General features: G+C 41.1%; 48 protein-coding genes and 4 tRNA genes (1 of these 52 running past the window's edge). 16 read left to right on the top strand and 36 right to left on the bottom strand.

The window, feature by feature from the left end; translation table 11 throughout:
* Both mscM and PSE83_RS13170 read left to right on the top strand, forming a co-directional pair.
* A protein-coding gene (mscM, locus tag PSE83_RS13175; RefSeq protein ID WP_004906027.1) for a miniconductance mechanosensitive channel MscM crosses the window boundary here: on the top strand, positions 1-2,002 show its 3' portion. The gene continues 1,340 nt to the left of window position 1, outside the view; only the last 2,002 of its 3,342 coding nucleotides appear in the window; its start codon lies off the left edge, out of view; it ends in the stop codon at positions 2,000-2,002.
* A gap of 8 nt (positions 2,003-2,010) precedes the next feature.
* Positions 2,011-2,349, top strand: a complete 339-nt coding sequence (locus PSE83_RS13170; RefSeq protein WP_004906029.1) for a hypothetical protein — start codon at positions 2,011-2,013, stop codon at positions 2,347-2,349.
* 3 nt (positions 2,350-2,352) lie between these two features.
* Here PSE83_RS13170 and PSE83_RS13165 read toward each other — a convergent pair whose 3' ends face one another.
* The 5 genes from PSE83_RS13165 to pldA form a co-directional block, all read right to left on the bottom strand.
* Positions 2,353-3,156, bottom strand: a complete 804-nt coding sequence (locus tag PSE83_RS13165) for a tetratricopeptide repeat protein (RefSeq protein ID WP_004906030.1) — start codon at positions 3,154-3,156, stop codon at positions 2,353-2,355.
* Between the two features lie 256 nt (positions 3,157-3,412).
* Positions 3,413-4,225: a sugar/pyridoxal phosphate phosphatase YigL gene (gene yigL / locus PSE83_RS13160; RefSeq protein ID WP_004906033.1), complete on the bottom strand. Its 813-nt coding sequence runs from the start codon at positions 4,223-4,225 to the stop codon at positions 3,413-3,415.
* Between the two features lie 13 nt (positions 4,226-4,238).
* Positions 4,239-5,234, bottom strand: a complete 996-nt coding sequence (gene pldB, locus PSE83_RS13155; protein WP_004906034.1) for a lysophospholipase L2 — start codon at positions 5,232-5,234, stop codon at positions 4,239-4,241.
* Positions 5,235-5,254: 20 nt separating this feature from the next.
* Positions 5,255-7,081: an ATP-dependent DNA helicase RecQ gene (gene recQ, locus PSE83_RS13150; protein WP_004906037.1), complete on the bottom strand. Its 1,827-nt coding sequence runs from the start codon at positions 7,079-7,081 to the stop codon at positions 5,255-5,257.
* A 110-nt stretch (positions 7,082-7,191) separates the two neighbouring features.
* Positions 7,192-8,085 carry a phospholipase A gene (gene pldA / locus PSE83_RS13145; RefSeq protein ID WP_004906038.1) on the bottom strand — a complete coding sequence of 298 codons (894 nt, stop codon included), beginning with the start codon at positions 8,083-8,085 and terminating at the stop codon, positions 7,192-7,194.
* Between the two features lie 155 nt (positions 8,086-8,240).
* Here pldA and PSE83_RS13140 point away from each other — a divergent pair, with 155 nt between their 5' ends.
* The 4 genes from PSE83_RS13140 to PSE83_RS13125 all read left to right on the top strand — a co-directional run bounded on the left by PSE83_RS13140 (position 8,241) and on the right by PSE83_RS13125 (position 13,742).
* Positions 8,241-8,711, top strand: coding sequence for a thioesterase family protein (locus PSE83_RS13140; protein ID WP_036958798.1), 471 nt, complete (start codon positions 8,241-8,243; stop codon positions 8,709-8,711).
* A 158-nt stretch (positions 8,712-8,869) separates the two neighbouring features.
* Positions 8,870-9,763, top strand: coding sequence for an EamA family transporter RarD (gene rarD, locus PSE83_RS13135; protein ID WP_004906041.1), 894 nt, complete (start codon positions 8,870-8,872; stop codon positions 9,761-9,763).
* Between the two features lie 806 nt (positions 9,764-10,569).
* A complete protein-coding gene (locus PSE83_RS13130; protein WP_004906043.1) occupies positions 10,570-11,922 on the top strand; it encodes an APC family permease in 1,353 nt (450 codons plus the stop codon).
* Between the two features lie 101 nt (positions 11,923-12,023).
* On the top strand, positions 12,024-13,742 hold the full coding sequence (locus PSE83_RS13125) for an amidohydrolase (protein ID WP_094962470.1): 1,719 nt from the start codon (positions 12,024-12,026) through the stop codon (positions 13,740-13,742).
* Positions 13,743-13,889: 147 nt separating this feature from the next.
* On the opposite strand, the gene PSE83_RS13120 is transcribed toward PSE83_RS13125, so the two are convergent.
* Positions 13,890-14,033, bottom strand: a complete 144-nt coding sequence (locus PSE83_RS13120) for a Hok/Gef family protein (protein WP_112308132.1) — start codon at positions 14,031-14,033, stop codon at positions 13,890-13,892.
* 527 nt (positions 14,034-14,560) lie between these two features.
* On the opposite strand from PSE83_RS13120, the gene PSE83_RS13115 reads away from it, so the two are divergent.
* Positions 14,561-15,694, top strand: coding sequence for an RNA ligase RtcB family protein (locus PSE83_RS13115; RefSeq protein WP_272660905.1), 1,134 nt, complete (start codon positions 14,561-14,563; stop codon positions 15,692-15,694).
* Complete coding sequence (gene prfH, locus PSE83_RS13110; protein ID WP_198633837.1) at positions 15,694-16,305, top strand: peptide chain release factor H; 612 nt, start codon at positions 15,694-15,696, stop codon at positions 16,303-16,305. Before PSE83_RS13115 ends, prfH begins: the two co-directional genes overlap by 1 nt.
* An 82-nt stretch (positions 16,306-16,387) precedes the next feature.
* On the opposite strand, the gene PSE83_RS13105 is transcribed toward prfH, so the two are convergent.
* The 9 genes from PSE83_RS13105 to lptM form a co-directional block, all read right to left on the bottom strand.
* Positions 16,388-16,663 (bottom strand): hypothetical protein, encoded by a 276-nt coding sequence (locus tag PSE83_RS13105; protein WP_004906054.1) that lies wholly within the window; start codon positions 16,661-16,663, stop codon positions 16,388-16,390.
* A gap of 192 nt (positions 16,664-16,855) precedes the next feature.
* Entirely contained in the window at positions 16,856-17,440 is a 585-nt protein-coding gene (locus PSE83_RS13100; protein ID WP_036958800.1) for a 2OG-Fe(II) oxygenase, read from the bottom strand.
* Between the two features lie 252 nt (positions 17,441-17,692).
* Positions 17,693-19,117, bottom strand: a complete 1,425-nt coding sequence (locus PSE83_RS13095) for a hypothetical protein (RefSeq protein ID WP_272660904.1) — start codon at positions 19,115-19,117, stop codon at positions 17,693-17,695.
* 200 nt (positions 19,118-19,317) lie between these two features.
* Complete coding sequence (gene uvrD / locus PSE83_RS13090; RefSeq protein WP_036958803.1) at positions 19,318-21,480, bottom strand: DNA helicase II; 2,163 nt, start codon at positions 21,478-21,480, stop codon at positions 19,318-19,320.
* An 87-nt stretch (positions 21,481-21,567) separates the two neighbouring features.
* Positions 21,568-22,284 carry a 5-amino-6-(5-phospho-D-ribitylamino)uracil phosphatase YigB gene (gene yigB, locus PSE83_RS13085; RefSeq protein ID WP_004906059.1) on the bottom strand — a complete coding sequence of 239 codons (717 nt, stop codon included), beginning with the start codon at positions 22,282-22,284 and terminating at the stop codon, positions 21,568-21,570.
* Complete coding sequence (gene xerC, locus PSE83_RS13080; RefSeq protein WP_004906060.1) at positions 22,284-23,213, bottom strand: tyrosine recombinase XerC; 930 nt, start codon at positions 23,211-23,213, stop codon at positions 22,284-22,286. The genes yigB and xerC overlap by 1 nt, the downstream gene beginning before the upstream one ends.
* Entirely contained in the window at positions 23,195-23,899 is a 705-nt protein-coding gene (locus PSE83_RS13075) for a DUF484 family protein (RefSeq protein WP_004906061.1), read from the bottom strand. The genes xerC and PSE83_RS13075 overlap by 19 nt, the downstream gene beginning before the upstream one ends.
* A 24-nt stretch (positions 23,900-23,923) precedes the next feature.
* On the bottom strand, positions 23,924-24,748 hold the full coding sequence (gene dapF / locus PSE83_RS13070; protein WP_036958806.1) for a diaminopimelate epimerase: 825 nt from the start codon (positions 24,746-24,748) through the stop codon (positions 23,924-23,926).
* Between the two features lie 21 nt (positions 24,749-24,769).
* Entirely contained in the window at positions 24,770-24,955 is a 186-nt protein-coding gene (gene lptM, locus PSE83_RS13065; RefSeq protein WP_004906065.1) for an LPS translocon maturation chaperone LptM, read from the bottom strand.
* 235 nt (positions 24,956-25,190) lie between these two features.
* On the opposite strand from lptM, the gene cyaY reads away from it, so the two are divergent.
* The gene (cyaY, locus tag PSE83_RS13060; RefSeq protein WP_164565626.1) at positions 25,191-25,508 is read left to right on the top strand and encodes an iron donor protein CyaY; all 318 of its coding nucleotides are present in this window, start codon (positions 25,191-25,193) and stop codon (positions 25,506-25,508) included.
* Positions 25,509-25,551: 43 nt separating this feature from the next.
* Here the strand turns inward: cyaY and PSE83_RS13055 are convergent, their stop codons facing one another.
* A complete protein-coding gene (locus PSE83_RS13055; protein ID WP_272660903.1) occupies positions 25,552-28,125 on the bottom strand; it encodes a class I adenylate cyclase in 2,574 nt (857 codons plus the stop codon).
* A gap of 592 nt (positions 28,126-28,717) precedes the next feature.
* Here PSE83_RS13055 and hemC point away from each other — a divergent pair.
* The 5 genes from hemC to PSE83_RS13030 all read left to right on the top strand — a co-directional run bounded on the left by hemC (position 28,718) and on the right by PSE83_RS13030 (position 33,429).
* A complete protein-coding gene (hemC, locus tag PSE83_RS13050; RefSeq protein WP_004906073.1) occupies positions 28,718-29,662 on the top strand; it encodes a hydroxymethylbilane synthase in 945 nt (314 codons plus the stop codon).
* A complete protein-coding gene (locus tag PSE83_RS13045; protein ID WP_004906075.1) occupies positions 29,659-30,414 on the top strand; it encodes a uroporphyrinogen-III synthase in 756 nt (251 codons plus the stop codon). The genes hemC and PSE83_RS13045 overlap by 4 nt, the downstream gene beginning before the upstream one ends.
* 3 nt (positions 30,415-30,417) lie before the next feature.
* Positions 30,418-31,686 (top strand): uroporphyrinogen-III C-methyltransferase, encoded by a 1,269-nt coding sequence (hemX, locus tag PSE83_RS13040; RefSeq protein ID WP_004906078.1) that lies wholly within the window; start codon positions 30,418-30,420, stop codon positions 31,684-31,686.
* A 2-nt stretch (positions 31,687-31,688) separates the two neighbouring features.
* Positions 31,689-32,882, top strand: a complete 1,194-nt coding sequence (gene hemY / locus PSE83_RS13035) for a protoheme IX biogenesis protein HemY (RefSeq protein WP_110591031.1) — start codon at positions 31,689-31,691, stop codon at positions 32,880-32,882.
* A 319-nt stretch (positions 32,883-33,201) separates the two neighbouring features.
* A complete protein-coding gene (locus PSE83_RS13030) occupies positions 33,202-33,429 on the top strand; it encodes a hypothetical protein (RefSeq protein ID WP_004906084.1) in 228 nt (75 codons plus the stop codon).
* Positions 33,430-34,235: 806 nt separating this feature from the next.
* Here PSE83_RS13030 and PSE83_RS13025 read toward each other — a convergent pair.
* The 19 genes from PSE83_RS13025 to trxA all read right to left on the bottom strand — a co-directional run bounded on the left by PSE83_RS13025 (position 34,236) and on the right by trxA (position 52,346).
* Positions 34,236-34,312, bottom strand: a tRNA-Pro gene (locus tag PSE83_RS13025).
* Positions 34,313-34,352: 40 nt separating this feature from the next.
* Positions 34,353-34,438, bottom strand: a tRNA-Leu gene (locus PSE83_RS13020).
* A gap of 15 nt (positions 34,439-34,453) precedes the next feature.
* Positions 34,454-34,529, bottom strand: a tRNA-His gene (locus PSE83_RS13015).
* Positions 34,530-34,608: 79 nt separating this feature from the next.
* A tRNA-Arg gene (locus tag PSE83_RS13010) sits at positions 34,609-34,685 on the bottom strand.
* 167 nt (positions 34,686-34,852) lie between these two features.
* Complete coding sequence (gene thrP, locus PSE83_RS13005; protein ID WP_004906089.1) at positions 34,853-36,229, bottom strand: bifunctional threonine/serine APC transporter ThrP; 1,377 nt, start codon at positions 36,227-36,229, stop codon at positions 34,853-34,855.
* Positions 36,230-36,518: 289 nt separating this feature from the next.
* Positions 36,519-37,286 (bottom strand): lipopolysaccharide N-acetylmannosaminouronosyltransferase, encoded by a 768-nt coding sequence (wecG, locus tag PSE83_RS13000; RefSeq protein ID WP_036958810.1) that lies wholly within the window; start codon positions 37,284-37,286, stop codon positions 36,519-36,521.
* A gap of 9 nt (positions 37,287-37,295) precedes the next feature.
* On the bottom strand, positions 37,296-38,651 hold the full coding sequence (gene wzyE / locus PSE83_RS12995) for an ECA oligosaccharide polymerase (RefSeq protein ID WP_004906091.1): 1,356 nt from the start codon (positions 38,649-38,651) through the stop codon (positions 37,296-37,298).
* Entirely contained in the window at positions 38,648-39,730 is a 1,083-nt protein-coding gene (locus PSE83_RS12990) for a TDP-N-acetylfucosamine:lipid II N-acetylfucosaminyltransferase (protein ID WP_004906092.1), read from the bottom strand. Before PSE83_RS12990 ends, wzyE begins: the two co-directional genes overlap by 4 nt.
* A complete protein-coding gene (gene wzxE, locus PSE83_RS12985) occupies positions 39,727-40,977 on the bottom strand; it encodes a lipid III flippase WzxE (protein WP_004906093.1) in 1,251 nt (416 codons plus the stop codon). The genes PSE83_RS12990 and wzxE overlap by 4 nt, the downstream gene beginning before the upstream one ends.
* Positions 40,977-42,107, bottom strand: a complete 1,131-nt coding sequence (rffA, locus tag PSE83_RS12980) for a dTDP-4-amino-4,6-dideoxygalactose transaminase (protein WP_004907307.1) — start codon at positions 42,105-42,107, stop codon at positions 40,977-40,979. Before rffA ends, wzxE begins: the two co-directional genes overlap by 1 nt.
* Complete coding sequence (gene rffC / locus PSE83_RS12975) at positions 42,094-42,834, bottom strand: dTDP-4-amino-4,6-dideoxy-D-galactose acyltransferase (protein WP_164456177.1); 741 nt, start codon at positions 42,832-42,834, stop codon at positions 42,094-42,096. Before rffC ends, rffA begins: the two co-directional genes overlap by 14 nt.
* The gene (gene rfbA / locus PSE83_RS12970) at positions 42,812-43,693 is read right to left on the bottom strand and encodes a glucose-1-phosphate thymidylyltransferase RfbA (protein WP_004906097.1); all 882 of its coding nucleotides are present in this window, start codon (positions 43,691-43,693) and stop codon (positions 42,812-42,814) included. Before rfbA ends, rffC begins: the two co-directional genes overlap by 23 nt.
* Positions 43,694-43,701: 8 nt before the next feature.
* Positions 43,702-44,775 carry a dTDP-glucose 4,6-dehydratase gene (gene rffG / locus PSE83_RS12965; protein WP_172412277.1) on the bottom strand — a complete coding sequence of 358 codons (1,074 nt, stop codon included), beginning with the start codon at positions 44,773-44,775 and terminating at the stop codon, positions 43,702-43,704.
* On the bottom strand, positions 44,766-46,028 hold the full coding sequence (gene wecC / locus PSE83_RS12960) for a UDP-N-acetyl-D-mannosamine dehydrogenase (protein WP_004906100.1): 1,263 nt from the start codon (positions 46,026-46,028) through the stop codon (positions 44,766-44,768). Before wecC ends, rffG begins: the two co-directional genes overlap by 10 nt.
* Positions 46,025-47,155 (bottom strand): non-hydrolyzing UDP-N-acetylglucosamine 2-epimerase, encoded by a 1,131-nt coding sequence (wecB, locus tag PSE83_RS12955; protein ID WP_004906103.1) that lies wholly within the window; start codon positions 47,153-47,155, stop codon positions 46,025-46,027. Before wecB ends, wecC begins: the two co-directional genes overlap by 4 nt.
* A gap of 98 nt (positions 47,156-47,253) precedes the next feature.
* Positions 47,254-48,312 (bottom strand): ECA polysaccharide chain length modulation protein, encoded by a 1,059-nt coding sequence (gene wzzE / locus PSE83_RS12950; RefSeq protein WP_004906105.1) that lies wholly within the window; start codon positions 48,310-48,312, stop codon positions 47,254-47,256.
* Positions 48,313-48,341: 29 nt separating this feature from the next.
* Positions 48,342-49,427, bottom strand: a complete 1,086-nt coding sequence (wecA, locus tag PSE83_RS12945) for a UDP-N-acetylglucosamine--undecaprenyl-phosphate N-acetylglucosaminephosphotransferase (protein ID WP_004906107.1) — start codon at positions 49,425-49,427, stop codon at positions 48,342-48,344.
* Between the two features lie 627 nt (positions 49,428-50,054).
* Positions 50,055-51,314 (bottom strand): transcription termination factor Rho, encoded by a 1,260-nt coding sequence (gene rho, locus PSE83_RS12940; RefSeq protein WP_004906109.1) that lies wholly within the window; start codon positions 51,312-51,314, stop codon positions 50,055-50,057.
* A 705-nt stretch (positions 51,315-52,019) separates the two neighbouring features.
* Complete coding sequence (gene trxA, locus PSE83_RS12935; protein ID WP_004906112.1) at positions 52,020-52,346, bottom strand: thioredoxin TrxA; 327 nt, start codon at positions 52,344-52,346, stop codon at positions 52,020-52,022.
* 117 nt (positions 52,347-52,463) lie between these two features.
* Between trxA and rhlB the strand changes: the two genes are divergently transcribed.
* Both rhlB and gppA read left to right on the top strand, forming a co-directional pair.
* Positions 52,464-53,750: an ATP-dependent RNA helicase RhlB gene (gene rhlB, locus PSE83_RS12930; protein WP_004906115.1), complete on the top strand. Its 1,287-nt coding sequence runs from the start codon at positions 52,464-52,466 to the stop codon at positions 53,748-53,750.
* 11 nt (positions 53,751-53,761) lie between these two features.
* Entirely contained in the window at positions 53,762-55,264 is a 1,503-nt protein-coding gene (gppA, locus tag PSE83_RS12925) for a guanosine-5'-triphosphate,3'-diphosphate diphosphatase (protein ID WP_004906116.1), read from the top strand.
* Positions 55,265-55,316: 52 nt separating this feature from the next.
* Here the strand turns inward: gppA and rep are convergent, their stop codons facing one another.
* Positions 55,317-57,341, bottom strand: coding sequence for a DNA helicase Rep (rep, locus tag PSE83_RS12920; protein ID WP_004906118.1), 2,025 nt, complete (start codon positions 57,339-57,341; stop codon positions 55,317-55,319).
* Positions 57,342-57,671 lie beyond the last annotated feature (330 nt).

Here is a 57,671-nt window from a genome sequence, read left to right as displayed (position 1 = left end):
CATGTTAGTAACGGATATTACTCAATTACTTTCTCTGGATACCTTGTCCCAACTGGCCGGTGCTCTGCGTGTTATGCTGACAACACAAGATACATTTTTGTATCTTTTAGGTTCGATTGCATTAGTCATTTTCAGTATTAGCACTCGCAAGCACTACCAAGCATTTCTTGACCGATCCAGTTTACGGATTGGTAAGGTGACACAAGACCGGTTTTACTTAACCATTCGAACTATTTTTTGGTCAATAATTGTTGCTCTTCCTCTCCCTATGATGTGGTCAGCCATCGGTTATGGCTTACAAAGTGCATGGCAATATCCCATGGCCGCAGCGATAGGTTATGGTGTCAGTGCGACGACACCTTTACTATGGCTGTTTATGATCAGCGAAACCTTTTCTCGCCCTACTGGGTTATTTATTTCTCACTTCGGTTGGGACAAAGATTCTGTTAAACGTGCGATGCGTTATTACCGAATGGCGATTTTTGTCATCGTTCCACTCGTGATGGCAATTATTACCTTTGAACATTATAGCGATAGGGAATTTGCAGCTAGTATTGGCCGCTTATGCTTTATCTTTTTATGTGTCGCACTTAGCTTAATTACCAACAACTTACGCCGCTCACAAATCCCTCTCTACTTAGATAGACATGGCTCCGGTGAGAATATTGTTAATAAAGCATTATGGTGGATGATATTACTCGCACCTATCGTTGCTGGGTTCTTCTCCATTTTAGGTTATTTTTCAACTTCACAGGCCTTGCTTGCTCGTTTAGAAACCTCTGTCGCCATTTGGTTTGTTATCCTTATCGTTTATCATACGATCCGCCGTTGGATGTCAATGCAGCGCCGTAAATTAGCCTTCGAGCGTGCGAAACAACGCCGTGCTGAGATATTAGCTCAACGTGCTAAAGGTGAGGACGATAACCAGCAAGCAAACGCCAGTAGCGAAGGAAATATTGATATCGAAGAACAGGTTATCGACTTAGATACCATCAGTACCCAATCCGTTGGGTTAGTTCGTTCGATTTTAACCATGATTGCCTTGGTCTCATTGATTTGGCTGTGGTCCGAGCTACATACCGCATTCTCTTTTCTTGAAAATATTCGCTTATGGGATGTGACATCAACGGTTAATGGCGTTGATACCGTACAACCTATCACCATGGGCTCTATTTTCATTGCCATTTTGACTATTATCGTTACCGCACAATTGGTTCGTAACTTACCGGCTTTGCTTGAACTGGCCGTACTCCAACATTTGGATTTAACACCAGGTACTGGTTACGCCATTAGCACATTAACAAAGTATACGATAACTATTATAGGGACCATTGTTGGCTTCTCTATGTTAGGAATTGAGTGGTCAAAACTGCAATGGCTTGTTGCGGCAATGGGGGTCGGGCTTGGTTTTGGTTTACAAGAAATTTTCGCCAATATTATCTCAGGGTTAATGATCTTATTTGAGAAACCGATCCGGATTGGAGACACAGTAACTATCCGTAACTTGACGGGGAGTATTACCAAGATCAACACCCGTGCTACTACGCTGACAGACTGGGATAGAAAAGAAATTATTGTGCCAAATAAGGCATTTATTACTGAACAATTTATTAACTGGTCACTGTCTGACACGATCACACGTATTGTCATGACTATTCCTGCACCTTCTGATGCCAATAGTGAATTAGTGACAGATACCATTTTACGTGCAGCCAAACGCTCTACGATGATTTTAGATAACCCAGCACCTGAAGTATATCTTGTTGATTTACAACAAGGTATTCAGATTTTTGAATTACGTGTCTATGCCGCTGAAATGGGCCATCGGTTACCTGCGCGCCATGAAATTCACCAAAACATCTTAGTTTCCTTCGCTGAACAAGGAATTACCTTGCCATTCCCACCATTCCAAGCAAGGGTGGATGTCCGTGATAATTCTCTGCAAAGTGCGACAAACAATCTTTCAGGGCGTAATCCTAGTCGTAAGTCAGGGGAATTGTAAGCCGTATTATGCCATTACAATTAAATGAAAAAGACGAATTAGTGATGTTGAGGATCGCCCAACTTGAACGTATTGGGTCGATTTTATTCTTTTTAATTCCATTAATTATCTTATTAATTGTTGGGAAAGCTTTTGCATTTAATACACTGTACCTTTGGCAAGTGTATTGTGCGTTTTATATCGTTGGGTTTCGTGTACTTTGTAGCAAGCTATCATCACAACAGCAACAACTAGCTATTCGTCGAGGCTGGGGAAACAATCGTTTTTATCGGCTTTCTTGGTGCTATCTTGTATTATCTGTCGTCATACTGGTGGGATACAAAATCGTATCCCACACATCTGCTTAATCATTAGCTGGCTTTAAAACCATACGATTTAATATAACCTTCCGCTAATTTTTGTGCTTGCTGTAATTCTTCAGGGCTTAACTGAGCCGCAATCTTATTTTGTAGACGATGACTTTCTGCGTTGCCGCTGTACACCGCAGTTGCAAGCCATGCGTAGGCTTGCTGCAAGTTTTTCTTCACACCACGTCCTTCAGAATACATGACACCTAAGCGGTCTTGAGACTTGGCATCCTTTTGTTTCGCGGCTTTTCTAAACCAAAACACTGCTTTCTCGTCATCTAAATCAACGCCACTCCCAATCGAGTACATTTGGCCGATTTGGAATTGAGCAAGTATATTTCCGCCTTGCGCTGCTTTTCTAAACCAAAATGCCGCTTTTTCTAGGTTTTGACTGACACCTAAGCCTTGTGCGTACATCATAGCCATGTTGGTTTCAGCTCGGGTATCACCTTGAGCCGCTGCTTGTTCATACCATAGCATCGCTTTGTCATAATCACGACGCACACCAAAACCATTTACAAACATCGTACCTAAGCGAAACTGTGCATCTGAATTCCCTTGGTTCCCCGCCTTAATAAACCACTCAGCCGCTGCTTTAGAATCTTGAGAAACACCTAAACCTTTAAAATAACGCTCTCCTAGCTGAAATTGAGCTTTAGGGTCACCTTTTTGTGCTAACTGCGTAATTTGTTCAATCGAGGGTTCTTGTGCTGCTGTCGCCGGTGCCGGCGCAGTGGTAGGTTTAGCGGTTAAAACAGAACTATAACAAATCGAGCCTAACAACAGTGCTAACGCAATTTTTTTCATCCTAAGGAACCCTCAACAGTGCAATATGCAACCTGTGAAAACAGTGCTATCCATTAATATCGACCGAAACACTCATCCCCCTAGTTTAAATTTACTTTTTGTCAGAAAAAATAGGAAAAGTGGCCTAAATTTCACAAAAAGCACGTTTCGCTGCATTTTCGCTATGGGAACTTACGTTTTTCATCTAATTGAGATAATAAAAAACCAGATAAACATATTGCCTATCTGGTTCCTCTATTTCAAATAACAAAATAAATTATGCGTTATTAAGGTATTTATTTCTCAGATAACGAGCAACAGCATCATCACTATTCGAACCAATGACTTCCATGTGTGGTAACGCATCTTTTAGCAATTGATGAGCATTTTGCATGATGCAGCCTTTTCCAGCCATAGTCAGCATTTCTTTGTCATTCATGCCATCGCCAAAAGCAATACTATCACTCGGTGTATAGCCATGTAGTGCCGCAACTTGCTTCAGAGCCTCACCTTTAGAAACAGCACCAGCCATAACTTCTAAACAGCTACGCAATGAAAACGTGACATTCACTTTATCTTGCCAGCGTGCTTGAATGCGCTGCTGTAAATCCACCAGCAGGTCATGATCTTCACTGGTGTAGTAAACTTTACAGACTTCAGAAGTGACAAAATTATGGCGGTCAAACAACTGGTAGTTAAATACCGATTCTTTAAAAAATTCTTTTTGTTCAGGGCTTTCCCGGTTGATAAACCAATCATCACCATGGTAGTAATTAGTGATAAGTTCAGGGTTATCAAATTCCATCAAACACAGTTCATGAGCTATTTGAGGATCAACATTGTGCTCAAAAATTAAGTCACCGCGGGTATTATGGATCCGTGCACCGTTAGATGTGATCATATACGCGTCGATGCCTAAACCATCACGGATTTGAGCAACATCCACATGGTGACGGCCTGTTGCAAACACAAAATGCACATCTTGGGAAGTCACTAGCTGTTTCAAGGTGTCTTTTGTATAAGACGTTAAATCATGATTGGGAGATAACAGTGTCCCATCCAAATCGGAAGCAACTACAGGATATTTCATATTCAAACCCTAACTAATACTGCTCAAAAAAATCACAGATAGCATTAAGCGCCATCGCTCTTAATGCATCCACTTCAAATAGGATTTCATGGTGTGCCCCTTCAATGATGAGAGGTAATTTTTCTTCTCGTCCTATTTGCGCTTTTTGTCGGCTTTGACAAAAAGCTTGTAGCTCTTTATTGCTGACCACTTTTTCTTCGCTGGCTTCCAACACCATCAGTGGCACATCAATTTCTCCCGCTTTCGCAATTAGCTCATCGCCAATCACAAAACTTTCACGTAACCAATGGTAAGTCGGCCCACCTAAGCGCAATTCAGGATAATCGGCATAATAACGTAAGTAGCGCCGATAACGCTCTGGGCTGTGTGTTAATACATTGATTAAATAAGGTAATGGCTGCCATTTCCCAGTAGAAGCCGCATAATCATTGCGGACACTTTCGCGAGATTCGGCTCTATCAACAATAAAGCTCGCCATCCAACGAGGCATCGGTAAATTAATACCAATCATCGGCGCACATAAGGTTGCAGCATCAAAAGTGACGTTATCTCGCAACAAATACCCAGCTAAGATAGCACTCCCCATTGAGTGAGCTAATGCATAACATTTTGGATAATGCCGATATTTAACCTCAAGCTCAATGAACTTTTCAAAATCGTCAATGTAATCAGTGAATTTTTCAACATGGCCTTTTTGAGGATCCGCTAACATGCGCCCTGATCGCCCTTGCCCACGATGATCAATAATAAACACATCATAGCCTAAATGATAAAAATCATAAGCCACTTCAGGGTACTTCACATAACTTTCACTGCGCCCCGGTGAAATGACAATCGCTTTATGATGCTTTGGATGAATAAAACGGACATAGTGAATGGGGATATCATCAACCCCCACGAATTGAGATTCTTCACGGTGTTGCCAGAAATCTAAAAGCGGGCCATTTGTAAAAGCAGAAAATTGAGTTTCTCGATTCAGCCAACTCTCTTTTAGGTTTTCAGGCGTCATCCTGCAGTTTCCTTATCTATTCATTCATAACCTTCAAGATGGTCTTGGATAAGCGCCATAAATGCTACTCCAAAACGTTCGAGCTTGCGTTCGCCAACACCATTGATTAACAGTAATTCGGCAGGTGAAGTCGGGGTGTGCTCAGCCATTTCTATTAATGTTGCATCATTAAACACCACAAATGGCGGAATATTTTCTTCATCTGCAATGGATTTACGCAATTTACGCAGTTTAGCAAAGAGCTTTTTATCATAATTGCCATGATAAATTTTGTTTTGTTGATTACGGCTTTTTACCACTAAAACACGAGGAACTGCGAGTTTTAGTGCAGCTTCACCACGTAATATTGGCCGTGCTGCCTCCGTTAATTGAAGCGCTGAAAAATGCGTAATATTCTGTGTGATCATACCTAAATGGATCAGTTGGCGAATCACACTGACCCAATGTTCATTACTTTGTTCTTTACCAATGCCATAGACGGGCAGTTTATCATGGCCTAAGTCACGAATACGCTGATTATTAGCGCCACGCAGAACCTCAACAATATAGCCGATACCAAAGCGCTGACCAACACGATAAATACAGGACAGCGCTTTTTGCGCATCCACTAACCCATCGTACTGTTTTGGTGGGTCTAAGCAAATATCACAATTGCCACAAGGCTGCTGGCGATTTTCACCAAAATAATTGAGTAGCACCAAACGGCGGCAAGTTTGTGCTTCAGCAAAAGCCGCGATAGCATTCAGCTTATGCCGTTCTATATCTTGCTGCATACCCGCAGGCTTTTCTTCAAGACAGCGACGTAACCATGCCATATCTGCAGGGTCATAAAATAAAATGGCTTCGGCTTCAACACCGTCACGACCTGCCCGCCCTGTTTCTTGATAATACGCTTCGATATTACGCGGAATATCAAAATGAGCGACAAACCGAACGTTTGATTTGTTAATTCCCATCCCAAAAGCCACTGTCGCCACGACAACTTGTAGGTTATCTTTTAGAAATGCATCTTGTACCCACTCCCGTTGGGCAGCGTCTAACCCTGCATGGTATGCCGCAACACTTAAGCCTCGCTTTTGCAAGCGCTCTGTCGTTTCTTCAACCTTACTGCGACTATTACAATAAACAATACCCGCTTTTCCTTTTTGCCCTTTAATAAAAAACCAAAGTTGATCTAAAGGCTTATATTTTTCGACTAAGGTATAACGAATATTTGGCCTATCAAAGCTACTCACATGGACTAATGGCTCATGTAGCTCTAATAAACGAATAATGTCTGCACGTGTGGTTTCATCCGCAGTTGCGGTTAACGCCATCACGGGTACATTAGGTAATGATTGCCGTAATTGGCCTAGTGCGCGGTATTCAGGGCGAAAATCATGTCCCCATTGGGAAATACAGTGGGCTTCATCCACTGCTAGCAAGGTGATGTTCCATCCTGCTAATTGGCTTAAGAAATAATCAGTTAACAACCGTTCAGGAGCAACATACAGTAATTTTATTTCCCCCTGACTGCACAGTTCCATGATTTGACGTTGTTCTTGTGACGTTTGCGATGAATTTAAACACGCAGCATTAACCCCATGTAACCTTAATTGGTCAACTTGGTCTTTCATTAATGATATTAATGGCGAAACGACCAGTGTGACACCTTCTTTAACTAAAGCAGGAACTTGGTAGCAAAGGGATTTCCCCCCCCCTGTTGGCATTAACACTAAGCAATCACGGTTATCCAAAATAGCCCCAATGACGGCATCTTGCCCAGGGCGAAATGACTGATAGCCGAATGTACTATTGAGCACATGTTCAGCCAATGAAAGTTGGTTAATGACGCAAGCAGTGGACACAAACTTCCTCAATCGATAAAACAAGCCGCTGCCCAATTGAGCAGCGAAGTTGTTGATTCATGACTTGGTATTCAACTCAGAACAAAATAGAGAGCTGAGTTTTTTTTCCATTACAGCATATCGTTTAGCATAACACCGATACCAAAACGTGTTTGGCGATAATTGTAGTCTATCATCGACTCACCATATCCGCTAAACAACTGGGTATAAAAACGCACATGTTTACTAATTGGATAGCTCCACCCCAATTCTGCACCACCATACCCTGTATTCCAGTTATAGCGCCCAGTCGTAGTAAACACGCTGTCTCCCAACGCATACCCTACTTTTAAGCGATAGTAACCCATATATTTGGTAATATCAGAATTATCATCACGCCCTTCACTTTCATGAATCCGGTACCAAGGTTTGAGATCAACTTGCCAGTTACCATTTTGCGCCATTGCCCTTGCATATACTCGGTTCCAGCTGCGAGACGTAGGCTCTGAACGACCATTTGACTCGTGGTTAAAACCTGTTTCAATCTCACGCAACGTCCAACCCGCAAATTGGTAGTCGGTTAACCAGCCAACAAACACTTGAGGCTCATAGTTAGTTTCTCTAAATGGTGAAGACTCTTTTTTATTACTTAGTTGCCACCAAGAACGCTGAGTATAAGAAACAGCTAAAATTGAGTCATCACCCGCAATACCCGCCCATAATGGAAACGCTAAACTTAATTGAAATTTAACTTCGTCCTTTAACGCATCATCACCCCAATTGTAGCTAGAAATGGCTTCTTTATTCATCGAGGATGTATAGGTATAAAGGATATAATTCGATTCATATGGATACAGCACAAATGGGTTATCATGGTGTTGCAGTAATCCTGAAATGATGCTTCCACGTATTGGCAAGGTATTTTTGACATCTTCTTCAGGCTGAACACCTGTATTTTCAGTCGCAAACAATGAAGCAGACCAAAAGCAGAGCACTGCACTTAACAAAATCGGTAAAGCGCGCATTAGTCATTCCTATTTTCAACATCGTCCAAAAAAAGTTTGTCCTATTTTACACACAAAACTGAATAACTGTTGAAAGATTATTCATTCGTTTGTTAGAGACATAATTTACACATAATGTTAACTTATTATTCACATATTTTTAAAGGATGAAAACGATGAATGACCGTACTTATACTTTAGAAGAAGCCAGTGACTTAATGAGCCATGCATTTATTTATAAAATGCCATTTAACCAGCTACTTGGTATTAAATTAATAAGTTTAAATGATGATTTTGTTCAGCTTACTGTTGAAAATCGTCAACAATTAATTGGTAATTTTACTCAGAACATTTTACATGGCGGTGTGATCGCTTCGGTTTTAGATGTTGCAGGGGGGATGGTATGCATCAATCGTATTTTGCAGCGTATTAATCCATTAACCCACACCGAGATTGTCGATAAAATGTCCCGAATGGGGACAATCGACTTACGAGTTGATTATTTACGCCCCGGTCGAGGGCAAATTTTTACTGCTAGTGCTAGCTTATTAAGAGACGGCAATAAAATAGCCGTTACCCGCTGCGAGCTTCATAACGAAAACAACCAGCATATTGCAACAGCAACGGCAACTTATCTGGTTGGATAGAAATAAAATATAAATAATTAGTCACCTACTAAACTAATAACTTGTAAAAAAACCTGAGCAATGTCACATTAGTGGTATCAAAAATCGAGCCGCTTAAATCGGCTCGGTCTCTCTGTATAAGTATCTTTTTAGTCTTTAATTCAATTTCAGAGCCAACAATGAGCCAGCAAAATACTACCAAAGGCGTGTTATGTGCCTTAGGCGCCTATTTTATTTGGGGTGTCGCACCTATTTATTTTAAAAGCATCCAAGAAGTGCCCGCAGAAGAAATCCTGACTCATCGTATTATTTGGTCATTTTTCTTTATGATTTTATTATTAACAGTTTCACGGCATTGGAGTTATGTTCGCCAAGTACTAAAGCAACCAAAGAAAATATTAGTTCTTGGTGTAACGGCAACGACAATTGCTTGTAACTGGTTAATTTATATTTGGGCAGTTAATAATGGTTATATGCTACAAGCTAGCTTAGGTTACTTTATTAACCCACTAGTTAACGTACTGTTTGGAATGCTATTCTTACAAGAACGTTTTCGCCGCATGCAGTGGATTGCTGTTGGTCTTGCACTAACAGGTGTATTGATCCAGCTTTGGCAATTTGGCTCAGTGCCTGTGATTGGGCTAAGTTTAGCTGTTACATTTGCCACCTATGGATTATTACGTAAAAAATTAGGGGTCGACGCACAAACAGGAATGACATTCGAAACACTTTGGCTGCTTCCTGTCGGGATTATCTTCTTATTATTTTTTGCAGATAGTCCAACGAGTGATATGGCAATGAATGATTGGCATTTGAATGCACTTCTGATTGCTGCCGGGGTAATTACTACAGTGCCATTGTTACTATTTACAGAAGCAGCTAACCATTTAAGGCTTTCAACGCTAGGCTTTTTCCAATATATGGGGCCAAGTATTATGTTCTTACTCGCCGTCTTTGTGTACGGTGAAGTTATGACACCTGAATTGTTAGTCACTTTTGGGTTTATCTGGGTTGCATTAATTTTATTTACATTAGATGCATTATATACCCAGCAGAAACTGAGAAAAAAATAATGGGTAACTGTTTACAGAAACTCAGATAGCCGGTAAATAGCGTTAATATTAAATACCGACTCTCGTTTTATATTCTAAACGAAGTCGGTGTTTCATTATATGGAACTCAAATAGTTAATTTAATTAATGCAAATAGGCTATTTAATTAAGTGGTAAATTCTTTATCTACCACATGATAAATCAAAATTAATTTAAATCTTTTTGTTCTTATCTATATATACGCAATTGTAACAAAATAAATTTAACCACATAAAATCAATAAGTTAAACAGAAAAAATTCATCTTGATTTTCTATACATAATGGCTATCATTTAACTTATCTTAAATCCACTTCAATTAATAAACACATCCATCAAACAACTCTTTGAAATAAAAGTAGTTGTTTATTTTTTTTCAATTAATGATTGCTTAATAGGAACTTGGTAATTATATTGTACGCCGCTTGTATTCACCCCAGCGGATGGTGATGGTCCGATTCATCACTGACGTTTCATTAAAGTGCGCACGATGACATTTCATTTTAAAAATGTCCTGGTGCGAGGTTTTCTGAAATTGAATGCAGACGGTTCTAAGATTTAATTTAATACAACCATGTAGCGTTAAGACTCTAAATAATTCGAAAACACAACTAGGCGGCAAGCAAAAGAGTCGCTAGGAGCATACAAAAGTATGTGACTAGTGCGAACGAGTGAAGCCAACAACGTTGTGATTCGAAGTATGACGAGTACGGCTGCATTTTAGGTTCACTCGGCCTGTGCATTCAGACAGAGTTAACGTTGTTAAGGGCTTTTGGGAAGGGCTTAAAAATGCAACAGAATACCGTTCAAATGAAACGCGTACTGACCACTCCTGCGTTAGTTTTTTTCGGGCTGGCTTATATGGTGCCACTCGGAATTTTCACCACCTATGGACAAGTAACTGTATTGAGTGAGGGCCATCTGCCTATCGCTTATTTAATTACATTAGCTGCCGTCTTTTTTACCGCCATGAGCTATTGCCGCATGACAAGCGCACTTCCTCTTTCAGGATCTGCTTATTCATACGTGCAAAAAACCTTTGGCGGCACACTCGGGTTTTTAGTGGGTTGGGCACAATTGCTCGACTATCTCTTTCTGCCAATTATTAACTACATTGCAATTGGGATCTTTGTTCATGAAGCGTTCCCCAATATCCCAATGTATGTGATTATTTGCAGTACCATCACAATTGTTAGCATTATGAATATTTTGGGAATTAAATTAGTTTCCTCAATGAATATGCTAATCATTTTAATGCAATTTGTATTTATCGCAGTGTTCCTATACTTAAGTTTTAAAACTTCATTTGTATTGGATACTGATGCTTTATTGGCACCTATTACGGTAATGTCAGAACAAGTATCAGGGTTATTTGCTGGTGCAGCGGTACTCTGCTTAGCCTTCCTTGGCTTTGATGCGATCTCCACCATGGCAGAAGAAACCAAAGATGCACGTAGTGCGTTACCAAAAGCGATTCTATACACCGTGTTTATCGCAGGTACGCTATTTGTCATCATTTCCTATGGTGCGCACTTGGTTTACCCGATGTGGCAAGATTTCATTCCTAATACCGATATTGCTAGCCTTGCGGTAATGAAACAAGTTGGTGGTGCGATGATGGCTTCTAGCTTTATCACCGCTTATGTTATCGGTGTATTTGCCTCAGCAATGACCTCACAAGCCAGTATTGTACGTATTTTCTATGCGATGGGCCGTGAAGGCGTGTTACCACGTTCGCTGTTTGCTTATCTGCATCCAAGACTCAATACACCGATTTACTCAATTATCTTTGTTGCGTTAGCATCACTGCTTTCATTAGTGCTTTCACTCAGCATGGTCGCCTCAATGATCAGTTTTGGTGCCTTAATTGCATTCACTTTTGTGAATTTATCGGTCATTAAACATTTTTACATTGACCGTAAAGCACCACTGGATAATACAAAAATTATCACTTGCCTGATTATGCCTTCTATTGGTGTTATCCTAACATTATGGTTATGGACAAGCCTTGATAGCGAAGCCTTTAAAGTGGGTTTATGGTGGCTAGCCGCAGGAGCAATTTACTTAGCACTGCTGACCCATGGTTTTACTCGTCGTCCACCTGCAATCTCTGACGATGAAACTGAAATGATTATTAACTAAGCATTTCAAGTCTTATAAATGATTACGGGGGAGCACTTGCCTTCCCCGTTGTTTTTTTAGCTCTGGTGCCACCAAAGCACCACTGATACAGACGGTTTACAATGAATAATCAATTAGCTGACGTTATTTATTTTAACGGTTATATATATACTGCGGATGATAAAAATCGCGTTGTCGATGCGGTTGCTGTTCGTGATGGTTACATTCTTGCCACAGGCACTTCTGATGAACTTCATCAGTATGTTGGCCCTGAAACAGAGAGTATCGATCTCGAAGGCAAAATGATGATGCCTGGTATCATTGATGGTCATATGCACCCTTTTTGGGGCGGTATTCAACTCTTCGGTTGTCATTTAAATTATGAATCGTTAACTATCGAGCAAATTTTAGAGCGTGTACAAGATCACCTCGATAAAGACCCTCGTACCGGGGAAAATGATTGGCTCAAAGTCACTGCATGGCTACGTCAAGGAATGATCCCGGCGGGTGTTGATATGTATCGTGAAGATATGGACAAGCTCAATACAAAACGCCCTGTCGTATTATTTTCAAATGACTGCCATACATTGCTAGCCAATAGCCGTGCTCTCGAACTATTTGGTATCACTAAAGACACGCCTGAGCCACCTGATGGTAAAATTGGCAAATACGAGAACGGTGAGTTGAATGGCATCCTTGAAGATGCACCCGCTATGCGTGCTGCCGATAGCATTCCTTCAATTCGTGACGACCAAGCAATTGAAGTTGCTGAATTAGTACAGAAAGTACTTAACCAGCAAGGTGTGACTATGGTGATGGATGCCCGCGTTTCAGAACAACAGCTTGAAGCCTTTTCTCAATTACAGCAACGTGGCGACCTTACGATCCGTTTCCAAGCTGCTCGTGAAATCACCCCCGATGAAACACCAGATGTTGCTTCAGTAGCGGCAGCCGTGGATAAAGCCGTTGCATTTGCCAAAAAATGGCACCAAGCTGATTGGACACCAACCCCAGGTATTGGCTTGAATAATATTAAAATGTTTGTTGATGGTGTCATGCAATTTCCAACAATGACAGCATCGTTATTGCAGCCATACCGCATTAATCAAGGCACAGATGACACGCCTAATTGGGTAGAAACGGATAACTATGGTGACCTGTATTTCACAGCTGAAATTCTTGATGAATTAATGGAAAAAATTGCCGCAGCAGGCTATGACCCTCACTTGCATACTGTTGGTGAAGGTGCCGTTTCCATCGTATTAGATGCGATTGAAAAAATGCGAGCAGCGCACCCAGAAAAAGATATTCGCCCAGGACTCGCTCACAATGAATTAGTCCATGCGGATGATTACGCCCGTTTTGCGCGCTTAAAAACCATCGCTTGTTTATCTTTCCAGTGGGCAGCCCCAACTCCAGAGCTAGCGGCTTTTGAGAAAAAAATGCTCGGTGATGAACGTTTTGAGCAACTTGAACCCATCGCTAAGTTTGTCGATGCTGGCGCGGTTGTTGCATTTGGTAGTGACTGGCCAATCGATGATTTCGATGAGTGGTATGATTTAAAAGTCGCAGCGACACGCCGTGGCCGCGATATTAATGGTCAAAAAGCACCGAGACTCGATAATGACCGAGACTTGACGGTAATTGAAGTTTTGCGCTCTGCAACCATTGACTCTGCTTATGCACAGCACCGTGAAGATGTACTCGGCTCATTAGAGGCTGGAAAATTTGCTGATATGATTGTATTGGATCGCAATGTATTTGAGATCCCTGCTGATGATATTGAAAATGTAAAAGTATTACGTACAATTATTGGTGGAAAAACTGTACATATTGCTTAATTGTTTATTTAGATAACTAATTAAATAAACACCCCAAAGATTAAATAATATCTTGGGGTGTTTTTAATTGGGCACTTAATTCCAAACCTGAATACACACAATTAAATCGGGAAATTACGAGGGAATACGCTCCCTCGTAAAGCAACATTACTCTTCGTAAGAAAACGTTGTTTGAACAACTGTATTTCCATGACTAATGACAATTAGACAAAGTCTGTCTCGCATTAGTACTGAAATACTAAAAACGGTAATACACGCTGAAACAAACGCAATCACTGCGAACTTGCTCATTTCCCTTGACCTCTTAATGGTTAAGAGGCACAATCCTAACTGTCGGGTTAGGTTTGGGCCTCGTTGGTTAATAATAACTAACGGGGCTTTTCCATTTCTAATCCAAACATTTTATCCAACATAATAAGCTTGAACCAGAAAGGCTCAAGCACCCGCCCAAATGATAGCAAATTTTTATATTTCACTCACGCTCAATTCCATTGGAATAAATAAAAATATAAATTTAATTATCTAATTATTAGTTTGTATAATATTAATTAATTTATATATTGATTTTATATATTGATTTCAGAAAAAGGCTAAAAATCGACTATCTTTAAAATAGCCCTTGCAAAAGAAAAAAGTTACCGTTAGTATCCGCAGCGTTTTATATTCATCTACTAACTGCAAGGAGGTTTACCATGACAACAATTAATCAAACTCTTTGCGGGCACACTCAGAAATAGCCACTCTCGTTAGTTAATCTATTTTCTTAATTTTGCCTGCTAATTCACCTTATTTTTCAATTAAAAATGAGTTAATAGCTTATGGGCAATACCTTACATACTGTGGATCAGCAAGTTAGCTATATCGCCACAGAATCAACATGGATTGAAAGTAAAGCAATCCAACAATTACAAACAACTGCAAGCTTACCTGATATGGTATCTGTTGTCGGCATGCCTGATCTTCATCCAGGTCGAGGATACCCGATTGGCGCGGCATTTTTCTCAACCAAACGCTTTTATCCTGCGCTAGTTGGTAATGACATCGGTTGTGGAATGGCGCTGTTCCAAACTGATATTAAAAAATCGAAAGTTAACCTCGATAAACTCGAAAAACAACTTTCTGAAATGTCAGATCATGCGCCTTTGTCATGGCTTGAAGAGCATGTTCCAAATAACATGCAATCACATGACTTTATGTCATCATTAAGTTCTATTGGTGGCGGAAATCATTTTGCAGAATTTCAAGCTATCGATGAAATATTAAACCCTGAATGGTTCAAGGAAAGTGGTTTAAACAAACAACAATTGCTGTTGTTAGTTCACAGTGGTTCTCGAGGTTTAGGCCAATCAATCCTTCGCCAGCATGTAGAAAAATATAGTCATGATGGGCTTATAGACAATACTCAAGATGCAAAAGATTATCTGGAAGCACATCAGAATGCATTGGATTTTGCACAACTAAATCGACAAATGATCGGTTTACGTATGCTGCAACAAGTAAAGTCAAAGGGTAAACTCGTACTCGACCTTAATCATAACCTAGTTGAATCCTGTAAAATCAATGGTATTGAAGGGTGGATACATCGAAAAGGAGCGACACCATCAGATCGCGGGCTAGTCGTTATCCCTGGTTCTCGAGGTGATTACAGTTATCTCGTTTCTCCACAACCAAGTGAAGTTTGTCTGAATTCTCTTGCTCATGGAGCTGGACGGAAGTGGATGCGGGCTGAGTGTAAAGGGCGTTTATCACATAAATATACACCGACTCAATTATCAAGGACGGTATTAGGTAGCCGTGTTATCTGCGCAAACAAACAATTGATTTACGAAGAAGCCCCTCAATCTTATAAATCTATTGATACTGTAATTGAAAGCATGGTGAATATTGGCATCATCCAAGTTGTTGCACGCCTTAAACCTGTTATAACCTATAAAACCAGTGGAGATTGCTAATGATATTATTACAGTTTTCCTCTGCGCAGGGGCCTGAAGAATGTTGCATAGCGGTGGAAAAAGCACTTACTTGTTTTTTCCAAGAGGCTAAAAAACTTTCAGTCATTGCCGATACACTTGAGTTTTTCCCATCACGCTATGGACTAAAATCTGCCTTAATTTCATTGGAAGGTGAGAATGCAGAAATACTATCCCAAAAATGGACTGGCACTATTCAATGGCAGTGCCAAAGCCAAATTAGGCCACGACATAAACGTAAAAATTGGTTTTTGAGTGTCACCCGTTTCTCTCCCATTAAACCAATTGAAGAGAGTGAAATTGAGTTTGAATTTACTAAAGCACAGGGGGCTGGAGGGCAGCACGTTAATAAAACCTCGTCTGCGGTTAGAGCAAAACATGTCGCTACGGGTATCACTGTCAAAGTGCAATCTGAACGCAGCCAGCACGCTAACAAAAAGCTTGCGAAACAGTTAATTCAATGGAAATTGAATGAACATCAATCGCAGCAACTTAATGAACTGGATAAACAACGTCATCATTCCCATTATCAAATTGAAAGAGGAAACGCTGTAATGACTTTTTCAGGAAATGAATTTAAACGTTTAAAATAAAACAATACCACCTCAGATAAGAGGTGGTATATAATTTAAGATATCTACCTTACTGTTTTGTGCTTTACTACCCAGACAATGCTTAATTCACTAAATAACACATTGAATTATTAAATTGACATTCAGCAATATAATAATTTGGCTCAATGATAAAACTATATTCTTTTTGTGAAGAAAAACAATTTGTTGTCTGTATTAGTGACGAATGATCAATATCATAATTAATAGGTACAATATCGCCTTTATTTTTATTCATTAAGCTATTAAATGCTGTTTCTAATTGTTTTTCATATTCCATGATACTCATTCCTTGTTGAATCTGCTTGTCACCATAACCAAATTTATCAACGCTGTTCATCTATAAACTCCTTTTATGTGTACATTGAAAAATAAAAAATTAAAATGACTGATATAACCAATTAAAACAAGATAAATTGAATAAAGTTAATCTTAAATTTTAAAGAAAATAATATAGTATTAATTAGATATTATAAATATGGAAGAATATCTATCAGCCACCTCAATAAGAGGTGGTAATAGCCTGAACGGATTAGAGTATTTTTTCTGTTAAAAACCAGCCAGCAATACTTTCTCTTTTTTGTTGAGTAGGTAACACTTCATGTGGAAATTCTTCAGACATAAAAAAAATCATTCGACCTGCAAGCGGTTCTAATTCAAACAATTGATTGATTTCTTTATCATAGACAACAAGTTCACCTCCATCTCCAGCTTGCCATGCTTCATTCATATATAAAACAGTGGTTACCTTGCGACGCCCTTGTCCTCTTGGGTTATCAAGATGCTTTTTATAAAACCCACCATTAGGATAACGGCAGAAATGCGTTTCAAAATCACGCAGACCAAGATAAAGCTGGCAGTTAAGCTCTTGCCTAACCTGCTCCATTTTATCGAGATAATTAACGATAGGCTCCCCCATTTCAGGTTCTAGCCAAACAGTTTGATCAGCACGAATACTTTTATTTCCTTGTAAGGTATCGCCGCGCCCAATACGTGCATCCTGTAGGGTATCTGGGATACTATTTTTGATGGTTTGTATATGTTGCAGGCTCATGAAATCGTCCCACACATACCAACCTTGTGAGGAAAGTGAATCAATAAGTTTATCCATTGACATGATGAGTCTTAGAAAAGTTAATTAGGTAATATTTTATACTTCATTGAGATATAGTTTTAAAATTAAAAACTTAAATCCTAATGATTGATACGGCATATCAAAGTCAATCACTAAAAAGATAGTGATAGTTATCATAGAGTAAACTAGAAAAGAGATTCAAAATTACATAAATAACATACTCATTCCATAGTAAAAAAGCACTCCATCCATATTGAGTGCTTACTATAAAATCAAATTAAACGATTGATTGACTTAGCAGAATGCAGTTCTTCCAATACCACCACAAGAACAACGTGCCACTGGGTTAAGAAGACTTACCTGCCCTAGGTTTTTATTTACTTCACTATTCCCCTCTTCCGCCGATTGGAAAGCCGTAATTCGTTCTGAAATTAATTCGCTTTGAATTACGGGTTGAACTAATGTATTACCATCTTGATTTTCAATCATTTTTTGAGAACGAATTGACCAGTGAAGTTCAACATCTTTGATAGTTTCTTTAATGCTATGCATTTCTTCATTATATCTTTTAATATTTAAAGATAGATGATTTTTAAAAGGCCCTGAATTTACTTCTAATTCGCCTTGTTTTTCCATTTCAATATTTAGCTTATCAATATATTGATTTAATTCGTCTAATACTTTTAGTAAATTTGATTCCTGTAGTTCACTTATCCTACTTAACTCATTTAATACATGCTTATCTTTTGCTATGCTAGGGCTTTCTACTCTATACAATGAAATATTTCTACGTAATGACCTTATTTCTTCTATTTCTGAATTAGTTTTATGTTCGTTCAACTCACTTAGGCCTTTAAACACATTTAATTGTTCATCAAATACTTTTACATTTTTATGAATTTTTTCCTCTAACATTCTCATCGAATCATCTATCTGTTTTTGGCTATATTTATCAGTAACAACCGAACTGGAGCCCCAAGCTCTTCCTTTATTTAATAGCTGTACTGAACGAGATTTCAAATCATTTATAGACGAAACAAATTTTTCAATTTCATCATCTATCTCTTTTTTATTTTTTATTGTCTCAATTTCTATGTTATCTAACTGTAAATCAATTTTTCGTTCATCTTCTAATAAATTAGATGCTCTGTTTTTCAATGATTTTAGCTTAGCGTTATGATAATTTATTGAGATAGATACAATACCTGTTTTAACTTTATTAAACGAAGTATTTAGATGGGTTATTTCATTATTTATCTTTACTAAAGTAGATTTTTCATTATTTAACATACCCTCTTTTGTCTCATGAGGGATTTTTTTGATTACAAAAATACTTTCTAGTAGTTTATGGTCACCACCAATATTTTTATTTTGCTTATTTATTTCCAACTCTATTTTATACTTAGAAAACTTACTAGCCTCAAAATATAAAATCTCATTACCGATATTTTCCTTGTTATATTTGCTAGCAAGATTTTTCATTGCTAGTAAATTACCTTCAAAAAATTTAATAGCTTTATTCACCTCATCTATTTTAGCGGTCACTTCACTATTTATATTTGTTTTTTCAGATAAATATTCATAACCATATTCATCTTGAATTTTCATTACTAATGAAGACTTCAGTTTCTTAATTTTATTTAAACGATTTTCAGCAGAAAAAATTAACGAGTCTATTTTTTTAAAATCATAAATATTTAAATTAAAATCAATTTCCATATTAATCCCTTTGATTTTCATATAATTAAAAACATAATTTGATATCTATATTGCGTTTTTATATTATATTAAAGACAAAGGAGTGACTAATTTATTATTTGTATAATAAAAACAAATTATAATTATTTTAAACCTATATTTCATTTAAATAAATAAAGTAGAAATATTATTCAGATTTCTACTTTATTTATACTTGTCTATTACAGTTTCTCAAGCTTCGCATATGAAGCCACCAGCCATTTAATTCCTTGGCCTTGGAAAGCGATTTGTAAACGACAGTGTTCACCACTACCTTCAAGGTTAATAATCGTGCCTTCTCCAAATTTAGGATGAACTACACGCTGCCCTAATGCATAACCCGAATCATTTTGGCTAATTGGGGTACCAAGGCGTTGATGGCTAACTGGTCTTGAAACCTGCGCTCGCAAACGAACTTCTTCAACACACTCGGTTGGTAGCTCACCGATAAAACGAGAAGGCCTGTGATAAACTTCTTTGCCATATAAACGACGACTTTCAGCGTAGGTGATAGTCAGTTTTTCCATTGCTCGGGTAATACCGACATAAGCAAGGCGACGTTCTTCTTCAAGACGACCACTTTCATCCATCGACATTTGGCTTGGGAACATACCTTCTTCCATTCCCACAATGAATACAACTGGAAACTCCAGGCCTTTAGCCGAATGCAAAGTCATCAATTGAACGGCATCTTGACTAACATCCGCTTGTCCATCTCCTGCTTCCAATGCTGCATGAGAAAGAAAAGCCTGCAATGGCATTAAGTCTTGGTCTTCGTCTTGATAGCTGAAATCACGGGTTGCATTGACTAACTCTTCCAAGTTTTCAATTCGAGCCTGTGCTTTTTCGCCTTTTTCTTGCTCATACATCGCTCGTAGGCCTGAGTCGTTAATGACTCGATCAGCTTGGACGTGTAATGGCATGTCTTGGGTTTCTTTAGCTAATGCATCGACTAATTCTAAGAAACGCTCGATTGCAGCGGCTGCCCTACCTCCCAACACCTGCTCGCGAAGTAAGTACTCACAACTTTCCCATAATGTTAGTTGTTGATCCCGTGCAGTTTGGCGAACAGTATCTAATGTTCTATCTCCGATGCCACGTGTTGGTGTATTGACCACCCGCTCGAAGGAAGCATCATCATTACGATTTGCTATTAATCTTAAATAAGAAAGTGCATCTTTAATCTCTTGGCGTTCAAAGAAACGTTGCCCACCATAAATACGATATGGCATAGCACCTTGGATGAGCGCCTCTTCTAATACACGAGACTGTGCATTACTCCGGTACAGCATGGCACAATCTTGTAGGGCTCCACCATTTTCATGCCATTGTTTAATGCGCCCAACCACATAACGTGCTTCATCTAACTCATTAAAAGCGCAGTAAAGGGAAATGGGTTCACCATCTCCGCCTTCTGTCCATAAATTTTTCCCTAAGCGGTCACTGTTATTCGCGATCAATGCGTTCGCCGCTTTTAATATATTATTCGTCGAGCGATAATTTTGCTCAAGGCGGATAGTTTCTGCACCAGGAAAATCATTGAGAAAACGCTGGATATTTTCTACTTGAGCCCCACGCCAACCATAGATTGACTGGTCATCATCACCAACAATCATGACTTTGCCAGTTTCCCCTGCGAGTACACGGATCCATGCATATTGGATATTATTGGTATCTTGGAATTCATCGACGAGAATATTCGTAAAACGCTCACGATAATGCTGTAGTACATGGGGCTTGTTTAACCACAGTTCATGGGCACGTAATAGTAGCTCAGCAAAATCCACCAGTCCGGCTCTATCACAGGCCTCTTGGTAAGCTTGGTATACTTTTAGCCATGTGGCTTCGACTGGGTTTCCGTAAGCTTCAATGTGCTGAGGACGCAAACCCTCATCTTTTTTACCGTTGATGTACCACATACCCTGACGTGGTGGCCATTGTTTTTCATCTAAATTCATCGCCTTAAGTAAGCGACGAATTAAACGGTATTGGTCATCACTATCGAGAATTTGAAAATCCTGCGGTAAATTGGCATCCATATAATGTTGGCGTAATAAACGATGCGCTAAGCCATGGAATGTTCCTATCCACATACCGCCTTCACTAGTACCAATCAATTGATTGATTCTATGGCGCATTTCTGCTGCCGCTTTGTTCGTGAACGTCACTGCCATAATTGAAAATGGGGAAGCATTTTCCACAGACATCAGCCATGCAATTCGATGCACTAGCACCCGAGTTTTACCACTACCTGCCCCCGCAAGGACAAGTAAATTGGTACGCGGGGCGGCAACCGCTTCGCGCTGTTTGTCATTAAGGCCTTCAAGCAGATAAGAGACGTCCATAGTTACCATCAAAGCAAAACAGTGGTTAATACCACTGTGAGGTTATTAACAATGGCTATTGCCACTGTATTTTTATACAGGAAATAATTATACCAATGATAAGAGAGAATCCAACCGCGAAATTTCCACATGCGGTAATAAACGCCCCTCTTTCTCTTCCATCAGTGTTTTTTGTTCTGTGTTTATCCAGCAAGCTTGCATACCGCTGTTAATTGCACCTTCAACATCAGTTAACAGGTTGTCCCCGACATGAAGAATAAATTGTGGCTCAATTTCAAGTCGCTTTGCTGCTAAACGATACATATCACAAAATGGCTTTGAGCGCCCATCAGGCCCCGCTTTCAATACAAATTGAAAATATTGGCCTAACCCACATGCTTCCGGCTCTGCGTTACCATTAGTAATCGCCACCAACGGAACTTTTTCTGCAAGTTGGCACAATGTTTCATGGGTGGATTTCGGGACATCGATTCTATTTCGCCAATATGTGAAATGCGCCATGATGTCATCCGCCCCTTTTTGTGCCGCTTCTTTCGAGTAACCATAATGGCAAAGCATCATTTTGGAAGAGAGCCAACGCCAACGTGATATATCATGATAAATATCAGGCTCTTGTTCTTCAACAAGACGGCGAAAAGCATAAAGATCTTCATTACTAAAATGATTAAAGCGCGGATCATATTCACGAACAAAACGTAAAACTTCTTCTTCCGTTTTATCAATAACTGGGTGGTTATCGTAAAGCGTGTCATCCAAATCAAACGTGATCGCCAGAATGGGTGATAACGGACGGTAAAAATGCATTAAGGTTTCTCCCTCTTTGCTCTCGGATGAGCCACATCATAAACGTTTGCTAAGTGCTGAAAATCAAGGTGCGTATAGATTTGTGTTGTCGATAAATTTGCATGCCCAAGAAGTTCTTGCACTCCACGTAAATTCCCACTTGATTCAAGGATATGTGTCGCAAAAGAGTGGCGTAATTTATGGGGATTAATGTGGCTATTAACCCCTTGTTTTATTCCCCATTGCTCAAAACGTTTCTGTACGTTCCGATTCGAAATACGTTTACCGCTTTGGGTTGAAATAAAAACGGCGTCATCTTCAGGGTCATAGAGCTCTCGCATCTCAAGCCAACGTTGTAGCCAACTCACCGCAGTTTTACCCATTGGCACTCTGCGCTCTTTACTCCCTTTCCCCATTACCCACACTTCGCCCGTATTTAAATCAAGATGGCGAACATCTAGCCCGACTAGTTCAGATAAGCGTAACCCCGCGCCATACATCACTTCAAGCATCGTTCGGTCACGTACAACAAGAGGGTCGCCACTATCCATGTTCAAAAGTTGGGAGACTTCATCCACATCCATATTCTTAGGAAGGCGCTTTTTGGATTTAGGGGCATGGATTGCTTTTGCGGGGTTTGCGGGTAATTCCCCCTGCTGTACCATCCAATCAAAAAAACTACGCAGCGATGATAACCGCAACGCCATACTTGCTGCTTGTAAACCCGATTTGCGACTTTTAGCCGCAATGTTGCGCACAATCGTCGCATCTACTTTTTGCCATTCGTGGATATTTAATAAGGCTAACATCTCCACAATAACGCTCAGTTGGCGACGATAGTTAGTAATAGTAACCGGACTTAGCCGGCGTTCAACACGCAGATAATACAGAAAGGCCTCAATTTGGCTCATCAGCCCTTCCGGCTGGTTTTTTACAGGCGTTCTATCCATTGGCATAATAACCTCGGTAGAATTTGAGCGACTTTCTCCAACATGACCGTTCCCATACCATGTTGATAATGTTCACGATCACGGCTAGTAAAAATGACCATACCTGATTCACCATGATGACCAAACAATGAAATGGCGACTGAGCCAACATTTAACGCATCAGGTAAAAGTAGTTGGATTTCAGGGCCATTTAACCGGCCGAGGTAGTTTCGCTTATCACCAAAGCGTTGAATCCTCACGGGTTCAAAAACACGACGCGAGATAACTAATTGATGTGCATCCAAAGGTGCAGACAAATGCCAACTGTCACTAAACAAGCGTACCTGAGCACCGGATAAACCCAGTTTTTTTGCCCAACGGTTTAGCGCTAACAGCATTTGCTGTAAACTTTCTGCTGATGACATTTCAATCACCAACACTAACAACTCATCAAAAAGCTCTACATTTTCATGAGCTTGCTCAACCATAAACCGAATATCTTGTTCGAGCTCTTTGATTTTCAACCGTTGACGGCTCATGACTAACTCAGGCAATGAAATCGCTTCCCGCACAACATGTGGGACTTTTAGTTGCTCCAACAGCTGTGCATTACGAAGAAAAAAATAAGGGTTTTCCGTTAAATAGCGCACGACATCAAGCTCATCAATTTGATGAACCATTTCCTGTGCTTTTTTGGTTTTATCCATTTTTTCCTCTTCGGCTATTCAAAATTAGAGTTGAATGACTCCATCATAAACATGCGTTGCAGGACCTGTCATATAAAGAGGCGACCCAGGACCTTCCCAAGAAATATCTAATGAGCCCCCCGGCAAATCGACTTTAACCCGCTTCGCCAGTAGCCCTTGAGTAATCCCAACCGCGACAGCTGCGCATGCTCCGCTACCACACGCCTGAGTTTCCCCAGCTCCACGTTCATAAACGCGCAAGCGAATATGGTCAGCACTGATAATTTCCATAAAGCCAATATTGGCACGTTCTGGAAAACGCTCATGATTTTCTAAAGCGGGGCCTAAAACTTCGACTTCTGCCGTATGAATACTTTCAACTTGAATGACACAATGCGGGTTACCCATTGAGACAACCCCACACAGCACTGTACGTTCTTGTGCTCGAATAATATAGGTCTTTTCTTCTTTAACTGCACGAAATGGCACTCTCTGTGGTTCAAAATCAGGTTCGCCCATATTAACGCAGACACCATCATTCTCATTTATGGTTAATGTCATACGCCCCGACTGAGTGCTGACTTTAATTTTTTGCTTATTCGTTAAGCCTTTGAGCCTAACAAAACGAGCAAAACAGCGGGCTCCATTACCACATTGAGCGACTTCACTGCCATCCGCATTAAAAATACGATAATGAAAATCAAGGTCAGGGTCATAAGGGGCTTCAACTAATAGTAGTTGATCGAACCCAACCCCTGTGTGTCTATCCGCTAATCGACAAATCAATTCAGGCGAAAAATATACATTTTGTGTAACGCCATCGACAACCATGAAGTCATTGCCTAAGCCATGCATTTTAGAAAATTGCATTTCACGCTCCATAGAGGTGGCTTACTGATTATTTGTTGTTTGAGCAGGCTCTTTGGCAGTACTGTCTTGTGCGGTAGGTTGCACATCAGATGCCTTAGCCGGAGCTGCAGTTTCTTCCGGCGGAAAATACAACGGGCCTTTTAAGCCACAGCCAGAAAGGGTAAATAAAACAACTAGTGCACTAAGCCCAATTAAACTTTTTTTCATTCTTTTTCGCCCGTAATACTCACTTTTGACATCTGATATTTTACACAATAACAGGAGTGGCCTCGCAAATCACGCCTGTTTATCCAGCATGTTGATATTATATACTTTAGGCTAAATTTAGTCTGAAATTTTTAGCGGGTATGCTGAGATTGACCCCAATGCAGGTTCCCTCCTATAATTTCAATTAACAATAATAATTTCAATTAAACCATTGTGAGCAAACAGGAAATTAATCGTGAATGACAGCAAATTTCATCAGCTAGCAGAAACGCTACTGAGCACCATCGAGGAGCATTTAGATAATTATGAGGGTGATGCCGATATTGATTGTGAAATCAATGGTGGTGTGATGACTCTTAGCTTTGAAGATGGCAGTAAAATTATTATTAACAAACAAGAGGCATTCCACCAAATATGGTTAGCAACTAAACAGGGTGGGTACCATTATGATTATAAACAAGGTAATTGGGTTTGTGACCGTTCAGGGCATGAATTCAAAACTAAACTAGCCGAGGCAATTGCTTTTCAAAGCCAAGAGCCCTTTTCGTTCTAAGCTTTACGAATTTATACGGTGGGCAGCGCAAAACTGCCTACCATCAATAATAATGTGCTTGTGGGTGCTGTGGTTGGCTAGATTGCCTTTCATACCCAACGTCATCATCTTCTGCCGTAAATGGCCATGTCGCACCAGAAAATGCAACAACTTGGTTTTTACCATCTTGATTAATGATTTGGTAAAACTGCGGTAAATTGAAATTGATAAAGTTTGCACCATAGGTAAACCGGTCGTGGGAAGAAGAATAGAATTTACTCACGTCACGGACGAGGTCTTCTTTTGACCCTTCACAGTGGGAATAAATTTCAACCCGATTTGCTTCATCTAAAACGTAAATATTAAAACCCGTGTTATCTGCGGTATTTTCAAAGAAAAACTGTACAATCCCTTCACTTGCATAACCATCGACAACGGCAGGTAAATGGTTATCACCCTTCGCCTGAAGTTTAACTGGCCAGCCATGTAGTTTGTTATGGGAGATAGCCCCATAGAACTCAACGGCATTTTCAAGTTTTTGCACAGATACATTTAGGCGCTCAAAGAATAAACCCCACGTCTGCCCGGCAATACGTAATGCTTTAAAACGCCCAGGGTCATTTCGGTTGCTTGATAAACGCAGTTCTACACATTCAGATACCAGCTGTTGTACACGGGTACGAATCAGCCCGCGTAAGTGCTCACTATAACAAAACACTTCAACCGCTTCAGGAGGTGATGCATCTTGATGCATTTTCCCTAAAATGGTCTTAAGTGCTTCTAACATGCATTGTTCTCCGCTGAAATGTAACGTTCTTACCTCATTCCACGAATTACGATACAACAAATCAATACTACCAATCAGACACCGTTGTGATTCTCCAAAACTGAAAATATCCAGTTTTCTAAAATCAACATGAACGACTTGCTCAGAATATACCTGTGTTGGGTCTTTTTCTAAGTTAACAATGATTGCAAGATGGCGGATTTCACAAGGGCTATAAAGCGCTTTTGGCGTTGGAGCGGGTAACCTGATAGGGAAATGGCTTGATACATCATGCATCAACTCAAGCAGCTTTCGTTCATCACACTGAGACTTCCCGTTATGCATATAAACCTGAGTATTCTCAGTCAACAGGCCGTTAAAATATGCCCATGCCACTAATTTATTTAAATAGCGATTATATTCAAGAGGTTGATGACCAATAATGGCCTCAATATTTGGCGCTTGGTTATACAAATACCAACCACTACGGTTAGCTCTCCCCTCGGGTACATAAATAAAGGTGAGATGGGCTTCGCTCAAATCAGGTGAAATTTGTGGATTAACTAATGTCACCTTACCAGGGAGCGCCTCGAAAGCCGCATATAATTTACGGGTTAGTACCCCAATATCTTGTGGGCTTGCACTAACACTTAAATTATTTCTACGCGCAAAGCGAATGAGATTACGATAACTTTGCATCATCGTATCAAGTAACTCGTTGTGTGCCTCACGGACACGCTCAATTTTCCATTGATTACGTGTGTCGAGAATAGACAAACGTTCTGCTCCCCACCCCCATGACTCAACCAATTGAGACAACACATCACGGCGCCAGCCTGAGCATGCGTTATCCTCTTTTTCAGATAGTTTTTCACACACTTTTAGGTAGAAACAACGGCGGATAAGGTCAAGACGAGTTAGATCATTAATTTCAGTCAGGTAACGTGTCACACGCTCTAACATCAAACAGTATGAGTCCAAGCCATAACACACAATTTCGCCTGCATGTAAATGACGCTTAAACTCCATCGCTAATAACTTACCGTTAGGGTAATCCCATGAATAGGATTCCAGTAAAATACTCTTCAATACGGCTTTATAGGGGGAATCAACACTTTTGTATAGCTGCCATAGACTTGCACCGAAGTATTCCGCCGCAGAAAGCTCACTTAAACCACCTAAATCAAGCCATTCATTCGGTGTTAGCACGCCTTGTGCATATAACCCCATAACATATTCATCGTAATGCTGCTCTTCTTCAACTGGCACCATAGTCCACAGCAAACGTTTACCCGCCATACGTACAGCTGTTCGATAAAATTCATCTAACAATAAGATATGTTGCGTTGAACCACAGTTTTCCCCACCAATATGCCCACTAGCATGATGGCGAAAACGATTTTCATCGATTAAAAAAACAGTGACATCAATCCCCAAAGACGCAGCCCACTGCTCAATTAAGGTACACTTCTTTTGCAAAAAACGTTTTTCTTCGTGGTCCAACCAAGAAGGATGGCAAACCCAAACGTCAATATCTGAACACTGACTTTGCCCAACAGATGAAGTGCTTCCCATCGAATAAATACCCGTAATAGGTAATTCGCCATTCGCTTCGGTTTCAATCGTGGGTAAAAAACGTTCGAAAGGTGCCAACCATTTTTTTTGCTCTGTATCAGGAGAGAAAAAACAGACACCATGGGGGACATTACCTTCAATAAAACCAGGCATCATTGGATGATGATAATGAAACAAGACAGGCAGCAAGCTATAAACCTTCGAGAAGGTTTCACTCATAGAAGCTGTTGCACGTTCTAACCGTAATTGGTTTATCGCATCCAGTCTTTGTTTTAAGGTTTCAATATAGAGATACAAAGGTTACGCCTGATTGAATGAAAGTATTACAAACCTGAGAATTTCCCAGCACCCAACAGATAGAGATAGATTTAAAATAATTTTCAAATGGATTGTCGGAAACGTGATCAATTTAACACCTTGCATCAAAAGGGTAAAGTAGATCACATAATTTTATACGCTTATTTTTGATACAAAATGCTTTTCAACATATTGTATAAAAAGGCTTTTTATTTTTTAATCTATAAAATATCCCTTGTTTTTCAATGGAATAATTTCTTTTTACCCAATTGTTTAGTAAAACAGCAAAATCAAACGATATTAAGTACAATACGCACAGTGTCTGCGCTTACTCGCTTCAACACGAATTAATACAAACCGCAGAGTGTTTTACACGAAAGATAGCACGATAAGCTAAAGAAATTGCTTAATAGCTATTCTAGGTCATCTCATTTTGAATCGCGTTCTTGCATCATGGAAGAAAAAGTAAATCAGTTATCAACAATTCAGAGAGTGGTTTTGCGCCTAACTGGAAAAAATATCCTTAACATGTTAAAACTAAGGCCAATTGTATGGTTAATCTGCGGCATTTTTCGCCAGAGAAAACAGTAAAATGACATCAACAAATATCGTGCGTATTGCAACGCGCAAAAGCCCTTTAGCCCTATGGCAAGCGCACTTTGTCAAAGACAAATTAGAGCAACTTCACCCAGGTTTGCTGGTTGAACTCGTGCCTATGGTGACAAAAGGCGACATCATCCTTGATACACCTCTCGCGAAAGTTGGCGGGAAAGGGTTATTCGTCAAAGAATTAGAACTTGCCTTATTAGAAGGGCGCGCAGACATTGCCGTTCATTCGATGAAAGATGTCCCTGTTGAATTTCCTGAAGGCTTAGGATTAGTCACGATTTGTGAACGTGAAGACCCTCGAGATGCCTTTGTCTCAAACCACTATGATAATCTTGAGGCACTACCGGAAGGCAGTATTGTCGGAACATCGAGTTTGCGTCGTCAATGCCAATTAAGGGAGCTCCGCCCTGATTTAGTCATTCGTGACTTACGCGGCAATGTCGGAACACGCTTATCAAAACTAGATAACGGTGAATATGACGCCATTATTTTGGCCGTTGCAGGGTTAAAACGTTTGGGGTTAGAAACTCGAATTAAAACCGCCCTTGCCCCTGAACAATGCTTGCCTGCCGTTGGCCAAGGTGCTGTCGGCATCGAATGCCGTTTAAATGATAGTAAAACCCGTGAGTTACTCGCGAAACTAAATAATGACGCAACATCGACCTGTGTTCTGGCTGAACGAGCAATGAATATGCGCCTTGAAGGTGGTTGCCAAGTTCCCATTGGCAGTTATGCTATTTGGCAAGATGACAAAATATGGCTACGCGCCTTGGTTGGAGCGCCAGACGGTAGTGTGATTATTCGTGGAGAACGACGAGTTTCACCAAGTGAAGCTAACCAAGCAGGGGTATCATTGGCTGAAGAATTACTTGAACGCGGTGCAAGGGAAATTTTGGCGGATGTCTATCAAGGAAACCCGCCTGCATGAAAGTGCTTGTCACTCGCCCTGAGCTCGCATGTTCAGAGCTGATCACGGCAATCACCACCAAAGGGGGGGAAGCCTTCGCCTCTCCTTTAATTCGCATAGGGCCCGGTGCTGAATTAAATACCCTTATTCCTCAACTTGATAGCCTTACTGCGAATGATTTAGTCTTTCTTTTATCTAAAAATGCAGTCGAATATGCAAATTTAACACTTGAACAAATGGGGCGTAGCTGGTCAGATAAGTTATCTTACTACGGAATTGGCCGCTCTACAGGGCAATATTTTCAGCAAGTAACCGGAAAAGACATACGTTGGGCTGAACAAGGCGAAACCAGTGAAATACTACTGACACACCCTGAGCTTCAATTTCTCGAAGGGAAAAACGCCCTGTTATTACGTGGAAATGGCGGGCGAGAGCTTCTCGCCTCAACATTACGGGCTCGAGGTGCGCAAGTCAGTTATTGTGAATGTTATACAAGGTACCCGGTTGATTATGATAAAGCTCTGTTCAATCAGCAGTGGTTTCAAACCGGTATTACAGATGTTGTGATCACGAGTGGTCAAATGTTAGCCTTGTTAGAAGAATTAATCACTGAAGAATACCAAACTTGGTGGTTTTCCCGCCGCCTACTTGTCGTCAGTGAACGGATTGCAGACCAAGCCCGCAGAGGCGGATGGCAAAAGGTCTGTGTAGCTAATAGCGCAGATAATAATGCTTTATTAGAAGCATTAATTTCAATCGATATGGGATGCTAATTTATGACGGAACACGATAAAACAACCGAGACGGTTACCCCAGAAGCTGGTGCAGAACAACAGCGCCCAAAAACTAAACCTTCTTCGGAACAAAAACGTTCTGGTCTGATAGGCGGTGTAATTGCTATCGCTATTATCATCGCTATTGGCGGTGGGCTGTACTATTTCACTCAACAAAGTAATGCCACCTTAGTCAATGAAAACAATGAATTAAAACAAAAATTAAGTGATTTAATCGAACAACAAAACTCAGACAGGCAGCGGTTAGATGCATTAATTGCGGCTAATGCTGAAATAAAAAGCCATTCTCGTGAATATGAAGAGAATCTCAACCGCCGCATGCAAGAGCTGCAAGCGCACGTTACTGCGTTATCTAGCGCTGATGTTAAAAGTTGGCTACTTGCACAAGCTGACTTTATGGTCAAAATGGCGGGAAGAAAGCTGTGGAATGATCGCGACCCAGTAACCGCGGCCGTTCTGCTAAAAAGCGCTGACTCAAGCTTGGCAGAAATGAATGACCCAAGCCTACTCGACATTCGTAAATCAATTAACAGTGATATGGCTAAATTAGCCGCAATCAACCAAGTTGACTATGACGGCATTATTTTACGTTTAAACCAGCTAAGCAATGAAGTCGATAACTTACGTTTAGCGGATTTAAACAGTGGAGATGCGAAAGCTGAAGATAACGCTGACGTTAGCGATGATATTTCGGATTGGAAACAAAATTTGGCGCGTAGCTGGAAAAGTTTTGCAAATGACTTTGTCACAGTACGAGCTCGTGATGGCTCAGAAGCCCCTCTCCTTGCACCAAATCAAGACATTTACCTACGTGAAAACATTCGCTCTCAGCTATTAATTGCAGCGCAAGCCGTACCACGTTATCAAGAAGCCACCTACAAACAGTCATTAGAGCAGGCATCGACTTGGGTAAGAGCCTATTTTGATACTGAGGCGCCTGAAACCAAAGCATTCCTATCAACCATTGACGACCTAATCAATCAGCCGATTGATATTGACATGCCTGATACCTTGGAAAGCCAAGAAAAGCTAGAAAAAATCATGCAAACACGGGTTCGTAGCTTACTTTCTCAGTCATCCGACAATACAAAAGTTAGCGATGGTGCCGTTGATGCCGCAGCGGATGCGACTGAAGCGCCAACAGAAGCCGCAGCAGATGCCGCTGTTCCTGCCACGGATACGCAAAAAGCAGAGTCAGCTGACAATTCACACCCTTCTGAATCAGCAGAGCCTGCTGGCAATAGGGGGTAATTATGATAAAAGTCCTGATCCTATTTATAGTACTTATTGCAGGGATAATCTTAGGCCCATTATTAGCGGGTCACCAAGGTTATGTTTTTATCCGTACAGATAATTATGACATTACGACCAGTGTAACCAGCCTCGTTTTGGGCTTTATCTTGCTCCAGTTTGTGCTGTTATTCCTTGGTTGGTGCTACCGCCGTTTTATCAGCACGACATCACGTACCCGAGGTTGGGTAAGTGGTCGTAAATACCACAAAGCGCATACTCAAACACAAAAAGCGCTACTGAAATTAGCAGAAGGTGATTTCGAGCAAGTTGAAAAATTAATGAGCAAACATGCTGATTTTTCTCAACAACCGGTCATTAACTACCTCATGGCAGCCGAAGCTGCTCAACAGCGTGGTGATGAATATCGCACTCACCAATACTTGGATAGAGCCGCCGAAGCCGCAGGGAGTGACCAGCTTCCTGTTGATATCAGCCGTGTCCGTATCCAATTAGCGGAAGGAGAAGTCCATGCTGCTCGCAATGGTATTGATAAACTTCTCGACAAAGCCCCAAGACACCCTGAAGTATTGCGTCTTGCGGAACAAGCTTATTTACGTTCGGGCGCCTATCAGTCACTGATTGAATTACTTCCTGTTATGGCTAAAGTACAGTTACACAATGAAGATGAGCTCGATGCATTGAAATTAAAGGCTTACAAAGGGTTGATGAACCAATATATGGCTGAAGGGGGTAGCGATGGGCTAAAAGCTTGGTGGAAAGCACAACCTCGCCGAGTTCGTCATGAAACCGCATTGCAAGCTTTCTTAGCAGAACATTTAATTGAATGTGGTGATACTGCAAGTGCAGAAAAAATGATTATTGATGGTTTAAAACAGCAATATGATGAACGCTTACTCCTGCTAGTGCCAAAACTGAATAGTGAACGCCCTGAAGTTATCGAAAAAACCCTTTTACATCTGCAAAAGCAAAACGGTGCCACCCCGTTACTCAACAGTACATTAGGTGTTTTATCGCTACAGCATGCCCAATGGGACAAAGCAGAGACCTACTTTAAGGCCGCTTTAGCACAACGTTTTGATGTTCAGGATGCATCATGGTTAGCCGATGCGTTTGACAGGCAACATAAATCTAGTGATGCGGCAAAAATTCGCCAAGATGCATTAAACCATTCATTAAAACAAGAACGAAACTAATATTCTTGCTTATCCTTTTCTAAAAACTCCACACCTTTTAGTGGAGTTTTTTTATTCATAAACTTAACTGCCACTAAGCCTAGCTTCCCCAATCAAAACGCAGAAAAGAATTTAAATACATTGCGTTAGTCGTATTAAATCATCGTAAAAGGAGAATATGAGGTTCATGATTGGTAACATTACAGATCAATAACTCAATGTTTAATCAATAATCGTTATTTAAGGATCAGCAAAACACACTTGGCTATGTTATAAAATAAACACATAGTGTATAAAGCTTTATATACATCTTTGCTTTGAATGAATTAGGGATATCGATATGAATGTCATTAAAACTATTTGGCGCTGGATTATTGCAACCCCAAACCGTTTACAAATATTCTTTGATCTTCTGCTGTTAGTATTATCACCTTTTGTTTTTATTATGATTATTGGTTTTAATACCGAAGATCTTAGTAAAGACATTTTCATTATTACATTCATTATCCTCTGCTATACCTATATTACTCGCTGGTTCAGTAAGTGGTTTAGTAAAGGTAGAAGCTAATACCTATCTTATTTTCAGCCTCTTAGTCATTTTCTAAGGGGCTTGGCTTTTTACATAAACAAAAAAACACCTGCACAAGGCAGGTGTAAAATACAATCAGGTCTACAGACGGATGGTGCCTCACTCAACGTTTCGCCCGTTCGTTGATGGTAAGAGGATGAGCTCTTGATCATCTAAGTTGGACAATAGGCACCGATAATCGGCTTTGCGTCATCTCTGGGTTTATGAAGCTTCGCTGTCATAAGAAGTGAGATGAGCATCTACATATAAAATAATGCACAATGCATGCCAACTTTTTTAAACCGAGTTTTTTTTAAGTTTACTCTTTTGGCTTCGCTCTCATCTCTCGGTTTTACACATAATTTTCCTTCTTGGAAAGAAATCCCCCTAACATTAAAGAATTCACTAATGTGGTGCCTGTATCTTATCTTGCTATTTTGTCGCAGTTTAGAGACAGCATAAAACAGTTATTTATATTTCTTTATAAATCAACAAGTAAAATGTCTCCTTTTGGCGACATCAATATAATGAATTGTATCTATTTTACGACACAGGCTAGTTAACCTGCTAAATTACAAATAAAAACAAGCAATTAACCATAGCTAGTCATTATTGAAGAAGCAGCTCTAAGTAGACTTTAAATAATTCAGGTTATAGCTAGGCGACAAGTGAAGATATACTGATGAGTATGCACAAATATGTGATTCTAGGAGACTAACGCAGACAACAATGCGATGGGTTGAAGTGTGATTATTATAAAGCATAAAAAGCAAAAAACCCGTCGGTTAAGACGGGTTTCTTTAAATTGGTCGGCGAGAGAGGATTCGAACCTCCGACCCACTGGTCCCAAACCAGTTGCGCTACCAAGCTGCGCTACTCGCCGAAATTTTGTAGTACTGATTAATACCTATTACATTTCTTCGTGGTGCGAAAGGGGGGACTTGAACCCCCACGTCCATAGGACACTAACACCTGAAGCTAGCGCGTCTACCAATTCCGCCACCCTCGCAATGTCACAAAAAAATGGGGTGGCTAATGGGACTCGAACCCACGACAACTGGAATCACAATCCAGGGCTCTACCAACTGAGCTATAGCCACCATAACTTCACTTTTTTCAAAGCGTTGCTATATTACTACATACAACGTCATTTTGCCAACCGTAGCGAAGCGCTAAAACTGGTGCGCCCGACAGGATTCGAACCTGAGACCTCTGCCTCCGGAGGGCAGCGCTCTATCCAGCTGAGCTACGGGCGCTTAACGCCGTTGCGGGAGAGGATAGTACGGATTTATCCTCCCGCTGTCTAGTCCTTTTTGAAATAAAAATATCGATTGCTTGCCTTTTATCCATTTCGCTGAGAAAGAGAGCATATTTACCCTCTTTTTCACTGTACGACTAATAAAAATCCGTCGAAGCACTACCACTAAACTTTTGCATTGCGGCTATTGAACAGGCGAATAATGAAATAGAGCAGTGAAACGCCCCCTAAAAAGATGGCGCCAACGATTAAAGATAAACGGGTATCTGGGTTAATCGCCATCCCAACCAATACGCAGGCTAAAAATAATAAGGTCGCATAGTTAACCCATGGAAAAAGGATCGATTTGAATGGATGCCCAATAAGCTTTTCTTTGTTTTGTTGGCGAAAACGGATTTGGCTGGTCAATAGCACTAACCAAGGCACCATACCTGGTAACACACTCGCACTATAGACATACACAAAGACTTTTTCTGGATTCGGTATGATGTAATTCAAGCTAGAACCCGCCACTAAACAGAGAATAGTAAAGCCAACGCAACGTGCTGGTACGCCATTTTTCGTTAATTTCAATAATGACTTAGGTAATTGCTTATTTTGCGCTAAGGCATATAGCATTCGCCCACCACTATACATGCCACTATTGCAACCAGATAACGCCGCAGTTAACACCACAAAGTTAATTACAGCGGCTGCGGACACAATCCCCACTTTCGCAAACGTAAGAACAAATGGGCTACCTTGTGAACCCACTTCCGTCCACGGAAAGAGTGTCACAACAATAAAAATAGCACCCACATAAAAAATTAATATGCGCCATAAAATATTATTGATCGCTTTTTTTAATGTAACTTGAGGATTTTTCGCTTCACCTGCCGTGATCCCAACTAATTCAACCCCTTGATAAGAGGCCACAACGATACACAACGCAAATAAGAAACCTTTCCAACCCCCTGCAAAGAAACCACCATGTTCAGTGAGGTTTGCTAGCCCAATCGGTTCAAAATTATTACCAAGGCCAAAAAAAATCAGCCCTAAACCAATTAAAATCATCACTACAATCGTGGTCACTTTGATCATGGCAAACCAGAACTCAAGCTCTCCATACAGCCGAACAGCAGCTAGGTTAGCTAATGCGACTAATACCACGGCAATAATGGCAAAAATCCATTGAGGCACGTCAGGGAACCAATATTCAGCATATACGCCAATGGCAGTGATCTCTGAGATACCAACGGCCACCCACATAAACCAGTAGCCCCACGCAGTGAGACATCCCCAAAACGGACTTAAGTATTTATAACCAAACGAAGCAAAAGAACCGGTTACAGGCTCAAGAAATAGCATTTCCCCCATTGAACGCATAATGAAGAAAACAAAAATTCCTGCGATGATATAAGCCAGTAAGACAGAAGGCCCAGCCCATTTTAGTGTACTGGCCGACCCCATAAATAACCCAACGCCAATAGTCCCACCGAGCGCAATCAGCTCGATATGCCGTGCTTCTAACCCACGTTGAAGCCCTTGCTGTGGATTTCCCATACATACCCCTGTCAAAATTAGATATTTAAAATGCAGTTTTAATTGAAACTCAGTTAGTAATAATCACTGCAATTATTTGAAAAGCATCAATTAGGCGATTAAAAAAATGCCATAGCCGCAAGATTAAGCACAAACTGGTGCGAATATGATTATTTTTGAGGGATTATAGAAATATTTGAAGAAAGAGACCAGTCATTCGGAGAATTCAGACCGCAAGCAAGGGATTAGGCCTACTTGCGGCCAGTAAAATACATCGATAATAACGATAAAAATCAAATCACTATAAAAATTACAGCTTACCGCCGTAATAGTAACCTAAAAATTTCAGTAATTTAAACTGACGAGTAATACGGGAAGGCTGAGATAGTAAGCGATACAACCATTCCAACCCTAAGTTTTGCCAAACTTTCGGTGCACGTTTTACATGCCCTGTAAACACATCATAAGTCCCCCCAACGCCCATATATAAGGCATCTGGGTACACACTTCGGCAATCTCGCATAAAAATTTCTTGTTTCGGGGACCCCATCGCAACAGTGACAATTTTTGCACCACTTGCACGAATGCGTTCGAACAATGCACTTCGCTCTTCAGCAGTAAAATAGCCGTTTTGCGAACCTACAATGTTCACATTCCACTGCGAGCGTAGCTTGCTTTCAGTTTGCTCTAGAATTTCTGGTTTGCCACCCACTAGGAAAACTGGCGTACCTTCTTTACCGGCCCGTTCCATTAACCCTTCCCACAAGTCAGCACCAGCCACGCGGGAAACTTCAGCTTGGGGGTATTTACGACGAATAGCACGGACAATACTAATTCCGTCAGCATATAAATATTCGGCTTGGCCTAGTAACGTATTTAAAGCCGTATCTTGTTCAGCGATCATCACTTTTTCTGCATTAATCGCAACGAGTGTTCCCGTTTTCGTTTCCCCACCAGCAAATAAGTAGTCTAAAAAATGGGCCATATTTTTAAAGCCCCAAATATTATGACCACGAATACTATATTGTGGAATAGATGGCTGTGTAACGGATGAAGACTGAGTTGATGACGATTCCATGATACTCCTTTAGCGGCTTTCACGCTGTTGGCTTCTTAAAAAAGAAACTGTTTTTGTGCGAATAAGCCCTGCACTTTCAAATAACCAATACAGTAATTTTGCTAACACCAGACACAGTCCGAATATTAAGCAGAAGAAAACCACCCGTGAGACGAAAGAATCCACGCCTTCACGCGCTAAAACAATGATGTTAAAAATGGCACCAAAACAAAATGCCTGCATAATGGCAGCCTTATAGCGATTCGGTTCTTTCAGGCTCATGCCATAGATCCAATCAAACCATTTGATGATAAGCCCCACAACTATGGCTCCGAGTGGTATAAAAATCACCCCACCCATCACCACCAATGAACCAATCAGTGTTGGGGAAATTGCCAGTCCAGAATGGTTGTTTAGTACTTCCCACGTAAAATAGTTGGCAGAATTCAATACCGTATCTGGGCGTTCTGGCCAAACCCAAGAAGGAATAAAAACATAAAAGTCACGGATAATCGGCGCTAGGCCTTGAAAGTCCATCTCATCATAGTGGCTTAACAGTAATGCTAAGTTTTCCCACGGGGAGAATGTGTCCCGTGTTAAATACAAGAAAGTGTAATACGCTTCGGCACCACTGACATCTAGCCCATAGCGCTTTAAGGCTAACCAGAACATACCTACAATACTTGCGACCCCGGCTGCAGCTAGCATCCACAGCGTAATCCAACCCCTGACAATCCCAATAAATAAGAATAGTGCGAAAGCAATAATAATGTTCGCTCTGGTTCCTCCAACGATAACATAGGTCAAGAAACCAAATGCAACGGTACTAACGAGGAAGAAAATCCAACGTTTCTGTGTCGGTCGCAAGAAATAAACAATCAACATTGCCGGTATGAAGAAATAGAAAAAGCGTTTTAATGCCACGCCAGAAACTTGGCTGGAGAAAATTTGACTATAGGATTTTAGCTTAAACAGCAAAAAACCGTTCTGCATGAAAAAGATACCTACTGTCACGACTGCAATCAGTATCAATAACAGACAGGTTAGATTCGTTTCCACTTTGTTCATGCTAAACAACGCACGCCGTGGTGCGTCTGGTTGCCTAGAAAGCCGTGTTTTATAAGCAACATAATAAATCGCATAAAAACTGGTAGCCGCTAGTTGGGCGTAAAGTAAGTAATCCGCTTTCACAACCGCAACATCAAATTGGAACACTAACGCACAAGTTAATGGAAAACCAAAGTAAAACGTCAATAAATACAGCATTGAAAAGAAAATATTGAAGTTAAACCGAGCACGTAAAAACTCTTTGTACAACAAAGTACCAATAAAAATAATTGATATCAGGTAGACCAGTGCTAAGCCACCTAACTCCGTCAGTGTCATGCTCGCTCCTCCACGGCACTGAGAACGGCTTTCCAGCCTTCAGTAAAGTTAGGAGCAAAAAATTCGATATGCTGTTTATCTAATAAGCTCATTTGGCGCTGAGCTTCATCCACCAGCGGTATCGTCAGGTTGTCACCATAGAAAAATACAGGGACATTTTGAGCAGTTAAATCCTGCCAAAATGTATTTTGACGACTGATCACAAATGGAATACCAAATTGGATTAACAAACAAACCGTACCAACACCTTGCTGGCGATTAAAAATAAAATAGCCAAGATCACAGGATTTGAGCAAATTAAGGTACTCGCTAAACTCCATGCGCTCTTTCAGAATTTCTACTTGCCCTGAAGTAAACTCACTATTTGCAGCCTGTTCGACTTGTTCAATATAGCCTTGGTTATTTGCAGGATAACCCATTGGGACAATAACCTTAACCTCATCACCAAATTGCTGTTTAATCGCACTCAGCGCCTCTACATGACGATTAGAACGGTCACCTGAGTTACCCAACAAAATAGTCAGTTGAGAGCCTTCACGTGCCTTAGGCTCGCTAATTGTCAATGCGGGGTCCATTCGTGTTGGAAAATACAACACAGTGGCAGGCACTTTAGGGTTCGACTGGTGGAAATAGCACAAATCCCCACGTGTTGCACACACATGTCCTACTTTTTTCTGCGCTAAACGACGCAAAATATAGAATAACTTAAATTTTAGAGAGCTAGATTCTTCATAGAGGTCAGCTCCCCATATATGCCACCAAAACTGATGGGATTTGATTTGACCAAATAATAGCGCTAACCAAATAGGGGCGTTGAATTGCCCATGAAAGAAAAAGCGAGTACGGCGATCTGCCTTGGCACGCTGTATAACACTATTAGCAATGGCCTGTTTATTCGCAAAAACATCTATTTTTAGCTGAGGATAAGCGTCAGCAAGCTGCGCATCATCGCTTACCACCATAAAATGCGGCGTTGATGACGAAGCCATTTCTTGGCAAATGACGTCATTAAAAAACGTCAGTACCGTCTGATTGTGGTGTGGGAGGTTCGATCCCAGTACATGTATTAAGGTTGTCATGCTCGCCTACGGTAAATCAAAAATACGCAACAACATAAGGTAAAATAGACAATATAAGTGGCCATATAAGCCTGAGTTGCACCTACTGCACCATGTTCAGGGATAAGCCAATGGGCAAAGCCCGTTAATAATAAAAATTGACTCACTTCAGTGAGGACATAAAAACGCAATGCGGCTTTGGCAATGACCAAATAGCCAAATACGTAAGCCCCCACTTTCAATACATCACCGACCAACTGCCATGCAAACAGGTCTCTCATCCCTGTAAATTCTTTTGAGAACAGCAACCAAATCGCGAAATCACGTAGTAACCAAACTGTAAAACTCACAACGGCAACAGCAGGTAAAACAAACTTCAATGCTTTAACAATTTCTGCTGTGATTTCATTTTTATGCTGCAAACGCGATAACGTCGGCAATAAATACACTGAAAATGTCGCGGTAATAAACTGCAAATAGGCATCTGAAATGGTGGTCACACCGGTCCATAACCCCACTTCATCCCAGCTATAGGTTTGGGCAAGTAAGTTTCGCATCATGATATAAGCGACTGGCAGTGTGACTGCCGTTAGCATCGCCATGACCGTAAATTTGCCTAAATTAGTCGCAATCACTTTGTCCCATGCTGGCTTCAATGACGATAACGCAAACTGCTTGCGTTTAATTATCATCCCAGCCGCAGGCAATACCACAAGTGCAGGAACCAATGCTAACCCCGCTAGTGCACCTTCATACCCGCCCACTAGATAGCATAAATAATAAGCAATTACACCAATTACGCTACCTAAAATAATGGCTAATGCGTTTGCTGATGCGTCTCGGTAGCCCTTCAAAATAGCCAGAAAATAGTTCGCATACGCGATACCCATTTGAATTAAGGCGACTATTTGAATAACTGAGCTGTATTTTTCACTATCAAATAACGCCACGCTAATTGGCGCACTGCAAAGTAAAAAGATAAGCGCAAGTAGCGCTGAAAATCCTAAAATAATCGTCGATGAAGTTCCCAGAACCGCACGTAATTTTTGTGGGTCTTGGTGGTGCTCTGCAACATATTTTGTGACACCATTGAAAATCCCTGCACCAGATAACACCCCTAGTACAGTAATCAATTGGCGGAAGTTACCCGCCAGCCCCACACCGCTGGGCCCAAATGAGACTGCAAACAACTTAACGATTAACAGGCCTACCCCGATTTTAATCAGGGTAGAGCCAGCAGTCCAAACCGATGCTTTAGCAAGAGACATTAGGCAAAGAACGCTTTGATTCGCTCAATGACCGTCTGCTGTTCGTCATCAGTCATGTTGTAGAACATCGGTAAACGCACTAAGCGATCACTTTCTGATGTTGTATATTTATCTTCACCATGGAAACGGCCAAACTCGATACCTGCCGGGCTAGTGTGTAATGCAACATAGTGGAATACTGTCAAAATGCCATGAGATTTCATGTAATCATTGAATTCGGTACGCTCTTCGATATCTTTAAGTTTGATGTAGAACATATGGGCATTATGTTTTAAGCCTTCTGGCACAGTTGCTAGGACTAAACGCCCTGCATCAACCAGTGGCTGCAACGCTTCATCATAACGTTTCCATAGTAGTAAACGGCGGTCATTAATTTTGTCTGCTTCTTCTAACTGCGCCCATAAGTAAGCCGCTTGCAAATCAGACAACAAGTAGCTTGAGCCGATATCACGCCACGTGTATTTATCGACTTGACCACGGAAAAATTGGCTACGATTTGTCCCTTTTTCACGGATCACTTCGGCACGGCTAATCAGGTCTTTATCATTGATAAGCGTAGCTCCACCTTCACCGCCTGAAGAGTAGTTTTTAGTTTCATGGAAGCTATAGCAGCCAATATGGCCGATAGTCCCCAGTGCTTTGCCTTTATACGTCGACATCACACCTTGTGCCGCATCTTCAATCACGAATAAATTGTGTTTTTTTGCGATAGCCATGATGGTGTCCATCTCGCAAGCAACACCTGCATAATGGACTGGAACGATGGCACGCGTACGTTCAGTGATTGCGGCTTCAATTTTAGTTTCATCGATATTCATGGTATCCGGACGGATATCAACAAACACGATTTTAGCGCCACGTAATACAAATGCGTTAGAGGTTGATACAAAAGTAAAGCTTGGCATGATGATTTCATCACCCGGCTTAGTATCAATCAGGATCGCCGCCATTTCTAATGAGGCCGTACAAGATGGCGTTAACTGCACTTTCGGGCAATTAAACCGTTTTTCCATCCATTCTTCACAACGTTTCGTGAAGCCACCGTCACCACACAGTTTGCCACTTTCCATGGCTTGTCTCATATACTCTAATTCAGTACCTACAACTGGTGGTTTATTAAATGGAATCATGTTGTCCCCTGTATAACCAATAAGCGGTACTGGCAATTGCTGCACCGCTACGTGAATAAAGATTTAATGCCGCAACATTACTGATTTGCGTGGCCACATTTAACTGTGTTTTTTGGTGTTCCACACACCAATTAAATGCTGCAGACATCAACTTACGCCCTACACCTTGCCCCTTCGCTTCTGGCATTTTCGCTAGTAGGCCAACCCGTGCTGTTTCTGCATCAAGATGCCGTAAACTCACAAAGCCCAATATCGCACCAGACGCGTCTTTAACTAGTAAACAAGTGTGATCAAACGTACCAAGTACTGATTTTTCTATCCACAACGCATAAAACTGACCGCTATCACCATCACGATACCAAGGTGCTCTAAAGCGGCTTTTGCTAAAGACAGACTCAGCGGCTTGCCGTAAAGTAGGAATATCATCCACTTGTGCGACAACAATGTGATCTTCCGCTGTTAAACCTGCCTTTAAATAAGCATTTTCTGTGCCAATAGTAAGAGCGAAATCGATTTCACCTTCAACAAATGAAAAACCCATACCAGCCAAATCATCAATCAGCTGCGTTTCAGACGCGGCGACTTTTGCTTGCACGATATCGTATTCATTTATTTGATAAGCAAGGAGGGTCTCGAGATTATCCCCCGTAAAATTCAACTTTGCCGTTGAGCGATGAAAAAATTCGCTCTCCCATGGCAGGCTCTCAATACTGGCGCGGACGGACACGTAATAAATCCTCTAAGTATTGCCCATAACCTGTTTTTTTCAGCTGTTGTGCTGAAAAAGCGACTTGCTCGTCTGTCAGCCAGCCGTTACGCCATGCTATTTCTTCTAAACAAGCAACTTTGAAGCCTTGGCGTTTTTCAACGGTTTGTACAAAAGTACCTGCCTCAATGAGGCTATCGTGGGTACCTGTATCTAACCAAGCAAAACCACGACCGAGCAATTCAACGTTTAATTCGCCACGTTCTAAGTACATTTGGTTAATTGACGTGATTTCTAACTCACCTCGTTCAGAAGGCTTAACTTGTTTTGCAAATTCAACTACTTGTGAGTCATAGAAATACAGCCCTGTCACCGCCCAATTCGATTTAGGTTTAACCGGCTTTTCTTCAATCGACAGTGCTTTAAAATTATCGTCAAATTCCACGACACCAAAACGCTCAGGATCCATCACTTGGTAACCAAAAACCGTTGCGCCATTTACTCGTTTAGCAACAGATTTTAATTTTGGGCTAAATGAATGGCCGAAAAAGATATTGTCGCCCAATACTAAACAGCACGAATCACCGTTAATGAACTCTTCACCAATGATAAACGCTTGCGCAAGGCCGTCTGGTGATGGCTGTTCTGCATAGCTCAGCTCAATCCCAAACTCATGACCATCCCCTAATAAACGCTTAAACATCGGCAAGTCGTCAGGGGTAGAGATAATTAAAATCTCACGAACTCCCGCCAACATCAGGACTGAAAGCGGGTAGTAAATCATCGGCTTATCGTAGATAGGCAATAACTGTTTAGAAATACCGCGAGTGATAGGATGCAAACGCGTCCCCGACCCTCCAGCTAATATAATACCTTTCATACTGTCACCTAATTTCCTAGACCTAGACGTTCGCCCGCATAGGAACCGTCTTGTACGCGGCGCCACCACGTTTCATTGTTCAAATACCACTGCACCGTTTTGCGGATACCTGATTCGAAGGTTTCTTGTGGCGTCCACCCCAATTCGCGCTCAATTTTCGCGGCATCAATGGCATAACGCATATCGTGACCCGGTCTGTCTTTCACAAACGTGATTAAGTCACGGTAGTGCGCCACACCTTGTGGCTTCTGCGGATGCAGCTCTTCAAGCAGCTCACAAATCGTTTCTACAACGTCAATATTACGGCGCTCATTATGACCACCAATATTATAGGTGGTGCCAGGTTGCGCTGTTGTCGCAACTAAATGCAGTGCTCGTGCATGGTCTTCAACAAACAGCCAGTCACGAATTTGCTCACCTTTCCCATAAACAGGCAGAGGCTTACCCGCTAAAGCATTCAAAATAATTAAGGGGATCAATTTCTCTGGGAAATGATACGGCCCGTAGTTATTTGAACAATTGGTGATCATCGTCGGCAGACCATAGGTTCTTTGCCATGCACGAACCAAGTGATCGCTCGATGCTTTCGATGCGGAATAAGGGCTACTTGGCGCATAAGGCGTGGTTTCTGTGAAGAAACCATCAGGCCCCTCGAGGTCGCCATAAACTTCATCTGTCGAAATATGATGAAAACGGAAAGCCGCTTTTTTCTCATCATTCAGTGCAGACCAGTAATGGCGCGCCGCCTCTAACAATGTGTAAGTTCCCACAATGTTGGTTTCGATAAATGCCGCAGGGCCATCAATTGAACGGTCAACATGGCTTTCTGCCGCTAAATGCATCACTGCATCGGGTTGGTATTTTTCAAAAACGGCATCTAATGCAGCTCTATCACAAATATTCACCTGCTCAAAAGCATAGCGCGGGTTATTCGCAACCGTTGCAAGGGACTCTAAGTTACCTGCATAGGTTAAGCAATCCAGAACCACTGCGCTGTCGTCAGTGTTTTCAATAATATGACGAACAACAGCAGAGCCGATAAACCCGGCGCCTCCAGTGATTAAAATGCGTTTCAACGCCATACTCCTTTTGTATCCACAACCCATTTTTGTGGGATCGCAGAGCCTTGGATGCCTTTGAACATATTGTGGTCAACTAACATTAAGATCACATCCGCTTCATTAACGGCTTTTTCAATCGAAACTAGCTCAGAAATGCCTTTTAAAGAGGTCGGTAATTCATCAATGTGTGGCTCAACCGCATACGTTTTACCTGGGTTCCAGTTCGCTACCATTTTGGTGATGTGCATTGCTGGGCTTTCACGTAAATCATCAATATTTGGTTTAAATGACAGGCCGAAACAGGCAATGGTCACTTCACTGGCTTTTTTACCGGTTTCCACTAAGCAATCAGCCACTGCCGCTTTCACTTGGTCAACAACCCAAATTGGTTTGCCATCATTGACTAAACGAGCGGTATGAATAAGACGTGATTGTTTTGGATTTTGCGCAACGATAAACCATGGATCAACCGCGATGCAGTGCCCACCAACACCTGGGCCTGGTTGCAAAATATTAACGCGTGGATGACGATTCGCGAGGCTGATTAACTCCCACACATTGATGTCTTGTTCCGCACAAATTAATGATAATTCATTCGCAAAAGCAATATTCACATCACGGAAGCTATTTTCCGTTAACTTACACATTTCCGCAGTTCTTGAGTTAGTAATTACACACTCACCTTCAAGGAAAATATTGTATAGCTCACTTGCACGCAGAGAGGATTTTGGCGTCATACCACCAACAACGCGGTCATTTTTAATTAATTCGACCATCACTTGACCTGGTAACACACGCTCAGGGCAGTACGCTACATCGATATCGGCTTCTTCCCCTGCTTGATGAGGGAAGGTTAAATCAGGGCGAGCAGCTGCCATCCACTCTGCCATTTGCTCTGTTGTTCCTACTGGCGATGTAGACTCAAGGATGACTAAATCCCCTTTCTTCAGCACCGGAGCCACAGACTCAGCTGCAGCACGTACATACGCGAGGTCAGGTTCGTGCTCGCCTTTAAATGGCGTAGGCACAGCAATCAGATAAGCATCTGCAGGTTGCGGCTTAGTAAAAGCTTTCAGATGGCCGTCTTCAACCGCCTTTTTGACCACGATATCCAGTTCTGGCTCCACGATGTGGATTTTACCCTGGTTAATAGTATCAACGGCATGTTGGTTAACATCGACACCAACCACTTGTTTTTTACGTGATGCAAAGGCTGCTGCTGTTGGTAAACCAATATAACCAAGGCCAATAACAGAAATAGTTTCAAAACTCATAATTTCACCTGATTACTTTTCAATGCTGCAAGAATACGCTGACATGCATGACCATCCCCATAAGGGTTATGTGCGCGGCTCATTTCGTGATACTCCGCGTCATCTGTCAGTAACCGATTAACTTCTTTCACAATTTTTTGTGTATCTGTTCCCACAAGACGAACAGTACCTGCATCAACAGCTTCTGGTCGTTCTGTGGTATCTCTCATCACCAAAACAGGCTTACCGAGAGAAGGCGCTTCCTCTTGAATACCACCTGAGTCTGTTAGAATTAAATAAGCATGGTTCATCAAATAAACAAACGGTAGGTAGTCTTGAGGGCTAATTAAAATAATATTATCAATATCATGCAGTATACGTTTAACAGGCTCACTCACATTTGGATTTAAGTGAACTGGATATACGACTTGCACATCGGGATGCGCTTGTGCAATTTCTGCTAAAGCGTGACAAATACGTTCAAAGCCACCACCAAAACTTTCTCGACGATGGCCCGTGACTAAAATCATTTTTTTATTTGGGTCGATAAATGGGTAATTTGCAGCCAATTTCTCCATCATATGCTGGTCGCTCATGACTTTATCACGTACCCACAATAACGCATCAATCACACTATTACCGGTGACAAAAATATGACTGTCAGGAATAGATTCTTTTAACAAATTTTGGCGTGAATTTTCAGTTGGCGCGAAGTGATACATCGCTAAATGACCAGCAATCTTACGGTTTGCCTCTTCAGGCCATGGCGAATACAGGTTTCCTGTACGTAATCCCGCTTCAACATGCCCTACTGGTATACGATGGTAAAATGCCGCAAGGCTAGTTGCCATCGTTGTAGCTGTGTCGCCATGAACAAGAACAACATCCGGTTGAAAATCAGCAAAAACGCTTTTCAACCCTTCAAGAATACGACAAGTGATATCAGTTAAATCTTGCCCTGGCTTCATAATATTGAGATCGTAATCTGGAATGATCTCAAACAGTTTCAGTACTTGATCTAGCATTTCACGATGCTGTGCCGTAACACAAACTTTAGCTTCAAAGTCTGTATCTTCAGCCAATGCATGAACCAGTGGTGCCATTTTAATAGCTTCAGGTCGTGTGCCGAATACAGTCAATACTTTCACAGTGACTCTCTTATATTTATCTTTCGCAGTGAGCTGCTTTGTATAATCTTAATAACTTTATATGCCACTGGAAAATTCGCCAGTGGCTTATCCCAAAATCAAGATGGGCGGCGGCGAGCAAGTACCACTCCGGCACCTACTAACATCCCTATGGCTCCCCATAGAACCATCATAAAGGCTCGACGAGGACTATCGCGTTTAACGGGCTCTTCAGGAGTACGTAAATAGCGATATGCTTGAAAATTATCTTGGAGGGTAGGCCCGACGCTCAATGTTGATAACATGGCAATATTTTGGTCGTAATCACTGTCGTGATCGGGGCCGGTTGCTTTCAATGTTTCAATTTGTGCTTGTAATAAAGGGGCACCTAGCATAAACATTTTTGAATCTGGGATTTCATCCACAGGTGTTGCGCTTTGATTACGTACAATACCTTGTTTTTCTGCAACTTTTAATGCTTGTTCCAGTGCATTCAAACGTCGCTCATAAGCGGCCTTCGCCACCATATCTTCACGTTTAACTAATGCCTTCATGGATTGCATTTTCGTTGCCCAAGTGCCTTTAATTTCATCATTTAGATTCGTTGTGGCACGTTGGTTAGCAAACTGAGTGTATTGACGCAGCAACTGGTTCGCATCTGCGGAAGTTTCCGCCACTAACTTAATGCTATCTGTTAAATTTTTGACTTCATCTGCTGGCGTAAACTCAATATCGTTGATGAGCTCATCCAATAATGCGGCATCTGCTTTAGGATCATTCTCTAAGCGCTGCTTATAGTAATCCGTATTTAGCCAAAATTGACGACGTGTATCATAAGAGCCAAGCTGCTTTGTGAATTCTTGATAAGCTTCTTTTGCAATTGTCGGTAATTGCCCTTCTTGCCCCGTAGTATTAATACGGGAATCGAGGTTGCGCAGAAATTGCTGCTGAGAATAGTAACTTCCCAGATTATTGACGGTTGGTAAATCCGTAATTGCTGTCGCACTCCACTTCGGCTGCATAAAATAGGACGCTCCCAAGGCAATTGCTGCAAAAATAACGGCAAATGCAACGATCCAAATTTTACCTTGCCACAGTGAGCGACATAAACCACGGATATCCAATTCCGGCTCTATTGGCGATTGATGCTGACTCGGTTGTGTTTCTGAGTTATTCACTGCACAGAACCTCTATTTTCGTTTTGTCGTTACCGTACTGCTCCTCTACGTGCTCTACGTCTCACTCGCTTAATAAAACGGGCGACTTTCCAAGCTCGTTTGATGCAGTAACCATACATCATAAATACAAGCAAAAATAATGCCAACATTACCCATTCAGGTACAAATGTTAAGTGTTCACCAATAATACCGACACATGCTAAAGCGGCCGCTGATAGTGTAATCAGTACAAATGCCCCTTTTGGTGTAAAACCAGAACGCATAATTAAATGATGAATGTGCTGGCGATCGGGTGAAAATGGGCTCATCCCTTTACGAATTCTGCGATACATAATGGCAACCATGTCCATTAGTGGGATCGCAATAATCCATAAAGCGGTAACTGGGTTAATCGGATGTACTTCTTCTTGGGTCGAAGCCACAAGGATCCAAATAATAGTAAACCCAATCAGCGTACTTCCCGCATCTCCCATGAAAACTTTAAAACGACGGCCTAGCACACCTAAATTCAGAAGAATATAAGGAAGGATAGCTGCAATAAAGGCAAAACACCAAAATGCTAACGCATAGTTACCGTTTTGATATAGCAAAAAGCCGAGAGCGCCAAAAGAAACAGAAGATAAGCCACCGAGTAACCCATCAATGCCATCAACCATGTTAAAAGCATTAATTGCTGCCCATACTGCAAATAGGGTAACGATATAACCGAATGGACCCAGTACCAGTTCCCATGGGCCAAAGGCATGACCGAGTGAATCAAGTTTCAACCCTGCCGCTGTCATCATAACAACCGCAACGATCGCTTGAATACCAGCCCTTAGTTTCACACTGATGTCAAACCTATCATCTAATGCGCCAATAAAGACTAATAACCCTGCACAAGCGATATATAGCCACTTATGAGGGATATATTCTCCGGTAATATAAAACGCAAAACAGATCCCAAAGAAAACGGAAATTCCCCCAACAAGAGGAACTAATCCTACGTGTTTCTTTCTGAAATTAGGTTTATCAACTAACCCGATTTTTATTGCAACAACTCGAGCCAGAAAAATAAAAACTAATGAAAACAAGAAAACGTAGAAGAGATTGGTTACAAAGTGTATGGTGTCCACTGTTTGACTCTCTTAATCTTTATATTTAACTTTCAAAACTAATTTTTTAGCGAATGCAGATAAACCAGCATACGCCAATGCATTATCATCTTGGTACTAAAATTCACTATAAGACGAATCTTTATTCATAAAGAGATTCCTGTAACATTATTAGTTTTTACACTTTATTAGTGTGTTTGATTTAATAACGAAACATCCGGTAATTTTATACTGAATAGCTGCAATATGCATGCCATAAAAGCAATACTCTAAAATTGAGTTAATCGATTGATGTTTAAATAGGCGCTTGATGATTAAATAATAAAGTGGCGAAAATAAATTTAACGCTAATCACAAAATAAATATTTTTCATAAATTTATCTTTTAATTCAATCAATTAAAGCATGTTCGTTAGTATTTCCTATCGTTTATTATTAATTTTTTAATAAAAACTCCATCTGCTACCCAATGCTATTTATAAATGAACCAAATAAAACATGTTCTTAATTTATTGAAAATAAATCAGTAAAATATTAAACCTGCTTAATATGGTAGGCTTTAATTTTTATACACCACTATCGAGTATGAAAACAAAAAAAAGGTGCCATAACAGGCACCTTTTTTATAATACGCAGAGAACCTTAACGGTTACGCTCTTTTCATAAAATCAAAGAACTCTTCGTTGGTTTTTGTCATCGCTAACTTACTGATGAGGAACTCCATCGCATCGATTTCGCCCATTGGGTGAATAATCTTACGTAGGATCCACATTTTTTGTAACTCATCTTGCGATGTAAGTAACTCTTCTTTACGCGTACCTGAACGGTTGTAGTCTATTGCAGGGAAAACACGTTTTTCTGCAATCTTACGAGATAGGTGCAGTTCCATGTTACCTGTACCTTTAAACTCTTCGTAAATAACTTCATCCATCTTAGAACCGGTATCAACCAGTGCAGTTGCAATGATTGTCAGGCTTCCACCTTCTTCAACATTACGAGCAGCACCGAAGAAACGTTTTGGACGGTGTAATGCGTTAGCATCCACACCACCGGTTAATACTTTCCCAGAGGAAGGTACAACGGTGTTATATGCACGAGCTAGGCGCGTAATAGAGTCGAGTAAAATGATAACGTCTTTTTTATGTTCAACTAGACGTTTCGCTTTTTCAATCACCATTTCAGCGACTTGGACGTGACGTGCTGCAGGCTCATCGAAAGTTGAAGCAATAACTTCACCTTTAACCAAACGCTGCATTTCGGTCACTTCCTCAGGACGTTCATCGATCAACAGAACCATCAGAACGCAATCAGGGTAATTGTGTGCAATATTCGCTGCAATATTTTGCAGTAACATTGTTTTACCGGCTTTCGGTGGAGCCACAATCAGACCACGTTGACCACGACCGATTGGAGCCGCTAAGTCTAGTACACGAGCAGTTAAATCTTCAGTTGAACCATTACCACGTTCCATGCGCAGACGACGGTTTGCATGTAATGGAGTGAGGTTTTCGAAAAGAATTTTACTGCGGGCATTTTCAGGTTTGTCGTAATTAACTTCGTTGACTTTCAGGAGGGCAAAATAACGTTCACCTTCTTTAGGAGGACGAATTTTTCCTGAAATTGTGTCACCTGTACGTAGGTTAAAACGGCGGATTTGGCTAGGAGAAACGTAGATATCATCAGGACCTGCGAGGTAAGAACTGTCTGCTGAACGGAGGAAACCAAATCCATCCTGCAATATTTCCAGTACGCCATCGCCGAAAATATCTTCGCCACTTTTCGCATGCTGCTTCAAAATAGAGAAAATAATATCCTGCTTTCTCATACGGGCTAAGTTCTCTAGCCCCATGTTTTCGCCTAACGTAATCAATTCTGATACTGGCGTATTTTTTAATTCGGTAAGATTCATAATGGTGGGTTCTTTAACTCGGGGTAATTCTCGAACTATGAACGTAAATTGACGGCAGCTTACTATTAAGTGCCAGTTTAACTTTATACTGCCCTGTTGCTCACTAATTTTTACCAAAAGCAAACAACAATGCAAAAAAATCTTGTGCTAGCCATTACTAAGATTGCTCTAACATTTGACTGCAACTCATCTTGATGATGTGTGACATATTATTAGAAACACACACAATATTAGCAATAGTTTTTTGTACATTTAGGACAACATCCATCCCAATATCGCAAATTTAATGTCAGATTAGCATTAAAAAACACATAATTGCTAAAGACAAACCTGTCCCACTTCGTTTTTATATCCCTATGATATAAAAATATTGAATTTCATTGCGTTCGCTTATGCGCTATCTTTAATTCATATGAGAGATGCATTGAAACCGAAGATATTGAATACTGCTATAACTCAATGTCTAAACTTTCAATTTTCATATTTAAAATCATTACGCCATCAGTTTTTTGATCAATAACAATCATCACAATACTGAACTAACAAGCTAGATATGTAAGATAAGAGCAATGGAATACAAGGTAATTCATATGGGTGCTATACGAGGAATGACGATAACTTATCATGCTTAAGTGAAGACGTCTAGCGGCTCTCTAGATAAAATAGATATACCGCTAAACGTTTTAGCTTACATATAACGATAACTTACAGATTTTCGTCTAAAAATTCTTTCAGTTGCGTTTTTGATAATGCCCCAACTTTCGTTGCTGCGACTTCACCATTTTTGAATAAAAGCAAGGTCGGGATACCACGAATTCCATATTTTGGAGCGGTAGCAGGGTTTTCATCAATATTCAGTTTTGCGATGGTCAGTTTGCCTGTATATTCTTCAGCAACTTCATCAAGAATAGGCGCGATCATTTTACAAGGACCACACCATGCAGCCCAAAAATCGACTAGAACAGGTGAACTTGCGTTCAGAACTTCAGTTGCAAAACTTGCATCAGTTATATGTATAATTTTATCGCTCATGTTGTACTCCAAAGGATCATCTTTTGCAGACTTAGTGTAACATTATTGGCAGCAGTATGCTTTATTTCAAAAGATACACTTTCGTAAACCAACCGTTAACTGATATTCTAACATACTATGAGTAAAGCACACTTGACAGAAAAGAAGTTTTCCGACTTCGCATTGCACCCTAAAGTCATTGAAGCTCTGAATAAAAAAGGCTTCAATTTTTGCACGCCTATACAGGCGTCCACCTTGCCTTTTACTGTCGAAGGCAAAGACGTGGCGGGTCAAGCGCAAACTGGTACAGGTAAAACGTTAGCTTTTTTAACGTCTACATTCCATTATTTATTAACTCACCCCGCTATTGAGGGTAAAAAAGCGAATCAGCCTCGTGCGCTGATTATGGCACCGACACGCGAACTCGCGGTACAAATTTATTCGGATGCTAAAGAGCTAGCTGAATATACTGGCCTGAAAATGGGGCTAGCCTACGGTGGTGACGGCTATGATGAGCAGCTTAAGGTTTTACAAAACGGTGTTGATATCCTTATTGGTACAACAGGCCGTTTAATCGACTACGCGAAACAAGGCCATGTCGACTTAAGTGCGGTTCAAGTTGTGGTACTTGATGAAGCCGACCGCATGTATGATCTTGGTTTTATTAAAGATATTCGCTGGATTTTCCGTCGTATGCCAGGTGCTGCAGAAAGGCTTAATTTGCTGTTTTCTGCAACTTTATCTTACCGAGTAAGAGAATTAGCTTTCGAGCAAATGAATAACCCTGAATATGTTGAGGTCGAACCTTTACAAAAAACAGGTCATCGTATCAAAGAAGAGTTATTTTACCCTTCTAATGAAGAAAAAATGCGCTTACTCCAAACGCTTCTTGAAGAAGAGTGGCCAGAGCGTTGTATTATTTTCGCCAATACAAAACACCGTTGTGATGATATTTGGGCGCATTTAGCTGCTGATGGTCATCGTGTAGGTTTGTTGACCGGCGATGTCGCACAGAAAAAGCGACTGCGTATATTAGAGCAATTCACACAAGGCCATTTAGATATTTTAGTGGCAACTGATGTTGCAGCTCGTGGTTTACATATTCCATCAGTTACTCATGTATTTAATTACGACTTACCTGATGACTGTGAAGATTACGTACACCGTATTGGTCGTACTGGTCGTGCTGGTGAAAGCGGAAACTCAATTAGCTTAGCCTGTGAAGAATATTCACTTAACCTGCCTGCTATTGAAGAATATATTCAACACTCAATCCCTGTTAGTAAGTATAACAGTGATGCATTATTGAGCGATTTACCGGCACCAAAACGCCGCCATCGCCCACGCCCTGGAGGCCAGCGCCGTAATTCGAATTCGCAGCGTCGCCACAATGGCCCACGAAACAACCATAAACGTCCAGGCTGAGTAAAAACGATATGCTGAAATCTTCTTCTCTTTATGCCGCCATCGATTTAGGCTCAAACAGTTTTCATATGCTAGTCGTACGTGAAACTGCTGGTAGCATTCAGGTGATCTCTAGGGTTAAACGCAAAGTTCGTCTTGCTGCAGGGTTAGATAACAACAACCTGCTTTCTGAGCAAGCAATGGAGCGAGGCTGGCAATGTTTACGCCTGTTTTCGGAGCACTTACAAGATATTCCGAATACACAAATTCGTGTTGTCGCGACTGCGACTTTGCGTTTAGCTAAAAATGCCGATGTTTTCATCGAAAAAGCCAGTCAAATTTTAGGAAACCCTGTAAAAGTTATTCAAGGGGAAGAAGAAGCTCGCTTAATTTATCAAGGTGTTGCACATACAACTGGTGGGCCAGATCAACGCTTAGTGGTTGATATTGGTGGGGGAAGTACTGAACTTGTTACAGGTACTGGCGCAAAAGCGGAGCAACTCTATAGTCTTGAAATGGGTTGTGTGACTTGGCTTGAACGCTACTTTGGCGATAGAAGTTTAACCGAAGAAAACTTCTCAGCGGCTCAAGCCGCTGCACATAATGTCATCGCCCCTATTGCAGAGTCACTCAAGACACATGGGTGGAAAATATGTGTTGGAGCATCCGGTACTGTACAAGCCATTCAGGAAATCATGATTGCCCAAGGCATGGATGAACTGATCACCCTTTCTAAGTTACAACAGCTTAAGCGCAAAGCCATTCAATGCCAAAAACTTGAAGAGCTTGAAATTGACGGCTTAACCTTCGAACGTGCCCTTGTTTTTCCAAGCGGCTTGTCTATTTTGATTGCTATCTTTGAAGCATTAGACATTGATAACATGACACTTGCTGGCGGAGCACTTCGTGAAGGGCTTGTCTATGGTATGTTACAGCTTCCTATTGAGCAGGATATTCGCGCTCGTACCGTTCGCAATATTCAACGGCGCTTCCAAGTCGATATCGAACAAGCTGGCCGAGTCCGTCAACTTGCAGAATATTTTTATTTACAAGTCGCGAAAGATTGGGGCTTAGATACACGCTGTCGTGATTTACTATCGAGTGCATGCGCCTTACATGAAATCGGCTTGAGTGTCGATTTCCGTAAAGGCCCCGAGCACGCGAGCTACCTCATAACACACCTTGATTTACCTGGCTTCACTCCAGCTCAAAAACGGTTACTTGCTGCATTATTGAAAAATCAGCAAGGCCCTATCGATTTAACACCATTAAGCCAACAAAATGCGCTACCCATACAGCATGCATATGATTTATGTCGTTTACTCCGCCTCGCCATTATTTTTGCGAGCCGCAGACGGGATGATACCTTGCCTGCACTAAGACTTAATGTGAATGCACAAAGGTTAACCATTACACTGCCTTATCGTTGGTTATCTGCTCACCCTCTACGAGCGGAAAATTTACAGCAAGAAGTTCAATGGCAGGGCTATGTGAATTGGGTTTTAGAGTTGGAAGAACGTAATAGTTCAAATTGATAATATATTCCACACTAGACCTACTCTAGTGTGGAAATTCAATTAGTTGTGGTTACTCACTTTTTTTATTTAGCCCTAAGCGCGCTTTAATATCGGCTAAAGCTGATTGCCCTTTCTGCATACGCTCCTGCGCACTAACCACTTTACGCTGTTGCTCCCATTGTAAATCATCTTGTGGCAATTCAAGGAGAAAACGGCTTAATTCGGGACGGATCAATTCACCATATTGACGACGCTCACGACAATGAGAAAAGAATAACTCTCTTTGCGCTCTTGTGATCCCTACATAAGCTAAACGGCGTTCTTCATCAATATTATTTTCATCAATACTGCTTTGATGTGGCAGCAGCCCTTCTTCCATACCGACCAAAAAAACATAAGGAAATTCAAGGCCTTTAGACGCATGCAACGTCATGAGTTGAACTTGGTCTGATTCTTCATCATCCTCACCACGCTCCATCATATCGCGCAGCGTAAAGCGTGTAACCACTTGGCTCAATGTCATTGGGTCATTGAGATCATCACCTTCCACCATTTCACTCATCCATGTGAACAATTGGTTGACGTTTTTCATTCGCATTTCAGCAGCTTTAGTACTGGTCGACGTTTCATATAACCAGCTTTCATAATCCATTTCGCGCAGTAAATCACGCACCGCAATTAAAGGTTCGCGTTCCGACGTTCTAACAATACTGTCCATCCAATGAGTGAAACGCTGTAATGCTTCTAATCCTTTACCTTTTAAAATTTGTTCAAGCCCTAGATCAAAGCTGGCTTGATATAAGCTTTTCCCTCGTTGGTTTGCCCATTCCCCAAGTTTTTGGATAGTTTTGGGGCCAATCTCTCGACGTGGAGTATTTACTATGCGTAAAAAAGCACTGTCATCTTCAGGGTTAGTTAATACTCGCAAATAGGCTAATAAGTCTTTAATTTCAGGGCGGGAGAAAAACGAAGTCCCCCCCGAAATGCGATACGGAATACGATTTTGCATCAACATTTTTTCAAAAATACGCGATTGATGATTACCGCGATACAAAATGGCGTAATCTTTATATTCCGTCTTATTAATAAAATGGTGTGCAATAAGCTCCCCAATCACTCTTTCAGCTTCATGGTCTTCATTGTTTGCCGTAAGAACCCGAAGTGGCGCTCCATATCCCAATTCAGAAAATAATTTTTTTTCAAATACATGAGGGTTATTGGCAATTAAAATATTTGCAGCCTTTAAAATTCGTTCAGATGAACGGTAATTTTGCTCAAGCTTAATGACATTTAACTTAGGGAAGTCCTGATTCAATAAAACCAAGTTTTGTGGCCTTGCGCCACGCCATGAATAGATTGACTGATCGTCATCGCCCACAACCGTAAACCTTGCTCGCTGCCCCACAAGCAATTTAACCAACTGATATTGACTCGTATTGGTATCTTGGTACTCGTCCACCAGCAAGTAACGAATTTTTTGCTGCCAACGCTCGCGAACTTCTTCATTTTGGTATAACAACAAGGTAGGCTTGCTGATTAAATCGTCAAAATCCAGCACATTGCAACTTTTCAGATGAAGTTCATAGCGGCGATAACACTCCGCAAAGTGATGCTCTTTCTCACTCCGTGCTTGGCCTATAACTTGTTGTGGCGAGATAAGATCATTTTTCCAATTAGAGATCGCTGAGATCAATTGTTTGAGTAAGTCTTTATCTTCTTCTAGTAAGTCAAAAGTGAGTTCTTTCAACAATGCCATCTGGTCTTGGTCATCAAATAGCGAAAAGTTGGCTTTAATACCCAGCGCTTTATATTCACGCTTAATAATTTCCAAGCCTAATGTATGGAAGGTGGATATGATCAAACCACGCGCTTCTTTTTTACCCAAGGTTTGTGCCACGCGCTCTTTCATTTCCCGCGCCGCTTTATTGGTGAAAGTCACCGCTGCAATTTGCCGAGGCTGATAACCGCATTGGCGAATTAAATGCGCAATTTTATTGGTAATAACACGTGTTTTGCCTGACCCCGCCCCCGCCAATACAAGGCACGGGCCATCGACAAATTCAACTGCCTGCTGTTGGCTAGGATTCAATCGCATGGCTTATCTACATCACTCAGTTATTCAAAAAGGAATTCGCTACAGATTGTAGCAGAAACCGACCCAACTCTTGAGCAACGATCTTCTCTATTTATAAAAAACAAAAAACCACATCATTCATCAGAAAGATGTGGTTTTGTTCTTTTTCTTTTATAACATCAATGCATTTTTCTAAACTATTCGCGTTAGAGGAAGGCGGCAAAGGAGGTTATCCCAAGGAGCATACATTAAGTATGTGACTTGGGTAACCGAGTGTAGCCAACGCACCTATCACGCGAAGAGTGACGAAAAATAAGATTATCCCAAGGAACATACATTAGTATGTGACTT

The sequence above is a fragment of the Providencia sp. PROV150 genome (assembly GCF_028481025.1).
Lineage (GTDB): Bacteria > Pseudomonadota > Gammaproteobacteria > Enterobacterales > Enterobacteriaceae > Providencia > Providencia hangzhouensis.
The sequence above is the reverse complement of the archived record's forward strand: the minus strand, read 5'-3'. Positions and strand labels throughout refer to the sequence as shown.

Bases quoted from the DNA above. Each gene is read 5' to 3' on its own strand.
- PSE83_RS13030 (WP_004906084.1), top strand. From the start codon at position 33,202: ATGAATGTCATTAAAACTATTTGGCGCTGGATTATTGCAACCCCAAAC.
- prfH (WP_198633837.1), top strand. From the start codon at position 15,694: ATGATATTATTACAGTTTTCCTCTGCGCAGGGGCCTGAAGAATGTTGC.
- xerC (WP_004906060.1), bottom strand. From the start codon at position 23,213: ATGGATAGAACGCCTGTAAAAAACCAGCCGGAAGGGCTGATGAGCCAA.
- hemX (WP_004906078.1), top strand. From the start codon at position 30,418: ATGACGGAACACGATAAAACAACCGAGACGGTTACCCCAGAAGCTGGT.
- yigB (WP_004906059.1), bottom strand. From the start codon at position 22,284: ATGCATTTTTACCGTCCGTTATCACCCATTCTGGCGATCACGTTTGAT.
- wecC (WP_004906100.1), bottom strand. From the start codon at position 46,028: ATGAGTTTTGAAACTATTTCTGTTATTGGCCTTGGTTATATTGGTTTA.
- lptM (WP_004906065.1), bottom strand. From the start codon at position 24,955: ATGAAAAAAAGTTTAATTGGGCTTAGTGCACTAGTTGTTTTATTTACC.
- PSE83_RS13100 (WP_036958800.1), bottom strand. From the start codon at position 17,440: ATGTCAATGGATAAACTTATTGATTCACTTTCCTCACAAGGTTGGTAT.
- rffA (WP_004907307.1), bottom strand. From the start codon at position 42,107: ATGATTCCATTTAATAAACCACCAGTTGTAGGTACTGAATTAGAGTAT.
- thrP (WP_004906089.1), bottom strand. From the start codon at position 36,229: ATGGGAAATCCACAGCAAGGGCTTCAACGTGGGTTAGAAGCACGGCAT.
- yigL (WP_004906033.1), bottom strand. From the start codon at position 4,225: ATGAAATATCCTGTAGTTGCTTCCGATTTGGATGGGACACTGTTATCT.
- PSE83_RS13120 (WP_112308132.1), bottom strand. From the start codon at position 14,033: ATGAGCAAGTTCGCAGTGATTGCGTTTGTTTCAGCGTGTATTACCGTT.
- pldB (WP_004906034.1), bottom strand. From the start codon at position 5,234: ATGACGCCTGAAAACCTAAAAGAGAGTTGGCTGAATCGAGAAACTCAA.
- PSE83_RS13130 (WP_004906043.1), top strand. From the start codon at position 10,570: ATGCAACAGAATACCGTTCAAATGAAACGCGTACTGACCACTCCTGCG.
- rep (WP_004906118.1), bottom strand. From the start codon at position 57,341: ATGCGATTGAATCCTAGCCAACAGCAGGCAGTTGAATTTGTCGATGGC.
- trxA (WP_004906112.1), bottom strand. From the start codon at position 52,346: ATGAGCGATAAAATTATACATATAACTGATGCAAGTTTTGCAACTGAA.
- pldA (WP_004906038.1), bottom strand. From the start codon at position 8,085: ATGCGCGCTTTACCGATTTTGTTAAGTGCAGTGCTCTGCTTTTGGTCT.
- rfbA (WP_004906097.1), bottom strand. From the start codon at position 43,693: ATGAAAGGTATTATATTAGCTGGAGGGTCGGGGACGCGTTTGCATCCT.
- uvrD (WP_036958803.1), bottom strand. From the start codon at position 21,480: ATGGACGTCTCTTATCTGCTTGAAGGCCTTAATGACAAACAGCGCGAA.
- PSE83_RS13115 (WP_272660905.1), top strand. From the start codon at position 14,561: ATGGGCAATACCTTACATACTGTGGATCAGCAAGTTAGCTATATCGCC.
- PSE83_RS13125 (WP_094962470.1), top strand. From the start codon at position 12,024: ATGAATAATCAATTAGCTGACGTTATTTATTTTAACGGTTATATATAT.
- PSE83_RS13105 (WP_004906054.1), bottom strand. From the start codon at position 16,663: ATGAACAGCGTTGATAAATTTGGTTATGGTGACAAGCAGATTCAACAA.
- rho (WP_004906109.1), bottom strand. From the start codon at position 51,314: ATGAATCTTACCGAATTAAAAAATACGCCAGTATCAGAATTGATTACG.
- rffG (WP_172412277.1), bottom strand. From the start codon at position 44,775: ATGGCGTTGAAACGCATTTTAATCACTGGAGGCGCCGGGTTTATCGGC.
- PSE83_RS13170 (WP_004906029.1), top strand. From the start codon at position 2,011: ATGCCATTACAATTAAATGAAAAAGACGAATTAGTGATGTTGAGGATC.
- PSE83_RS13075 (WP_004906061.1), bottom strand. From the start codon at position 23,899: ATGGATAAAACCAAAAAAGCACAGGAAATGGTTCATCAAATTGATGAG.
- rhlB (WP_004906115.1), top strand. From the start codon at position 52,464: ATGAGTAAAGCACACTTGACAGAAAAGAAGTTTTCCGACTTCGCATTG.
- wzxE (WP_004906093.1), bottom strand. From the start codon at position 40,977: ATGTCTCTTGCTAAAGCATCGGTTTGGACTGCTGGCTCTACCCTGATT.
- PSE83_RS13165 (WP_004906030.1), bottom strand. From the start codon at position 3,156: ATGAAAAAAATTGCGTTAGCACTGTTGTTAGGCTCGATTTGTTATAGT.
- wzyE (WP_004906091.1), bottom strand. From the start codon at position 38,651: ATGACACTGACGGAGTTAGGTGGCTTAGCACTGGTCTACCTGATATCA.
- PSE83_RS12990 (WP_004906092.1), bottom strand. From the start codon at position 39,730: ATGACAACCTTAATACATGTACTGGGATCGAACCTCCCACACCACAAT.
- PSE83_RS13140 (WP_036958798.1), top strand. From the start codon at position 8,241: ATGAATGACCGTACTTATACTTTAGAAGAAGCCAGTGACTTAATGAGC.
- PSE83_RS13045 (WP_004906075.1), top strand. From the start codon at position 29,659: ATGAAAGTGCTTGTCACTCGCCCTGAGCTCGCATGTTCAGAGCTGATC.
- gppA (WP_004906116.1), top strand. From the start codon at position 53,762: ATGCTGAAATCTTCTTCTCTTTATGCCGCCATCGATTTAGGCTCAAAC.
- wecG (WP_036958810.1), bottom strand. From the start codon at position 37,286: ATGGAATCGTCATCAACTCAGTCTTCATCCGTTACACAGCCATCTATT.
- rarD (WP_004906041.1), top strand. From the start codon at position 8,870: ATGAGCCAGCAAAATACTACCAAAGGCGTGTTATGTGCCTTAGGCGCC.
- PSE83_RS13095 (WP_272660904.1), bottom strand. From the start codon at position 19,117: ATGGAAATTGATTTTAATTTAAATATTTATGATTTTAAAAAAATAGAC.
- dapF (WP_036958806.1), bottom strand. From the start codon at position 24,748: ATGCAATTTTCTAAAATGCATGGCTTAGGCAATGACTTCATGGTTGTC.
- hemC (WP_004906073.1), top strand. From the start codon at position 28,718: ATGACATCAACAAATATCGTGCGTATTGCAACGCGCAAAAGCCCTTTA.
- hemY (WP_110591031.1), top strand. From the start codon at position 31,689: ATGATAAAAGTCCTGATCCTATTTATAGTACTTATTGCAGGGATAATC.